The 56,986-nt window shown below is 64.1% G+C and carries 48 protein-coding genes and 1 pseudogene (1 of these 49 running past the window's edge); 33 read left to right on the top strand and 16 right to left on the bottom strand.

The window, feature by feature from the left end:
* From ACVIIV_RS33210 to ACVIIV_RS33190, 5 genes are all read right to left on the bottom strand, one after another.
* Positions 1–114 carry the 5' end (the start) of an ABC transporter ATP-binding protein gene (locus ACVIIV_RS33210; RefSeq protein WP_456747947.1) on the bottom strand. It extends 645 nt beyond the left edge of the window, so the window shows 114 of its 759 coding nt (coding positions 1–114); the start codon lies at positions 112–114; the stop codon falls past the left edge of the window.
* Positions 111–917, bottom strand: a complete 807-nt coding sequence (locus ACVIIV_RS33205; RefSeq protein WP_456747946.1) for an ABC transporter permease — start codon at positions 915–917, stop codon at positions 111–113. The genes ACVIIV_RS33210 and ACVIIV_RS33205 overlap by 4 nt, the downstream gene beginning before the upstream one ends.
* Positions 914–1,735 (bottom strand): ABC transporter permease, encoded by an 822-nt coding sequence (locus tag ACVIIV_RS33200; RefSeq protein ID WP_456747945.1) that lies wholly within the window; start codon positions 1,733–1,735, stop codon positions 914–916. Before ACVIIV_RS33200 ends, ACVIIV_RS33205 begins: the two co-directional genes overlap by 4 nt.
* 151 nt (positions 1,736–1,886) lie before the next feature.
* Positions 1,887–2,708, bottom strand: coding sequence for a FadR/GntR family transcriptional regulator (locus ACVIIV_RS33195; RefSeq protein ID WP_456747944.1), 822 nt, complete (start codon positions 2,706–2,708; stop codon positions 1,887–1,889).
* A 169-nt stretch (positions 2,709–2,877) separates the two neighbouring features.
* Positions 2,878–4,335, bottom strand: a complete 1,458-nt coding sequence (locus ACVIIV_RS33190; protein ID WP_456748890.1) for a sensor histidine kinase — start codon at positions 4,333–4,335, stop codon at positions 2,878–2,880.
* 378 nt (positions 4,336–4,713) lie between these two features.
* Between ACVIIV_RS33190 and ACVIIV_RS33185 the strand changes: the two genes are divergently transcribed.
* The 4 genes from ACVIIV_RS33185 to ACVIIV_RS33170 all read left to right on the top strand — a co-directional run bounded on the left by ACVIIV_RS33185 (position 4,714) and on the right by ACVIIV_RS33170 (position 8,212).
* A complete protein-coding gene (locus ACVIIV_RS33185; protein ID WP_456747943.1) occupies positions 4,714–4,947 on the top strand; it encodes a hypothetical protein in 234 nt (77 codons plus the stop codon).
* A gap of 353 nt (positions 4,948–5,300) precedes the next feature.
* Positions 5,301–6,299: a TRAP transporter substrate-binding protein gene (locus tag ACVIIV_RS33180; RefSeq protein ID WP_456747942.1), complete on the top strand. Its 999-nt coding sequence runs from the start codon at positions 5,301–5,303 to the stop codon at positions 6,297–6,299.
* Positions 6,300–6,380: 81 nt separating this feature from the next.
* On the top strand, positions 6,381–6,896 hold the full coding sequence (locus ACVIIV_RS33175) for a TRAP transporter small permease (RefSeq protein WP_456747941.1): 516 nt from the start codon (positions 6,381–6,383) through the stop codon (positions 6,894–6,896).
* On the top strand, positions 6,893–8,212 hold the full coding sequence (locus tag ACVIIV_RS33170) for a TRAP transporter large permease (RefSeq protein WP_456747940.1): 1,320 nt from the start codon (positions 6,893–6,895) through the stop codon (positions 8,210–8,212). Before ACVIIV_RS33175 ends, ACVIIV_RS33170 begins: the two co-directional genes overlap by 4 nt.
* 52 nt (positions 8,213–8,264) lie before the next feature.
* Here the strand turns inward: ACVIIV_RS33170 and ACVIIV_RS33165 are convergent, their stop codons facing one another.
* Positions 8,265–9,539, bottom strand: a complete 1,275-nt coding sequence (locus ACVIIV_RS33165; protein WP_456747939.1) for a serine hydrolase domain-containing protein — start codon at positions 9,537–9,539, stop codon at positions 8,265–8,267.
* 164 nt (positions 9,540–9,703) lie between these two features.
* Here ACVIIV_RS33165 and ACVIIV_RS33160 point away from each other — a divergent pair.
* Positions 9,704–10,622, top strand: a pseudogene (locus ACVIIV_RS33160) (intradiol ring-cleavage dioxygenase).
* Between the two features lie 28 nt (positions 10,623–10,650).
* Here ACVIIV_RS33160 and ACVIIV_RS33155 read toward each other — a convergent pair.
* Entirely contained in the window at positions 10,651–11,535 is an 885-nt protein-coding gene (locus ACVIIV_RS33155) for a LysR family transcriptional regulator (RefSeq protein WP_456748889.1), read from the bottom strand.
* 103 nt (positions 11,536–11,638) lie between these two features.
* On the opposite strand from ACVIIV_RS33155, the gene ACVIIV_RS33150 reads away from it, so the two are divergent.
* Positions 11,639–12,508 carry an SDR family oxidoreductase gene (locus tag ACVIIV_RS33150; RefSeq protein ID WP_456747938.1) on the top strand — a complete coding sequence of 290 codons (870 nt, stop codon included), beginning with the start codon at positions 11,639–11,641 and terminating at the stop codon, positions 12,506–12,508.
* Between the two features lie 39 nt (positions 12,509–12,547).
* Positions 12,548–13,021, top strand: coding sequence for an SRPBCC family protein (locus tag ACVIIV_RS33145; RefSeq protein WP_456747937.1), 474 nt, complete (start codon positions 12,548–12,550; stop codon positions 13,019–13,021).
* A 188-nt stretch (positions 13,022–13,209) separates the two neighbouring features.
* On the opposite strand, the gene ACVIIV_RS33140 is transcribed toward ACVIIV_RS33145, so the two are convergent.
* A complete protein-coding gene (locus ACVIIV_RS33140; protein WP_456748888.1) occupies positions 13,210–14,940 on the bottom strand; it encodes a protein kinase domain-containing protein in 1,731 nt (576 codons plus the stop codon).
* Between the two features lie 60 nt (positions 14,941–15,000).
* Positions 15,001–15,840, bottom strand: a complete 840-nt coding sequence (locus tag ACVIIV_RS33135; protein ID WP_456747936.1) for a formate/nitrite transporter family protein — start codon at positions 15,838–15,840, stop codon at positions 15,001–15,003.
* Positions 15,841–16,520: 680 nt separating this feature from the next.
* Here ACVIIV_RS33135 and ACVIIV_RS33130 point away from each other — a divergent pair.
* The 11 genes from ACVIIV_RS33130 (at position 16,521) to ACVIIV_RS33080 (ending at position 30,294) form a co-directional block, all read left to right on the top strand.
* Entirely contained in the window at positions 16,521–17,843 is a 1,323-nt protein-coding gene (locus ACVIIV_RS33130) for a CmpA/NrtA family ABC transporter substrate-binding protein (protein ID WP_456747935.1), read from the top strand.
* Positions 17,844–17,907: 64 nt separating this feature from the next.
* Entirely contained in the window at positions 17,908–18,804 is an 897-nt protein-coding gene (gene ntrB, locus ACVIIV_RS33125) for a nitrate ABC transporter permease (RefSeq protein WP_456747934.1), read from the top strand.
* 13 nt (positions 18,805–18,817) lie between these two features.
* Positions 18,818–19,612 carry an ABC transporter ATP-binding protein gene (locus tag ACVIIV_RS33120; protein WP_456747933.1) on the top strand — a complete coding sequence of 265 codons (795 nt, stop codon included), beginning with the start codon at positions 18,818–18,820 and terminating at the stop codon, positions 19,610–19,612.
* 340 nt (positions 19,613–19,952) lie between these two features.
* Complete coding sequence (locus tag ACVIIV_RS33115; RefSeq protein ID WP_456747932.1) at positions 19,953–21,332, top strand: MFS transporter; 1,380 nt, start codon at positions 19,953–19,955, stop codon at positions 21,330–21,332.
* 180 nt (positions 21,333–21,512) lie between these two features.
* A complete protein-coding gene (locus ACVIIV_RS33110; protein WP_456747931.1) occupies positions 21,513–21,941 on the top strand; it encodes a globin family protein in 429 nt (142 codons plus the stop codon).
* 10 nt (positions 21,942–21,951) lie between these two features.
* Positions 21,952–23,169: an NAD(P)/FAD-dependent oxidoreductase gene (locus ACVIIV_RS33105; RefSeq protein ID WP_456747930.1), complete on the top strand. Its 1,218-nt coding sequence runs from the start codon at positions 21,952–21,954 to the stop codon at positions 23,167–23,169.
* Between the two features lies 1 nt (position 23,170).
* Positions 23,171–25,876, top strand: a complete 2,706-nt coding sequence (locus ACVIIV_RS33100) for a nitrate reductase (RefSeq protein ID WP_456747929.1) — start codon at positions 23,171–23,173, stop codon at positions 25,874–25,876.
* 393 nt (positions 25,877–26,269) lie between these two features.
* Positions 26,270–27,166 (top strand): SMP-30/gluconolactonase/LRE family protein, encoded by an 897-nt coding sequence (locus ACVIIV_RS33095; RefSeq protein WP_456747928.1) that lies wholly within the window; start codon positions 26,270–26,272, stop codon positions 27,164–27,166.
* 19 nt (positions 27,167–27,185) lie between these two features.
* Positions 27,186–28,025 (top strand): aldo/keto reductase, encoded by an 840-nt coding sequence (locus ACVIIV_RS33090; protein WP_456747927.1) that lies wholly within the window; start codon positions 27,186–27,188, stop codon positions 28,023–28,025.
* Positions 28,026–28,212: 187 nt separating this feature from the next.
* The gene (locus ACVIIV_RS33085) at positions 28,213–29,154 is read left to right on the top strand and encodes a DMT family transporter (RefSeq protein ID WP_456748887.1); all 942 of its coding nucleotides are present in this window, start codon (positions 28,213–28,215) and stop codon (positions 29,152–29,154) included.
* Positions 29,155–29,214: 60 nt separating this feature from the next.
* Entirely contained in the window at positions 29,215–30,294 is a 1,080-nt protein-coding gene (locus tag ACVIIV_RS33080; RefSeq protein WP_456747926.1) for a zinc-binding dehydrogenase, read from the top strand.
* Between the two features lie 148 nt (positions 30,295–30,442).
* Here ACVIIV_RS33080 and ppk2 read toward each other — a convergent pair whose 3' ends face one another.
* Positions 30,443–31,363, bottom strand: a complete 921-nt coding sequence (gene ppk2, locus ACVIIV_RS33075; RefSeq protein ID WP_456747925.1) for a polyphosphate kinase 2 — start codon at positions 31,361–31,363, stop codon at positions 30,443–30,445.
* A 96-nt stretch (positions 31,364–31,459) separates the two neighbouring features.
* Entirely contained in the window at positions 31,460–31,921 is a 462-nt protein-coding gene (locus tag ACVIIV_RS33070) for an Lrp/AsnC family transcriptional regulator (RefSeq protein WP_028144303.1), read from the bottom strand.
* A 133-nt stretch (positions 31,922–32,054) separates the two neighbouring features.
* Here ACVIIV_RS33070 and ACVIIV_RS33065 point away from each other — a divergent pair, with 133 nt between their 5' ends.
* The gene (locus ACVIIV_RS33065) at positions 32,055–34,418 is read left to right on the top strand and encodes a transketolase (protein WP_456747924.1); all 2,364 of its coding nucleotides are present in this window, start codon (positions 32,055–32,057) and stop codon (positions 34,416–34,418) included.
* A 328-nt stretch (positions 34,419–34,746) separates the two neighbouring features.
* A complete protein-coding gene (locus ACVIIV_RS33060) occupies positions 34,747–36,177 on the top strand; it encodes an aldehyde dehydrogenase family protein (protein ID WP_456747923.1) in 1,431 nt (476 codons plus the stop codon).
* Between the two features lie 267 nt (positions 36,178–36,444).
* On the opposite strand, the gene ACVIIV_RS33055 is transcribed toward ACVIIV_RS33060, so the two are convergent.
* Positions 36,445–37,422 carry an SMP-30/gluconolactonase/LRE family protein gene (locus ACVIIV_RS33055; RefSeq protein WP_456747922.1) on the bottom strand — a complete coding sequence of 326 codons (978 nt, stop codon included), beginning with the start codon at positions 37,420–37,422 and terminating at the stop codon, positions 36,445–36,447.
* 89 nt (positions 37,423–37,511) lie between these two features.
* Here ACVIIV_RS33055 and ACVIIV_RS33050 point away from each other — a divergent pair, with 89 nt between their 5' ends.
* From ACVIIV_RS33050 to ACVIIV_RS33040, 3 genes are all read left to right on the top strand, one after another.
* Complete coding sequence (locus tag ACVIIV_RS33050) at positions 37,512–38,336, top strand: NAD-dependent epimerase/dehydratase family protein (RefSeq protein WP_456747921.1); 825 nt, start codon at positions 37,512–37,514, stop codon at positions 38,334–38,336.
* Between the two features lie 599 nt (positions 38,337–38,935).
* The gene (locus tag ACVIIV_RS33045) at positions 38,936–39,349 is read left to right on the top strand and encodes a hypothetical protein (protein WP_456747920.1); all 414 of its coding nucleotides are present in this window, start codon (positions 38,936–38,938) and stop codon (positions 39,347–39,349) included.
* 121 nt (positions 39,350–39,470) lie between these two features.
* Entirely contained in the window at positions 39,471–41,183 is a 1,713-nt protein-coding gene (locus ACVIIV_RS33040; protein ID WP_456747919.1) for an IlvD/Edd family dehydratase, read from the top strand.
* An 11-nt stretch (positions 41,184–41,194) separates the two neighbouring features.
* Here the strand turns inward: ACVIIV_RS33040 and ACVIIV_RS33035 are convergent, their stop codons facing one another.
* Positions 41,195–41,989: an enoyl-CoA hydratase/isomerase family protein gene (locus ACVIIV_RS33035; protein WP_456747918.1), complete on the bottom strand. Its 795-nt coding sequence runs from the start codon at positions 41,987–41,989 to the stop codon at positions 41,195–41,197.
* 227 nt (positions 41,990–42,216) lie between these two features.
* On the opposite strand from ACVIIV_RS33035, the gene ACVIIV_RS33030 reads away from it, so the two are divergent.
* Positions 42,217–43,434, top strand: coding sequence for an NAD(P)/FAD-dependent oxidoreductase (locus ACVIIV_RS33030; RefSeq protein WP_456747917.1), 1,218 nt, complete (start codon positions 42,217–42,219; stop codon positions 43,432–43,434).
* A gap of 10 nt (positions 43,435–43,444) precedes the next feature.
* Here ACVIIV_RS33030 and ACVIIV_RS33025 read toward each other — a convergent pair whose 3' ends face one another.
* A complete protein-coding gene (locus ACVIIV_RS33025; RefSeq protein WP_456747916.1) occupies positions 43,445–44,353 on the bottom strand; it encodes a ribokinase in 909 nt (302 codons plus the stop codon).
* A 17-nt stretch (positions 44,354–44,370) separates the two neighbouring features.
* Entirely contained in the window at positions 44,371–45,264 is an 894-nt protein-coding gene (locus tag ACVIIV_RS33020; RefSeq protein ID WP_456747915.1) for a sugar kinase, read from the bottom strand.
* Positions 45,265–45,485: 221 nt separating this feature from the next.
* On the opposite strand from ACVIIV_RS33020, the gene ACVIIV_RS33015 reads away from it, so the two are divergent.
* From ACVIIV_RS33015 to ACVIIV_RS32975, 9 genes are all read left to right on the top strand, one after another.
* Positions 45,486–46,334, top strand: a complete 849-nt coding sequence (locus ACVIIV_RS33015) for a VOC family protein (RefSeq protein WP_456747914.1) — start codon at positions 45,486–45,488, stop codon at positions 46,332–46,334.
* Positions 46,335–46,485: 151 nt separating this feature from the next.
* Complete coding sequence (locus tag ACVIIV_RS33010; RefSeq protein WP_456747913.1) at positions 46,486–47,193, top strand: TetR/AcrR family transcriptional regulator; 708 nt, start codon at positions 46,486–46,488, stop codon at positions 47,191–47,193.
* A 412-nt stretch (positions 47,194–47,605) separates the two neighbouring features.
* Complete coding sequence (locus ACVIIV_RS33005; RefSeq protein WP_456747912.1) at positions 47,606–48,415, top strand: ABC transporter permease; 810 nt, start codon at positions 47,606–47,608, stop codon at positions 48,413–48,415.
* A 53-nt stretch (positions 48,416–48,468) separates the two neighbouring features.
* Positions 48,469–49,461: an ABC transporter substrate-binding protein gene (locus ACVIIV_RS33000; protein WP_456747911.1), complete on the top strand. Its 993-nt coding sequence runs from the start codon at positions 48,469–48,471 to the stop codon at positions 49,459–49,461.
* A 14-nt stretch (positions 49,462–49,475) separates the two neighbouring features.
* Entirely contained in the window at positions 49,476–50,306 is an 831-nt protein-coding gene (locus ACVIIV_RS32995; protein WP_456748886.1) for an ABC transporter ATP-binding protein, read from the top strand.
* 5 nt (positions 50,307–50,311) lie between these two features.
* Positions 50,312–51,709, top strand: coding sequence for a hypothetical protein (locus tag ACVIIV_RS32990; protein ID WP_456747910.1), 1,398 nt, complete (start codon positions 50,312–50,314; stop codon positions 51,707–51,709).
* A complete protein-coding gene (locus tag ACVIIV_RS32985) occupies positions 51,706–52,857 on the top strand; it encodes a Gfo/Idh/MocA family protein (protein WP_456747909.1) in 1,152 nt (383 codons plus the stop codon). Before ACVIIV_RS32990 ends, ACVIIV_RS32985 begins: the two co-directional genes overlap by 4 nt.
* Positions 52,858–52,981: 124 nt before the next feature.
* Positions 52,982–54,172: a dihydrodipicolinate synthase family protein gene (locus ACVIIV_RS32980; protein WP_456747908.1), complete on the top strand. Its 1,191-nt coding sequence runs from the start codon at positions 52,982–52,984 to the stop codon at positions 54,170–54,172.
* The gene (locus ACVIIV_RS32975; RefSeq protein ID WP_456747907.1) at positions 54,172–55,035 is read left to right on the top strand and encodes a sugar phosphate isomerase/epimerase family protein; all 864 of its coding nucleotides are present in this window, start codon (positions 54,172–54,174) and stop codon (positions 55,033–55,035) included. Before ACVIIV_RS32980 ends, ACVIIV_RS32975 begins: the two co-directional genes overlap by 1 nt.
* Before the next feature lie 357 nt (positions 55,036–55,392).
* Here the strand turns inward: ACVIIV_RS32975 and ACVIIV_RS32970 are convergent, their stop codons facing one another.
* Positions 55,393–56,982, bottom strand: coding sequence for an MAC/perforin domain-containing protein (locus ACVIIV_RS32970; protein ID WP_456747906.1), 1,590 nt, complete (start codon positions 56,980–56,982; stop codon positions 55,393–55,395).
* Between the last annotated feature and the right edge of the window lie 4 nt (positions 56,983–56,986).

Raw genomic sequence — 56,986 nt, 5'->3', positions numbered from 1 at the left:
GACGAATTCGCCGGGCTCGACGTCCAGCGAGACGTCGTGAACGGCGGTGACATGCGCGCCCGCATAGGGGTCAAAATAGGTCTTGCCGAGATTGCGCAGCGAAAGCGTCTTCATGATGTCACCAATCCCCAACGCTGGCCGGTCGCGCGCTCGAGCGGCGCGAGGATCCAGGCGTCCACGATGTACCAGAGCAATCCCAGAATGATCATGCCGAGCAGGATCTCGACCGTCGAGCCGGCGCGGCGGGCGTCGAACATCATGAAGCCGATGCCGGAGGTGCCGACGATCATCTCGACCGCGATCAGTGCGCGCCAGCCATAACCGAGCCCGTTGCGCAGGCCCGTGATGATGTTGGGCAGCGCGCCCGGCAGTGTCACCTCCCACAGCACGCGCGCGCGTGAAGCCCCGAGGCTCAGGGCGGCGCGCGAGAGATCACGTGGCACGGATTCGACGCCGAGCACGGTGTTGAGCACGACCGGGAACAGCACGGTGTAGACGATGACGAAGGTCATCGTCGTCAACCCGAAGCCGAACCAAATCAACAGGATCGGCAGCCAGGCGATGTCGCCGATGGCCTGGAAGAACAGCAGCACCGGCCAGCAGATGCGGTGTGCCCACCGGCTGGTGCCGATCAGGACCCCCAAGGGAATGCCGAGCGCCATGCCGACCGCGGCGCCGGTCGCGAGCCGGATCAGGCTGTCCTGGAGATAGTCGGGCAGGATGCCCTTGTAGGTGAGCGTGAAGAACGCACGCACGACGTCGGCCGGTCCCGGGAAGAAAGCGCGCGGAAACAGTCCGGCTTCGCTGACCGCCGTCCACAGCGCCAGCACCGGGATGAAGGGAATGATGGCGGCGAGCCCCGGCCAGCGCCGGGTCAGGCGGGTATAGCCGGCCCAGATTTGCAGCGTCAGATTCATGCGCGCCTCACCATGCCCCAGCGCTCGATGGTCGCGCGTTCCAGCGGGACCAGCAGCAGGCGGTCGATCAGAAGCCACAGCACGCCGATCACGATCATGCCGAACACGATGACCTCGGTGCGGTAGAAGTCGCGTGCGACGAACAGCATGTAGCCGAGCCCGACATTGGTCGCGATCATCTCGGCGGCGATCAGCCCGCGCCAGGCGAAGCCAAGGCCCATCCGAATGCCGGTGACGATATTGGGAAGCGCGCCCGGCAGCAGCACTTCGGTCAGCAGCGCCCAACGGCCGGCGCCGAGCGAGGCGGCAGCGTTGCGCAGCGTGTGTGGAATGGTCCTGACGCCGAGCAGGGTGTTGTAGGCGACGACGAAGAACACGGCGTTGAAGATCACGAAGACGATCGCGCCAAAACCGTAGCCGAACCACAGCGTCGCGATCGGGATCCAGGCAATGCCGGCGAGCACCGAGAAGAAGCGGAACAGCGGCGTGAGGAAGGCCGCGACCGTCGGGCTGACGCCCATCGCGATGCCGAGCGGCACGGCGGTTGCGATACCGATCAGCGTGCCCAGGCCGACGCGCAAGAGGCTTGCGCCGACATGGGCGAACAACGTGCCGTCGCGGATCGAGTCCAGCGCGGCCGCGCCGACCGCACCGACCGAGGGAAACACGCGCGGATTGACGTTGAACAGCGGGACGACGATGGCCCAGATCGCGACCAGCGCAAGCAGCGGCGCGACGAACATCACAGCTCCCGCCAGCGAGTTGACGCTGCGGATCAGCCGCGACGATCGGCCTTTCAGACTGCCCGTCACCTGCATTTGACCTCCCTGACGCTCAGCTATGCCTGTGCCGGCATTTCACGCTGATCATTCCCGACATCGTAACCACGTCTGGCGCAATCGTATATCTCCGTCGGTTGCGACCCTCGCGATCCCGGGCGGAACGAGGATATGGGCCGAGCCCTTCGCGTCACGGTCCATGGCGTTTTCTCTTGCGCTTGAGGCTCGACTTCCTGGTCACGCGCACATCCGATCCGCCCCCTTTGCGGGTCGCCGCGGCGCTGGCCGTCTTCCGGTTCGAAAGCTTCAATCGGGTGTAGCCCAGCAGCCGTTCCATCGCGGCGCGCGCCTTTTCCGGGTTGCCGCTCTCGATGGCTCGCGCCGCCGCCGCGTGGTTCGGTAGATTATCCCTGAACCAGCCGCCGGGGCCCCCGACGGCGACGGTGAAGACGGTGCTCAGGATGGTATCGATCGCGCCGCGAAAGCCCTGGAGCACCGGGTTGTGGGTCGCGTCCAGGATGGCAAGATGGAAAGCCTTGTCGGCTGCGAGGGCGCTGGCCTGGTCCTTTGCGGTCTGCATCGCAGCCAGGGCCGTGTCGATCCGCCAGCGGTCGTTCCTGGTCGCGCGTTCGGCGGCAAGAGCTGCGGCGGCAGGTTCGATGATCGAGCGCACCTCCTGGATCGCCAGCAGAAGGTCGCGATCCGGCTCGTCCTGGCCGACCAGCCAGCTCAGCACGTCGCGGTCGAGCAGGCTCCATTCGTGGCGCGGCAGCACGTGCGTGCCGTGGCGCGGCCGCACGCTGACGAGGCCCTTTGCGGCAAGCGTCTTGATGGCCTCGCGCACCACGCCGCGCCCGACGCCGAAGCGGGTTTCGAGTTCAGGCTCCGGCGGCAGGGTCGTCCCGACGGGAATGAGATCCTGGGCGATCTCGCGGCCGAGCGTCGTCAGCACGGCGCGAATGCGGCCGGGCTTGATCGGCTTGTCGACGGGGCTCGGGCGCGCTCGTGCCACTCGTACGTCTCTCCCGTCCGGCCTGTCGCGGCCGGTTCATTTGTCTTTGGCTGCCACGCCCCGGCAGCTGCACATTCATCCGATGTTTAACATCGGATGATTGGGTGAGGGCAAGCGCAATTGTCGCAGCACACCTGTGTTGCATTGCGATATGCGCTTAGGCCGTGGATCAGGGCGCCTCCTCCAGCGCGCAGATCACCGTGCAGATCACGCCACGCGGCAGGAAGTCGACGGTTGCCTCGCCGCCGAGCTGGTCGCGCGCACTGCGCTCGATCAGGCGCGAGCCGAAGCCGCGTTGCACCGGCGCCGTGACCGGCGGCCCGCCGATCTCGGTCCAGATCAGCCGCAGCCGCGGCTTCGGCTGATCAGCGATGACCTCCCAGTCCAGCGTCACCCGGCCGGTCTCGTTTGACAGCGCGCCGTATTTCGCGGCGTTAGTGGCGATCTCGTGCACGATCATCGACAGTACCACGGCGAGCCGCGGCGACAGCGGCACGGCCGGGCCGGCCATGCGGATGCGGTCGGGATTGCTCAGCAGGAACGGCCGGAGCGCGCGGGCAATCACGTCCCGGAGCTCGGAGCCTGCCCATTTCTCCTGGCTCAACAGGTTATGCGCTTCGGCCAGCGCGCCGAGACGGCCCTCGAACTTGGTCCGCTCGTCACGGCTGGCGCTGCGGAAGGTCTGCACCGCGATCGCCTGCATCAGCGCCAGCGTGTTCTTGACGCGATGGTTGAGTTCCTCGATCAGCAGATCGTGCAGCATCTCGCCGCGCGCGATCGTGGTCGCCATCCTGACTGCGAAGGTGAGGCCAACCAGCAGCAGGATGCCGCCGATCAGGCTCGTGATCGCGATGTTGCGCCAGAGCGGCGCAATCAGCGAGCTCTCGCTGACGCCCGCCACGACAGTCCAGCCGGTCAGCTGCGATCTGGTAAAGGCGGAGGACAGCGCGACGCCGTCGAGCGAAACGGTCGAAAGCGCGGCCTCCGGCGTGCGCGACATCGCATCGTAGAGTGCGCCGGAAGCCTGCTTGCCGAACGTCTCGGCAGGATTGGGTGTGCGCGCGAACACGCGAGCCTTGGTGTCCAGCAGCGACACCGTCCATTGATCATTTGGCCGCTGCTGCTCGACCAATTTCTGGAATATCGCGATCGGCGGACTGAAGGAGAGCGCATAGACGACGTCGCCATTGCGCAGCACGGGAACTTCCACGGTGACGATCAGACGTTTCTTGGTCGAACCCACGAACAGGTCGGAATATTGCGGCGCCTTGCTCGCAAACACCCGCTCGACGATCTCTCGATTGTTGCGCGGAGGTAGATTCGCCGTCTCCGTCGTGACGGTCGAAAACAGCTGCTGGCCGGATCTGTCGGCCAGCAGAAGAACGCTGTCGCCGCCATATTGGCTGATGAACCCGACTGCCAGCCGGCGGAAGCCGTCGAAATCACCGCTTTGCAGGGATTCGCTGAGCGCGAGCACCTGCAAGCCACCCGTTATCCGCTGCACCTCGGAATCGAGCACGATGCGCATGCTTCGCACCGTCTCCAGCACCCGGCGCGTCGCCTCGCTGCGATCCTGGCGATAGTTGGAATAGGCAAGGCCGACGGCAAAGACGATCAGCGGCAACATCGTTCCCGCGACGAGGAGAGCGAGCCGGACCGGCAGGGTGAGCTTTGACAAACGCAGGCGTCCCGGTTCCAGCGCGGCGGCGCCGGATTATGATTTTCGGAGACCATACGGTCGCGGGTTGCGCTGCGCCACGATTTTCGCCACGCGCGAACTATTCCGGAGACGGGATGTTGCGGCGCAGTCGGATTACGCCTCAGCTCATGCCGGCCGCGGTCAACAGCAGACACGGCGTAGACGGCCGCCAGGCTCTCCTCACAGGAATAAGCGCGGCAACAACATCGCACCATGCGCGGCGTTCCCCCGCGTAGGAACAAGTTGCTATTTTTTCCCGTTGTTGAATCGACCGGGCCGAAAACCCGGGAATTTGAGGAGGAGAAAATGACGCTGAGAATAGCGAGTGCAGCGCTGATGGTTGCTGCATTGTCCTTGCCGGCGTTCGCGGCCGACGAGTTCTACGTGGTCCAGGACGTCAAGACCAAGAAGTGCACTGTCGTCGACAAGAAGCCGACAGACGTCTCCATGACCGTGGTCAGCCCTTCGGGCACTGTCTACAAGACACGCACCGAGGCTGAAAGCAGCATGAAGACCGTCAAGGTCTGCACATCCAATTAGGAAGAATGTGATGCCCGTATTTATTCTCTGGGCGGTGCCCGCGATCATCGTGATCGGCGGCGGCATCTATCTGATTGGTTACATGCACTAGCTGCGTTCTGGAAGGCGAGCGGGCCTCTGCGTGCAGCGCACAGGTCCGCAAGTCTTCCGCCTGCCACGAGGGTCTGCCGCGGGCCAGCCGGAGCGCAAGTTGCAGTGCAACAGGCGCCGTGCGCGAAGAAGACTACCGCGAGCGCACGCGAAATGACTTCCGTCCCGCTGAGGTTTTTCATACGCTTGCCCCTCGCATGCCGCGTGGCGGCTGCGCTCACGGCCCGGCGACAGGGCTGGAGCATCAAAAGGGAGGGGAGACGATGAAGCGAAGGTCATTTCTCGCTGGTATCGGTGCGACCACTGCGGCAGCCACGATCGGCATGCCGTCGATCCTCAGGGCGCAAGCGCCGATCACGCTGAACGGCGCGGTCCAGTTCAACGACGACCATGCCTTCAACCGGGCACTGCTCCGGTTCGAGGAGTTGGTGAAGAAGTATTACGGCAAGCCCGTCAACTTCACGCTGCACAGGAACTCGTCACTCGGTCTCGAGAAGCAGTATTTCGAGTACATGTCGCAGGGCAAGGCGGTCGATTACGGCATCGTCTCGCCGGCTCACATGTCGACCTTCGCCAAGGCGGCCCCGTTCATCGATGCGCCGTTTGTGTTCAAGGGCATCGAGCACATGAACAAGGTCGTCGAAGCCAACATCCTGGCGCCGATCGCCGACGAGGTCGCGGCCAAGGCCGAGGTCGTTCTGATCGGTTATGCCGGCGGTGGCATCCGCAACATCTTCGCCAACAAGCCGCTCAAGAATCTCGCCGATCTCAAGGGGCTCAAGGTTCGCGTGCAGGGCGCGCCGATCTGGTCGAAGACCTTTGCGGCCGTCGGCATGAGCCCGACCGTGATCGCCTATAACGAAATCTACAACGCGATCCAAAACGGGGTGATATCGGCCGGCGAGAACGAGGCGGCCGGCGTCGAGGCGATGAAGTTCTACGAAGTGGCCCCGCATCTCAACCTGACCCAGCACGCCGTGTCGATCCGGCCGATCTGCTTCTCGGTAAAGACGCTGAAGACCTTGCCGAAGGATTTGCAGGACGCGATCATGAAGGCCGGCAAGGAGGCCGGCGATTATGGCCGTCAGCTGGAGTCGAGCGAAGAGGTCGTCAAGCTCGACACGCTCGAGAAGGCCGGCAAGCTCAAGCGCGTTCCCTTCGAGGAGCGGGACGCCATGAAGAAGCTCGCCGACCCCGTGATGGCCACCTACGCCAAGGAGATTGGCGCGGAAGGCATTTTCGAGAAGATCAACGTCGTCTGAGGTCGCTCTGTCCGCCGACGATAGTCCGGGCAGGCCCCGCTTCCTGCCCGGACTGGCGGATGAGCGCCGTACGGAGCTCCAATGTCCGAAATGCACGTCCCGTCCACACCGTCGCTGTGGCGTCGCGTCACCGCGGCCTATGCGAAATTGCTGGAATTCCTGCTCGCCGCCTGCGTCGGCATCCTGGTCATCCCTGTCACGTTGCAAATCGTCTCACGCTACACGCCGTTCATTCCCTCCTACATCTGGACGGAGGAGATGGCGCGATTCCTGTTCATCTGGACGATCATGATCGGCGCCATGGTGGGCATCCGGGAGGCGCAGCATTTCGAGGTCGACGTGTGGCCTGACCTGTCGCGGCGGTCGGAGGCCGCGGTGCGGATCCTCGCCCGGCTCGGCGTGCTGGCGCTGGCTCTCGTGTTCGTCTGGGCCGGGCTCGAATTCACACGCTTCGCCTGGAACAGGACGTCGGAGCTGGCCGATCTGCCGCTCTGGCTGATCCACGTCGCCTGGCCGGTGGCCGGCGTGACGTGGCTCGTGTTTGCGGGCGAACAGATACTCAATGAAATGCGCGTTCTGATCGGGGCACAGAGATGAGCGGCACTGTACTTTCTGCCGGACAGGCCGCAATGGTGCTGTTCGGAGTCTTCATCGCCCTGCTCATCGTGCGGGTGCCGGTTGCTTTTGCACTCGGCCTTGCCTGCGTGCCGATCCTGATGATCGAGCCGCGCCTGTCGCCGATGATGCTCGCGCAGGAAACTTTCAACGCCTACAATTCCTTCATCCTGCTCGCGGTCCCGTTCTTCCTGCTGACGGCCAACCTGATGAGCATCGGCGGCATCACCGACCGATTGGTGGCGCTGTCGCGCTCGATGGTCGGGCATTGGCCGGGGTCTCTGGCGCAGATCAACGTGGTGCTGTCGGTGTTCTTTGCCGGGATCTCGGGCTCGTCCACCGCCGATGCCGCAAGCCAGTCCAAGATCTTCATCGATGCGCAGAACAAGGAGGGCTACGATCTCTCGTTCTCCATCGCCATCACGGCGGTATCTGCGGTTCTGGCTGTCATCATCCCGCCGTCGATCCTGATGATCGTCTGGGGCGGGCTGATCTCGACCTCGATCGCGGCGATGTATCTGGCCGGCATCGTACCGGGCCTGCTGATCGCGGGCGCGCAGATGGCGACGGTGCACGTCTATGCCGTGCGCCGCGGCTATCCGACCTATCCGAAGGCGACCTGGGTCGAGATGCGATGCGCCATCTGGCGATCGATACCCGCGCTGATGACGCCGTTCATCATCGTCGGAGGCATTTTGCTCGGGTGGTTCACCGCGACCGAGTCCGCCTGCGCCGCCGTGCTCTATTCCGTCGCGCTCTCGGCGTTCTTCTATCGCGAGACCGGTCCACGCGAATTGTACAAGGCCTTGCTCGACACCGGGCGTCTTGCCGGAGTCGCGCTGTTCTGCGTCGGCACCGCAAGTGCGTTCGGCTGGCTGCTCGCCTATTACAGGATACCGCAGGAGCTGCTGGCCAACGTTTCGACATGGGGCATGGGCGTCGTCGCGGCCGGCTTCTTCATCTCCTTCTGCTTTCTGGTGGTGGGCTGTTTCCTCGACGCCATTCCGGCGATCATTATCGTCGGCACGGTGCTGGAGCCGCTCGCCAAGTCGGTCGATCTCCATCCGGTCCAGTTCGCGATCATTTCCATCGTCTCGCTGGCCTTCGGGCTGGTGACGCCGCCCTATGGCCTATGTCTGATGATCGCCTGTTCTATCGCCGGCGTGCGGCTGCGCTATGCCCTCAAGGACACGGTGATCATGCTGATACCGATGCTGCTCGTGCTGGCGGCGGTCATCGTCTGGCCCAGCGTGTCGCTGTTCCTGCCGCGCCTGATCGTGCCGGAGATGCTGAAATGAGCGTCTGATCGGGAGATCCCGCCGCCGACGGCCGCGGGATCGCCGCGATCGGTTACAGGTTGCTCTCGGTGATCGCGGCGTAGACCATGCTGCGCAGCTCGCGCCGGATCGGGTAGGCGCTCGACGGCAGCACCTGCGTCATGAAGATGGTGATCAGCTCCTCGGCCGGATCGATCCAGAACGAGGTCGTGGCCGCGCCGCCCCAATTGTATTCGCCCGGGCTGCCGGCGATCAGCGTCTCGGCCGGGCGCATGGTCACGGCGAAGCCGAGGCCGAAGCCGATGCCGTTATAAGTCGCTTCGGAGAACAGCGAGCGCGACACCTCCGGCAACGCGCGGTCGCCGGGGATGTGGTTCGTCGTCATCAACGCCAGTGTCTTCGGCCCGATCAGCCTGACGCCGCCGAGTTCGCCGCCATTGAGCAGCGCGCGGCAGAAGGTGAGATAGTCGGCGACCGTCGAGCACAGGCCGCCGCCGCCGGAGATGAAGGAAGGCGGTGACAGGAACGAGCTCGTCGTCGGATCGTCCTGCAGCGTGATGCCCTCGCGGCGCTGGCCGGCATGGAAGGTCATGCCGCCGCCGGGATCGGCGGAATAGCAGGCGGCGAAACGATGCGCCTTGGAGGCCGGCACGTGGAAATCGGTGTCGGTCATGCCGAGCGGATCGAGGATGCGTTGCTTCAGGAACTGCTCGAAGGGCATCCCTGAGATCTTGGCGATGAGGTAGCCGATCACGTCGGTTGCGACGGAATAATTCCAGGACTCGCCCGGCGAGAATTCCAGTGGGATCTTTGCCAGGCCCTCGATCATGGTCTGCAGCGTGCCTGACTTCTCGACCTCGCCGATCTTCTCACTGCGATAGGCGGCATCGACGTTGGAGCGCTGCTGGAAGCCGTACGTTAACCCGGACGTGTGGCGCAGCAGGTCGACGATCAGCATTGGCCGGGCCGGCGGCCGCGTCAGGAAGGCCGGGTAGGTGCCGGCGACGAATACGCCGAGATCCTTCCATTCCGGAATGTATTTGGCCACGGGCTCATCGATTGCGACGAGGCCTTCCTCCACCAGCATCATGAAGGCGACGCTGGTGAGCGGCTTGGTCATGGAATAGATGCGGTAGATGGTGTCGTCCTTCACCGGCACCTTGCGCTCGACATCGGCCAAGCCCTGCACCGAGCTGTGGGCGATCTTGCCGCGGCGATAGACCAGGAGCTGCGTGCCCGGGAAACGGCCGGCATCAATGTACCGGCGCTTGAGATGCGCATCGACGCGGTCGAGCGCGGCCTTGGACATGCCGACGGATTCGGGCGAGGCGGGGGTGGGGGCGAGCATCAGTTCCTCCGGGGCGTTTTGTCGGAAAGTTGATACCGAAATGGCGGCGCCATTCCAAGTCGGTTGCGCTTAACGAGGCCGGGCCGGTTGGTGTAGCCTCGACCTTGGAACGCCTCCAAGGAGCCCGCCTGGGCCAACGAGAAGAACGTGAGGGCAAACGCACCATGACCCAGTTCAACGAGACTGAACTTACCGGAGCCGTCATCAAGAGCTTCGACCAGACGCCTGATACGCGTGCGAAATTCCTGCTCCAGGAACTGGTGAAGTCGCTGCACGATTACGTGAGCAAGACCGATCTCACCTTCGAAGAATGGGAATACGCCATCGATTTCCTGACCCGGACCGGGCAGAAATGCACCGACACCCCGCCAGGAGTTCATCCTCTTGTCCGACGTGCTCGGCGTCTCCATGCTGGTGGATGCGGTCAACCATCGCGACCGCGAAGGCGCGACCCAAACGACGGTGCTCGGGCCGTTCTATGTCGGCGAGCACAAGGTGACCGCGCATGGCACCGACATCTCGCCGAACAATCAGACGGGCGAGCGGATGTTCGTGCAGAGCCGCGTCACCGATCTCAAGGGCAAGCCGCTCGCCGGCGTTCCCGTCGATGTCTGGCATGCCGATGACGACGGCTTCTATGATTCCCAGAAGCCGAACTATGATGAGGTCGGCGCCTCGGCGCGCGCGCGCTTCATCACCGATAGCGACGGCCGCTTCTTCTTCCGCACCATCCTGCCGTGCAGTTACCCGATCCCGACCGACGGTCCCGTTGGGGAGATGATTGTGCAAACCAATCGCCATCCGATGCGCCCGGCGCATGTGCACTTCCTGGTCAATGCCAAAGGCTATGAGCCGCTGATCACCCACGTCTTCATGGACGGTGACAAATATCTCGATTCCGACGTCGTGTTCGGCGTGAAGGACGACCTCGTCGCCAAGGTGGAGCCGCGCAACGATCCCGCAATGCCCGACGGCACCAAGGCGAACGGGCGGTGGCACCTGATGAGCTACGAATTCCGCCTCAAGCCCGGCGGCGGGATGGCACCGAAACCGCTGGGGACGAAGGCGGCGGAGCCGGCGTGAGGGTCAGGAAAATCGGCGCGCGCAGCGACTATCTATCGAGATAGGCGGCAAGCTCCTCGGGTGTGCCCTTTGGAAAGGCTTCCTTCAGGAAGTCGAGGAAGGCGGAAACACGTGCGCTCAGCAATCGCCGCGACGGGTAGAGCGCCCATAGCTGGATCTCAGGGGCGTCGATGTCACCCCAATGGCTCAACGTGCCAACGGACAGATCGGGACTGACGAGGGACAAGGGAAGGCGTCCAGCACCGACGCCGGCCCTGACCGCGTCACGGACCATGATGAGGGATGCCAGGCTGAGCACTGGGTCGACTGGAAAACGCAATCGACCAGTCGGCCCCGTCACGTTCCAGGCGACACTCCGGTCACCCGTCCCGCGGACGACGGCGGGGACAGCGAGCTTGTCCTTTGGTCGTTTCAGGTGGGGGCTCGCCACGACCACCAGCCGATCGCGCAGGAAGATGCGACCTACGAGGCTCTCATCCGGATCGGGACCGACTCGAATGACGAGGTCATAACCTTCCTCGACCATGTCGACGGCCCGGTCTTCCGTCGTTATTTCCAGGCGGACCTCCGGATATTTCAGGGCGAAGGCGGCGGCCAGCTTCCCCATGGCGATCTGAGAGAACAGCAATGGTGCGCTGATGCGCAACTTGCCGCGCGGCCTGTCGCCTCCGGAAGCGATCGCTGCGGCGGTCTCGTCGAGTTCGGTCCCGGTCCGCTCGTAAAGCGCGCGTCCTTCCTGGGTGAGTTTCAAGGTACGCACGCCGCGCTCGAACAGGCGCAGGTTGAGCGCCGCCTCCAGCTCCGCGACCCGGCGGGACAAGGTAGCCTTCGGACGACCCGCGGCCCGCGCGGCCCGTCCGAACCCGCCATGCCGGGCGACCAGATTGAAATCGGCGAGGGCTAGGAGATCCATGTGTTCCACCAGTGAGACGGTCCGTCCATATATATCGTCTATCGGTCAGATTGTGGATCAGTAGTTTCGGGGTGTCTTCAGACCCAACCCCGGAGTAACCCCCATGACCATCCTCGTTACCGGCGCCACCGGCACCGTTGGCCGCCACGTCGTCGAACAACTCGTCAAGCGCGGCGCCGACCTGCGCGCGCTCGTCCGCGATCCCGCGAAGGCGAACCTCCCTGCAGAGGTCACCGTCGTGCAGGGCGACCTCCTCGACGTCGACGCGCTGCGCGGCGCCTTCACGGGAGTCTCGACCCTGTTTCTGCTTAACGGAGTCGTCGCGGATGAATTCACCCAGGCGCTGGTCGCGCTCAACGTCGCCCGGGAGGCCGGCGTCGAGCGGGTCGTATACCTGTCGGTGATCCACAGCGATCGCTACGTCAACGTGCCGCACTTTGCCGGCAAGTTCGGTGTCGAGCACATGATCGAGCAGATGGGGTTCAACGCCACCATCCTGCGCCCGGCCTACTTCATGAACAATGATCTCACGATCAAGGACGTCGTGCTCGGTTATGGCATCTATCCGATGCCGATCGGCAGCAAGAGCCTCGCGATGATCGACGCACGCGACATCGGCGAGATCGCCGCGATCGAGCTCATTCGGCGCGAGCAGGCTGCAACGCCGCTTCCGCTCGCACGCCTCAATCTCGTCGGTCCCGATGAGCTGACCGGTGCGAAGGCTGCCGCAATCTGGTCCGAGGCGCTGGGCCGCACGATTGCCTATGGCGGCGACGACACCGCTGGCTTCGAAAAGAATCTGAGGCAATTCATGCCAAGCTGGATGGCCTTCGACATGCGCCTGATGAGCGAGCGCTTTCTCACGGAGGGAATGATGCCCGATGCCGGCGACGTCGAGCGTCTGACCGAGATGCTGGGCCGCCCTCTGCGCTCCTATCGGGACTTCGTCTCCGAGATCACGGCCTCCGTCTGAGGGCAGCGGCGTTCCCCGATCACGTCAAGGAATTCCATCATGATCTATTCGACCGCTACCGTTCCAGTAAATCCGCAAGGCGAGACGCCACTGAGCCGCACGCAGGTCTGGCGCGGCCTGGTTCTCAAGGCACGCGATGCCCAGCTGTTTCTCCCGCCCAATCTCTGCACCCACTGCGAGGTCGTGGGGGAGAGTGCGACACACCTCGTGCGCGAAGCCACCATCGCAGGCGACGATCTGCGCGAAATCGTCAGCTTCGATCCGGAGCGCAAGGTGACCTTCTTCCAGGCCGCCGGTCCGCGCGAAGGCGCGATTATCAACGAGCTGTTCGAAGATGAAGCGGGAGCGCTGCAATTGCGGTTCTATTGCTATACCGGCCTGCGCGGGAAGACACCGTTCGGACCAGAGGAGCAGGCCGAGCAGGCGCAGTTCGACAGCGACAAGGGTTACAAGACCGCTCTGCTTTCGACGCTGAAGCGGACCCGCGAACTGCTCGCGGAAGGCAAGCTCTGATCATCACAACGACCATCAATCTGCGGGATCGCCTCTTCGGAGGCGTCCCGTAGTCCAAGTGACTTCCACTCGAAATTTAGGACCGATCGCAGGAGACGGCGGCTTCGATCGGGGGCCTCGTTGCCTTCCGTACTGAACGACAGGCTTGGCCGCGACGCAGCTCGCACGCAAGCGGATCTCTCCACGCCTCAGCGCGCGTGCAGCAGCGCCAGCAGCACGACGACCGCGCAGGCAAGCGCGGCCGAGGTCAGCTTCCAGAACATCAGCGGATTGCGCTCGAGGAGGGGCGTGATGCGCGTGTTCAGATAGGCCGGATTGGGATTTCTGAGCTCGAACACGAACTCGGAGAGATCTTCATGGCGCTTGTAGGGATCGGGATGCAGCGCTTTCCTGAGCGCGCCGTCGATCCAGCCTGGGATGCCCCGCTCCGCATCGATTGCGGGACGATATCTCAGTCTCCACGCGTCCGATCGTCCCCGGATCTTGGCAAGCTGGGCGCCGTAGGGCAGATGCCCGGTGAGCATCTGGTAACAGATGGCGGCCAGCGAGAACATGTCGGACCGCGGCGATCCGCCTTCACCGAGGAAGTACTCCGGTGCCGTGTACTGGACCGTGCCGAGAATTTCCGCGTCCGCCGATCTCGGCGCCGCTTCGGCGACGCCCGCGACCCTGACCGATCCGAAGTCGATGATCTTGGCGGTGCCTGTCTTGTCGATCAGGACGTTGTCGGGCCGGAGATCCTGATGCAGCATCTCCATCCGGTGGAAGGCGCGAAGCCCGGTCGCGATCTGCTCGACGATCCTGCGCACCGTCTCCAGATCGGGACGGGGATTGTCGAGCATCCACTGCCGCAGCGTCCGCCCTTCGACGAACTCGGTCGCGACGTAAAGATAATTCCGCCGGGTCGATCGTGAGCGCGGCTTGAGTACGTACGGACTGTCGATCCGCCGCGCGATCCATTCCTCCATCAGGAAACGTTTCAGGTAGACCTGGTTGTCGCGCAGGTCGATCGACGGAATCTTGAGGGCGACCGCTTCCTCGGTCTCCATATCGACGGCGAGATAGATGTGGCTGCGGCTGCTGCCGTGGATCTCCCGGACGATCCGGTAGCCATCGAACATGGCCCGCGGCTCCAGCAGGGGCGGCAGAGGCAGCGCCGAACTCTGATCGAAGATGCCGGATTCCTCCGGCACCGCATCGATGCGCAGGATCTGGACGGTGATGTTGTCGTCGCTGCCACACCGATAGGCTTCCTCCACGATGGCCTTCGCCGCTGCGTCGAGCTCGGCATGTTCGTTGATCGCGCTCGTGACGAAACGGGCATCGACGAATTCATACGCGCCGTCCGTCGCCAGCAGGAAGGTGTCGCCGGCCTGGATCTCGACCGTCTGGTAATCGATCTCGAGCTGCGGATTGATACCGAGCGCGCGGCCGAGATAGGTCTGCTCCGACGACACGATGATGCGGTGATCGTCGGTCAGTTGCTCGAGCGCCTTGCCGGCGACGCGGTAGACGCGGCAATCGCCGACATGGAAGATGTGCGCGGTGGTCGCCTTGATGACCATGGCGCTGAGGGTGCAGACATAGCCCTTGTCGCGGTCATAGGCATATTGGCTTTTGCGCGTTTGCGCGTGCAGCCAGGAATTGGTCGCCTCCAGCACGCGGCGGGCGGAGGTCTTCACCGTCCAGGATTCCGACGTGCAGTAATAGTCCATCAGAAAGCTCTTGACCGCCGACTCGCTGGCGATCTGGCTCACCGTGCTCGAGGAGATGCCGTCGGCGAGAACCGCCGCGATGCCCTTCAGGCTGAGCAGCGGCTCCTCTGGAATCAGCACGCCGTGAAAGTCCTGGTTGATGGGCTTGCGACCTTTGTCGGAGTGCTGGCCGACCGAGATCAGGAGACCGGGGGTCATCGTCATCACCAGGAGGGGGGAGCCTCACCCTGACCGGGCGAGGCTCCTATGTCGAGACGTATTCGATCAGGCCGCAACGCGGGGCTTCGCAGCCCTGTCGGCCTGGCGCTTCGGCAGGGTCATGACGTGCGTGGCATAGAGCGTCATGCCGGTGAAGGCGAGGCCGCCGACGAGGTTGCCGAGCACGGTCGGGATCTCGTTCCAGATCAGATAGTCCATGATCGAGAACTTCGCGCCGAGCATCAGGCCCGACGGGAACAGGAACATGTTCACGACGGAATGCTCGAACACCATGTAGAAGAACACCAGGATCGGCATCCACATCGCGATGACCTTGCCGGGGACCGAGGTCGAGATCATGGCGCCGACGACGCCGGTCGAGACCATCCAGTTGCAGAGCATGCCGCGCATGAACAGCGTCGCCATGCCGGCCGCGCCGTGCGCGGCATAGCCGAGGGTTCGACCCTCGCCGATATTGCCGATGGCCGCGCCGACCTTCTCGGGCGCCTGGGTGAAGCCGAAGGTCGTGACGAAGGCCATCATGAAGGCCACGGTGAACGCGCCGGCGAAGTTGCCGACGAAGACGAGGCCCCAGTTGCGCAGCACGCCGGCGAGGGTGACGCCCGGGCGCTTGTCGATCAAGGCAAGCGGGGAGAGCACGAACACGCCGGTGAGGAGATCGAAGCCCAGCAGATAGAGCATGACGAAGCCGACCGGAAACAGCAGCGCGCCGACCAGCGGCTGGCCGGTGTTCACGTTGATCGTGACGGCGAACCAAGCGGCGAGCGCCAGGATGGCGCCGGCCATATAGGCGCGGATGATGGTATCCCGGGTGGACATGAAGATCTTGGACTCGCCCGCATCCACCATCTTGGTGACGAATTCCGAAGGCGCGAGATACGACATCAATGGTTCCTTTTGCTTCGTAAGTGAGATCGACACGCTCCGGAGAGCGCGGCTGAACGTCATCGGCCGTGCGGGCGGGCCTGCCGCGCACGAGGGCTATGGAAAAGTCTGGAAGCCTTGGGAATCGCGTCACGAGGACTTTAAAGCCGGGAAGGCCGCGAAGCAGTTGAGCTTCCGGGATGCAGCCGCCAGAGGCTGCAACAATGCGGCAAGCCGCAGTCTTCGTTGACGCCGTAGGAAATGCAAGTTGCGTGCCGTCCGAGTACGTCGGGAAGGTGTAGAGATATCAATATGATGCGGCGCTGCCTGATCCGTTCATGATGCGGCGGGGGCCTTTTGCATGAGCGGTTGCACAAGCTTTGTGCGCCGCACAAGGATTGGGCAGATCGCAAATTTCGGATGCGGAAACCTGCTGCGACAGTCTGGCGCAGCCTCTTTAAGGCACTGATTATTTGTCACTTTTCAAGGTGTCCGGCTTGGCACGAAGCTTGAATGGTTCCAGCTCGACGCCATTGAAGCCGTCCCGCGAGACTTCTCATCCGATTTGCTGACGCCACCAGACGGGTGGGTCCCTCCCCGTCGTGCGTTCGCATGCGCCAATGATGGCGCCACCGGACGGACGGGCTGCTCGCGCGCACAGCCGCAATCATTTCGCAACGACGCAAAGGACGACACCGCCTATGACTAAGCGCATCCGCCGGCCCTCGGAAACGACTGGCCTCAGCCGCCGTCAATTGTTGAAGGCCACCGGCTCGACCGCCGCACTTCTCGCCGCCGCCAAACTGAATTTCCCCGCCGGTGCCTTCGCGCAGGATGGAGGCCCCGAGGTCAAGGGCGCCAAGCTCGGCTTCATCGCGCTCAGCGATGCCGGTCCGCTGTTCGTCGCCAAGGACAAGGGCCTGTTTGCCAAGCACGGCGTGCCCGACACCGACGTGCAGAAGCAGGCGTCCTGGGGCACCACGCGCGACAACCTCGTGCTCGGCTCCGAAGGCAACGGCATCGACGGCGCGCATATCCTCACCCCGATGCCGTATCTGATCTCGGCCGGCAAGGTGACGCAGAACAACCAGCCGACCCCGATGTACATCCTGGCGCGGCTCAATCTCGATGCCCAGTGCATCTCGGTCGCCAAGGAATATGCCGGCCTCAAGGTCGGCGCGGACGCCTCGGTGCTCAAGGCCGCGTTCGAGAAGAAGAAGGCGGAAGGCAAGTCGGCCAAGGTCGCGATGACCTTCCCGGGCGGCACGCATGACCTCTGGATCCGCTACTGGCTCGCCGCCGGCGGCATCGACCCCGACAAGGACGTCGAGACCATCACCGTGCCGCCGCCGCAGATGGTGGCGAACATGAAGGTCGGCACCATGGACGCGTTCTGCGTCGGCGAGCCCTGGCCGGGGCAGCTGGTCCATCAGGGCATCGGCTACACCGCCGTCAACACCGGCGAGATCTGGAGCAAGCATCCCGAAAAGTCGTTCGGCATGCGCGCGGCCTGGGTCGACAAGAACCCGAAGGCGGCAAAGGCGATCCTGATGGCGGTGATGGAGGCCCAGCAATGGGCCGACAAGATGGAGAACAAGGAGGAGCTCGCCACCATCATGGCCAAGCGCCAGTGGATCAACTGTCCTGTCGAGGACATCGCCGACCGCGCCAAGGGCAAGTTCGACTACGGCCTCCCCGGCAAGGTGATCGAGAACTCGCCGCACATCATGAAGTATTGGCGCGATCATGCCTCCTATCCGTTCCAGAGCCACGATCTCTGGTTCATGACCGAGGACATCCGCTGGGGCAAGTACGAGGCCGGTTTCGACAGCAAGGCGCTGATCGCCAAGGTCAACCGCGAGGATCTCTGGAAGGACGCGGCCAAGACGCTCGGCGTCGCCGCTGCCGACATTCCGACCTCCACCTCGCGCGGCAAGGAGACCTTCTTCGACGGCAAGGTGTTCGATCCGGAAAATCCGGCTGCCTATCTGAAGTCGCTCGCGATCAAGCGTGTCGAAGTCTGATGGAGCCCCTGCGGCCGCCTTTGGGGCGGCCGCATCGTCCTTGCCACGCCGGAGAGAGATAGCGATGAACATGACTGCCACGAAGTTCGAGGTTGAGACCGCGACGCCTGCCGCAACCGTCGCGCCAGTCGTCGCGCTGACGCCAAAGCGTCCCCCGCGCGCCGAAGCTTACGCACGCATGGCAAAGGAGACCGCTGTTCGCGTGATCCCGCCGCTGGTCGTGATCGCGCTGCTGACGCTGGTGTGGGAGCTGGTCTGCCGGAGAGCCGGCTCGGCGCTGCCGCCGCCGTCAAGAGTGTTCAAGGATACCAAGGAACTGATCTTCGATCCGTTCTTCGACCATGGCGGCATCGATAAGGGCCTGTTCTGGCATCTGTCCGCCAGTCTCCAGCGCGTCGCCTTCGGCTATTCGCTCTCCGCAGTCGCAGGCATCGCGCTCGGCGTGCTGGTCGGGCAGTCGGTCTGGGCGATGCGCGGGCTCGATCCGTTGTTCCAGGTGCTGCGCACCATTCCGCCGCTGGCCTGGCTGCCGCTGTCGCTCGCGGCGTTCCGCGACGGTCAGCCCTCGGCGATCTTCGTCATCTTCATCACCTCGATCTGGCCGATCATCATCAACACCGCCGTCGGCATCCGCAACATTCCGCAGGACTATCGCAACGTCGCCGCGGTGGTGCAGCTCAACCCGCTCGAGTTCTTCACCAAGATCATGATCCCGGCGGCCGCGCCCTACATCTTCACGGGCCTTCGCATCGGCATCGGCCTGTCGTGGCTTGCGATCGTCGCCGCTGAAATGCTGATCGGCGGCGTCGGCATCGGCTTCTTCATCTGGGACGCCTGGAACTCTTCGCATATCAGCGAGATCATCCTGGCGCTGTTCTATGTCGGCATCGTCGGCTTCGTGCTGGACCGGCTGATCGCGGGCCTCGGCAAGTTCGTCACCCGCGGTACCGCGCAGAACTGAGAGGAGAGGGTACATGACCGCCTATCTGAAGCTCGACCACATCGACAAGGTCTTTACCCGCGGCGCCGCCACCACGGAGGTGCTGCAGGACATCAACCTCACGATCGAGAAGGGCGAATACGTCTCGATCATCGGCCATTCCGGCTGCGGCAAGTCGACCCTGCTCAACATCATCGCAGGGCTGACCAACGCCACCACCGGGGGCGTGCTGCTGGAGAATCGCGAGGTGAACTCGCCGGGGCCCGATCGCGCCGTGGTGTTCCAGAACCACAGCCTGCTGCCGTGGCTGACCGTCTACGAGAACGTCAGGCTCGGCGTCGACAAGGTCTTCGCCAAGACCAAGTCCCGCGCCGAGCGCGACGCCTGGGTGATGCACAATCTCAACCTCGTGCAGATGGCCCATGCCAGGGACAAGCGTCCTTCCGAAATCTCCGGCGGCATGAAGCAGCGCGTCGGCATCGCGCGGGCGCTGGCGATGGAGCCGAAGGTGCTGCTGCTGGATGAGCCGTTCGGCGCGCTGGACGCGCTGACCCGCGCCCATTTGCAGGACTCGGTCATGGCGCTGCATCAGAAGCTCGGCAACACCATCCTGATGATCACCCATGACGTCGACGAGGCCGTGCTGCTGTCCGATCGCATCGTGATGATGACGAACGGGCCGAGCGCGCGCATTGGCGAGGTGCTGGAGGTGCCGCTGGCGCGGCCGCGCAAGCGGCTCGAGCTCGCGACCAACGCCACTTACTTGAAGTGCCGCCAGCGCGTGCTCGAATTCCTCTACGAGCGTCATCGCTTCGTCGAGGCAGCGTAGATCACGCGTTAACGCGAAATATGCCCGCGCCCAATTAATCGACACCAAGCTCAATCCTTGTGCGTCGCACAAGGATTGAGCGAATCGCAAATTTAGCGTGCGGAAAAGCCCTGCAAACAATTCGGGCAATACGAATAACGCCCTGAAATCCCTGTATTTCCCGCGTGCGCGTAACTGGCACGGAAATTGAAACGTCTTTGCGCGACGCCAACGACGACGTCCCTCAACATCATCAATCAGCATCGTGAACTCGCCACCGGGGGTGAAGCCTCGGAGCGCGCCTCCGTGACCGGAGGCTGAGCCTGCAACGACGCAGCGGTGAGCCTGGAAGGGATACTCAATGACGAAGAATCCTACGTGGATTTCAGACTGGCGCCCCGAGGATGAGGCGTTCTGGAATGCGACCGGCAAGACTATCGCGCGCCGCAATCTGATCTGGTCGATCGTGGCCGAGCATATCGGCTTCTCGGTCTGGCTGATCTGGAGCATCGTCACCACCAAGCTGCCGCAGGCGGGCTTTCACTACACCACCGACCAGCTGTTCCAGCTGATCGCCGTGCCGGGCCTGATCGGCGCCTTGATCCGTTTTCCCTACACTTTCGCGGTCACGACCTTCGGCGGCCGCAACTGGACCATCTTCAGCGCGGCGATCCTGTTCATTCCGACCTTGTCGCTTGCCTATTTCGTGAGCCAGCCCGACACGCCGTTCTGGCTGATGCTGCTGGTCGCCTCGACCGCGGGTCTCGGCGGCGGCAACTTCGCCTCGAGCATGACCAACATCTCCTTCTTCTTCCCCGACCGGATGAAGGGATGGGCCCTCGGCCTCAACGCTGCCGGCGGCAATATCGGCGTCTCCAGCGTGCAGCTCCTGACCCCGATCCTGATGACGCTCGCCGTCTTCAACCTGTTCCAGGCGACGCCGGTGGACGGCATCTTCCTGCAGAACGCCGGCCTGATGTGGGTGCTGCCGATCGCGATCGCCGTGTTCGGCGCCGTGTTCTACATGAACAACCTCACCACGGCGAAATCCTCAGTGAAGAACCAGGTCGCGATCGTCAAGCGCAAGCACACCTGGATCATGGCGTATCTCTATATCGGCACGTTCGGATCCTTCATCGGCTACTCCGCGGCGTTTCCGCTGCTGATCAAGACGCAGTTCCCCACCGTGACAATCTCGATCGCTTTCCTCGGTCCGCTGGTCGGCTCGCTGTCGCGTCCGCTCGGCGGCTGGCTCGCAGACCGGATCGGCGGCTCCATCATCACGTTCTGGAATTTCATCCTGATGGCGGGCGCTACGATCGGCGTGCTCTACTTCGTCGGGCAGAAGGATTTCATCGGCTTCCTGTCGATGTTCCTGATCCTGTTCGTGACGACGGGCATCGGCAACGGCTCGACCTACCGCATGATCCCCTCGATCTTCCGTGAGGAGAATTTGTTCAAGGTGCGCGGCAAGGGCGATGTCGCGCGTTCGGCTGCCCTGAAGACCGCGAGCATCGAGAGCGGCGCGGCGGTCGGCTTCATCGGCGCGATCGGTGCTGTCGGCGGCTATCTGATCCCGAGCGGTTTCGGCAAGTCGATCGCCATGACCGGCGGGCCGCAGCTCGCGCTCGCGATCTATCTCGGCTTCTACGCGTCCTGCCTCGCTCTGACCTGGTGGTTCTACCTGCGTCGCAGCCCGCAGGGTGAAGGCGCGCCAAGCCTCGCCGAAGCGCGTGTGTAGAGCATGATCCGGAAAAGTGCGAAGCGGTTTTCCGACAAGATCATGCTCAGAAGATGGACGCTTGGCACGAATGTCGCTTCTCCCCGTACGCGGGGAGGAGTCTCTCTGATGACGTTTGACCAATGAACTTCTTCCGCAACGGCGCGGACGAAGGCAGACCGAAACAGACAGGAGAACATCATGACGCCAGAACAGATCACCCTCATTCAGCAGAGCTTTTCCAAGGTCGCGCCGATATCGGAGCAGGCTGCGGTGCTGTTCTACGATCGTCTGTTCGAGGTGGCTCCGTCCGTGCGCGCGATGTTTCCCCAGGACATGACCGAGCAGCGCAAGAAGCTGATGGGCATGCTCGCCGCCGTGGTCGGCGGCCTGTCGAACCTGGACTCGATTCTTCCCGCGGCCTCGGCGCTCGCCAAGCGCCACGTCGCCTACGGCGCCAAGGCCGAGCACTACCCCGTGGTCGGCGCGACCTTGCTGTGGACCCTCGAGAAGGGCCTTGGCGAGGCCTGGACGCCCGAGCTCGCCACAGCCTGGACCGACGCCTACGACGTGCTGTCCGGCTACATGATATCCGAGGCCTACGGCGCGCAAGCGCAGGCCGCCGAATAGGAGATGCGCTGTGAGTGAACCGCTGGTCATCGTCGGTAACGGTATGGCGGCCGCGCGTCTGGTCGACGAGCTCGCCAAGACCGCGCTCGGCCGCTACGCGGTCGCCGTGATCGGCGAAGAGCCGCGGCTCGCTTACAACCGCGTGCTGCTCTCCTCGGTGCTGGCCGGCGAGACCGGCTCGCACGAGATCGAGCTGCGGCCGGCCGATTGGTGGCGAAACCGCGGCGTCACGGTGCGCTACGGCTATCGCGTCACCGAGATCGATGTCGGCCGCCGCGAGCTCAAGATCGCAGGCGAAGAGAGCATGGAATATTCCAAGCTCGTGCTCGCCACGGGATCGACGCCGCTGCGGCTCAACGTGCCGGGCGCCGATCTTGGCGGCGTGCACACGTTTCGCGACACCCGCGATGTCGATCTGCTGCTGACGCTGGCTGCGGCGAAGAAGCGCGTCGTCGTGGTCGGCGGCGGTCTGCTCGGTCTCGAGGCTGCCTACGGCCTCGCCAAGGCCGGTGCCCCCGTGACGCTGCTGCATCTGATGGACCGGCTGATGGAGCGCCAGCTCGATCCGCCGGCCGCCGATCTGCTCAAGACGCTGGTCGAGCGCAAGGGCATCCGCATCCTGCTCAACGCCAGCACGAAATGCATCCATGGCGACGGTCATGTCCAGGCTGTCGAGCTCGCCGACGGCAGCCGCATCGAGGCCGACGCCGTGATCTTCGCCGCCGGCATCAAGCCGAACGTGGCGCTGGCGAAAGAGGCGGGGATTGCGGTCAATCGCGGCGTCGTCGTCAACGACGTGATGCAGACCTCCTCGTCCGACATTTTCGCGCTCGGCGAATGCGCCGAGCATCGCGGCACCTGCTATGGCCTGGTCGAGCCGGCCTATGAGCAGGCGCGGGTGCTGGCGCGGCATCTGGCCGGCCGGCCCGCCGCCTATCAGGGCAGCGTGGTCTCGACCAACCTCAAGGTCTCCGGCGTCAGCGTGTTTTCCGCCGGCGACTTCATGGGCGGGGAGGGCAGCGAGAGCCTCGTGCTGTCGGACCGCAGACGTGGCACCTACAAGAAGCTCGTGATCGCCGACGGCCGGCTCACTGGGGCGGTGCTGATCGGCGATACCGTCGATGCGCTCTGGTACCTCGAGCTGATCCGCAACCGCGACAAGGTCGCAGCGATCCGCACCGACATGATGTTCGGCCGCGCGCTTGCGCAGCCTTCGAAAGCGGCTTGATATGACGGCGATCGATCCAAATCTCCGCACCACCAAGACGACCTGTCCTTATTGCGGCGTCGGCTGCGGCGTGCTGGCGACGCCCGACGGGAGGGGTGGCGCGGCGATCGCGGGCGATCCTGACCATCCCGCCAATTTCGGCCGGCTGTGCTCCAAGGGCTCCGCACTCGGCGAGACCGTCGGGCTCGAAAGCCGGCTGCTCTATCCGATGATCCGCTGCAAGGGTGTGCTGGAACGGGTCGCCTGGAGCGATGCACTCGACCACGTCGCCCACCGCATGCAGCACATCGTGGCGCGCGACGGCGCCGATGCGGTTGCCTTCTATCTCTCCGGCCAACTCCTCACCGAGGACTATTACGTCGCCAACAAGCTGATGAAAGGGTTTGTCGGCACCGCCAACGTCGACACCAATTCGCGGCTCTGCATGTCGTCCTCGGTCGCGGGCCATCGCCGCGCCTTCGGCGCCGACACCGTGCCCGGCTGCTACGAGGATCTCGACCAGGCCGATCTGCTGGTCTTCGTCGGCTCGAATGCAGCCTGGTGCCATCCCGTGCTGTTCCAGCGGATGCTGAAGAACAGGCAGGAACGCGGCGCGCGCATGATCGTGATCGATCCGCGCCGCACCGACACCGCCAGCGATGTCGAGCTGTTCCTCGGCCTCAAGCCCGGCACGGATACCGCATTGTTCTCCGGCCTGTTCGTGCATCTCGCCGACAGCGGCGCACTGGACCAGGACTACATCGCGCAGAACACCAGCGGTTTCGACGACGCGCTGGTTCGCGCGCGCAACATCGCCGGCAGCGTCGGCGCGACGGCGCTTGCCACGGGCCTCTCCGAGCAGGACGTCTCCGCCTTCTTCAAGATGTTCCGCGACACCGAGAAGGTCGTCACGCTCTATTCGCAAGGGGTCAACCAGTCGGCGCAGGGCACCGACAAGGTCAACGCCATCCTGAACTGCCATCTTGCGACGGGGCGCATCGGCAAGCCAGGCGCCTCGCCGTTCTCGCTCACCGGCCAGCCCAACGCGATGGGCGGCCGCGAGGTCGGCGGGCTCGCCAATATGCTCGCCGCGCATATGGGTTTCACGCCGCCCGACATCGACCGGGTCAGGCGGTTCTGGAAGGCGCCGCGCATCGCCACCCATGAGGGACTGAAGGCGGTGCAATTGTTCGAAGCGATCAACCGCGGCGAGGTCAAGGCGCTCTGGGTGATGGGCACCAACCCGGCGGTATCGCTGCCAGATGCCGACATGGTTCGCGATGCGCTGAAGAAGCTCGAGCTGTTCGTGGTCTCCGAGAACGTGCTCTCCAACGACACGGTCGAGGCCGGCCCGCATGTGCTGCTGCCGGCGCTCGCCTGGGGTGAGAAGTTGGGCACGGTGACCAATTCCGAGCGGCGCATCTCGCGCCAGCGCTCGTTCCTGCCGGCGCCGGGCGAGGCGCGCCCCGATTGGTGGATCCTGAGCGAGACCGCAAAGCGCCTCGGCTTCGGCGACAGTTTCAACTACAAGTCGGCCGCCGATATCTTCCGCGAGCACGCCGCGCTCTCGGCCTTCGAGAACGACGGCGGCCGCGATTTCGACATCGGCGCGCTGGCCTCTTTGTCGGACGAAGCCTTCGACGCCTTGAGGCCGGTGCAGTGGCCGGCGCGTGAAGGCGGAATGCCCGGCGAACGCTTCTTCGCGCAGGGCGGCTTCTTCACCAATGACGGCAAGGGCCGCTTCGTCGTGCCGGAGGTGCCGACGCTGCGCGGCGAGACCGGTCCGTCGCGCCCCCTGCGGCTCAACACCGGGCGCATCCGCGACCAATGGCACACCATGACGCGCACGGGTCTCAGCCAGCGGCTGGGCGCGCATCTGCCCGAGCCGTTCGTCGAGATTCATCCCGACGACGCCAGCAAATATGGCATCGCCCATGACGGCTACGCCCGCATCACCACCGATTACGGCCAGTGCATCCTGAAGGTTGTCGTGAGCGAGCGGCAGCAGCGCGGCACCCTGTTCGTGCCGATCCATTGGAGCGCGATGAACACCTCGCATGGCCGCGTCGGTGCGCTGGTGCAGTCCTTCACCGATCCGTTCTCGGGGCAGCCGGAATCGAAGGCGACGCCGGCCGCGGTCGCGCCTTACGAATTCGTCTTCCGCGGCTTCGCGCTGTCGCGCAAGCAACTCGACCTGCCGCAGAACCTGTTGTGGACCCGCGTCACGGTGGCGGGCGGCTTCGGCTATCTTTTCGCCGACAATGCGGACCTCGCTCGCTGGCCGGCCTGGCTCGAGGGCGTCGCCGGTGAGGACGTTGCCGAGTACCGCGATTTCGGCGGCGGCGTTTTTCGCGCGGCTTCGTTTGTTGGCGACCGCATCGAGACCTGCATGTTCGTCGGCCCGGCGCACGACGCCGGCGATTGGGAGGTGGTGAAGAGCCTGTTCGTCGCCGACCACGTCACCGACGATCAGCGCCGCATGCTGCTATCAGGCAAGTCCAGCGAAGGCGCGGCCTCGACCGGCCCGATCGTCTGCGCCTGCTTCGGCGTCGGCCGCGGCACCATCTGCGACAGCATTGCTGGCGGCGCGCGCACCGCCGCCGACATCGGCGCCAAGCTCAAGGCCGGCACCAATTGCGGCTCCTGCATCCCCGAACTGAAACGCCTGATCGCCACGACGGAGGTAGCGCCGGCAAAGCAGGCGAAGGTCGCAAGCGCGGCGGGGTAGGGCTGGCTTTCTCCATCGTCATTGCGAGCGAAGCGAAGCAATCCAGAGTCTTTCCGCTGAGGGATTCTGGATTGCTTCGCTTCGCTCGCAATGACGGTGTTGATGCAGGTGCGCACAAAAACGACGATCTCGTGCCCCGGACGCAGCGCAGCGTCTCCCGGCGATGCGAAGCATCGTCCGGTGCGACGGTGCGGTGCAGAGCCGGGGCCCATCCAACAGCGGAGTGTTTGACTTTTCTGGGTCCCGGCTCTGCGCAGCAGCGTTTCACGCTGCAGCGCGTCCGGGACACGAGAGCGGCGTGGACGCAGCCATCCCCTCCGCCCAATCGACGCGCCTTCGATTGTGACCTATGTTGCCGGGATCTTCCCCTCAACACGCGCAAAAGCAACAATCATGTACCTGGAAACGCCGCCGCGCCTGATCGAGACCAGGCTGTTCTCCGCAATGCCCGACAAATTCCGCCGCAAGGGCGTACGAACCGATTGGGCCGATGCCAACCGGCCGAACATGCCGACCGACAGTTTCATCGAGGGGCCATCCTTCGACAAGGATGGCAATCTCTACATCGTCGACATTCCGTTCGGCCGCATCTTTCGCATCGCGCCTGACGGCGAATGGTCGCTCGTGACCGAATATGAGGGATGGCCGAACGGCCTGAAGATCGCATCCGACGGACGCATCCTGGTCGCGGACTACAGGCACGGCATCATGGAGCTCGATGCCGAAGCCGGCCGCGTCAAGCCCATTCTGACTGCGCGCAACTCGGAATCGTTTCGCGGCTGCAACGATCTGCATCTCGCCTCCAACGGCGATATCTATTTCACCGACCAGGGCCAGACCGGCCTGCATGATCCGAGTGGCCGGGTTTATCGGCTGGCATCGAACGGCCGCCTCGACTGCCTGCTCGACACCGGTATCAGTCCGAACGGCCTGGTGCTCGACCCGACCGAAACCGTGCTGTTCGTCGCGATGACGCGGGACAACGCGGTGTGGCGGCTGCCGTTCATGAGGGACGGCAGCGTGTCCAAGGTCGGCCGCTTCTGCTCGCTGTTCGGCGCCAGCGGCCCTGATGGTTTGACCATGGATGCCAAGGGCCGCCTGTTCGTCGGCCACGCCTCGCTCGGCCACGTCTTCGTGTTCGCGCCGAACGGGGAACTAATCGCGCGGATCAAGTCGTGCGCGGGACCGAATTGCACCAATGTCGCGATCGGTGGCGAAAACTGGGATCGGCTCTATATCACGGAGTCGGCGACCGGCAGTGTGCTGGTGGCCGATATCGGCGGGCTCTAGGGCATCTGAAGGAATAAGCATGAACACAAACCCCTTCGGCAAGACCGGCGTCAATGTTTCCGTCATCGGGCAGGGCACCTGGTATCTCGACCATGGCGACCGCAAGCGCGCGATCGCGGCGCTTCAGCGCGGGCTCGATCTCGGCATGACCCATATCGACACTGCCGAGATGTACGGCGATGCCGAGCTCGTCATTGCGGATGCGATTGCGGGCCGGCGCGATGAGGTGTTCCTCGTTTCAAAAGTGCTGCCGAGCAACGCCTCGCGCCGCGGCACCATCACGGCCTGCGAGCGCTCGCTGAAGCGGCTCAAGACTGACCGGCTCGACTGTTATCTCTTGCATTGGCGCGGTTCCTATCCACTCGAGGACACCGTCGCTGCGTTCGAAGAGCTGGTGCAATCAGGCAAGATCAAATCCTGGGGCGTTTCCAATTTCGACGCCGACGATCTCGACGAGATTCTCGAAGTCTCAGGCAAGGGGCGGATCGCCTGTAACCAGGTGCTCTATCATTTGAAAGAACGCGCGATCGAGCATGCGGTGATCCCGTGGTGCGAACGGCATAATGTCGCCGTCGTCGCCTACTCGCCGTTCGGTCATGATGATTTCCCCGCAAGCAGCAGCAAGGGCGGCGCCGTGCTGGCGCGCATCGCGGAGGCGCATCGCGCGACGCCGCGTCAGGTCGCGCTGAGCTTCCTGGCCCGTGCGGCTACGGTATTCGCGATCCCGAAGGCCTCGTCCGCGGAACACGCCGGCGAAAATGCGGCGGCAGGCGATCTCGTGCTGACGAAAGACGAAATTGCTGCGCTTGATGCGGCGTTCCCGCGCGGACCGAAGCCGCGCAGCCTGCCCATGCTGTAGTGCACAACGGGCATTATTAACGGAGCATTGACGCGCGCGGCGGCTCGCGCATATCGGCATCCTGTTTTCGGAAGTTGTGAATGCGGGGCATTTGTCGTTTTTTACGGCTGTTCTCGATTCGCATTTTGCCCGGGTTCCAGCCGTGACACCGCCGCCCGCCGCAGCCGCAAGGCTCGACAGTATTCCCATGCCTGTGCCCGAGAAGAAGCAGCAGGCTCGCCGCGCGCCTGCGCGCGTCGATCATCCCTTCAAGGGCATCGCACTGATCCTGCTGTCGACGGTGTTCCTCGGCTGCTCCGACACCGCCGCGAAATATCTCTCGACCAGCCTGCCCTCGATCGAGATCACCTGGATCCGCTTCCTCACCTTCACGCTGCTGTTCACGCCGGTGATGCTGCCCGCGTCGCCGCTCTATGCGATGCGCACCAAGCGTCCGGGCCTTCACGTGATGCGCGGGGCGGCACTGCTCGGCTCCTCGCTGTTCTTCATCACGGGCCTCGGCTTCCTCCCGATCGCGGAGGCTTCCGCCACCGGCTTCGTCGCGCCGCTGTTCGTCACGGCGCTCTCGATCGTCTTCCTGGGCGAGAAGGTCGGCATGCGCCGCTGGCTCGCGACCGCGCTCGGCCTCATCGGGGTGCTGATCATCCTGCGCCCGGGCACCAGCGCGTTTCACCCCGCCGCATTCTTTCCGTTGGTCTCGGCCGCCTGCTGGGCCGGCACGCTGATCCTGACGCGCATGATGAGCGGCCGCGAGGCCGTCGTCACCACCATGGCCTATTCGTCCCTGACCGGCCTTGCGATCCTCACCGCAATTGTGCCGTTCGTATGGGTGACGCCGTCCTGGACCGCGATCGCACTCGGCATCTTCATCGGCGTCGCCTCGTCCGCGGGGCAGTGGATCGTCGTGCTTGCTTACCGCTACGGCGATGCCTCGGTGCTGGCGCCGTTTTCCTACTCCCAATTGTTGTGGGTCAGCATTCTCGGCTTCTTCATCTTCGGCGAGGTCCCGAGCATCTGGACCGTCGTCGGTGCAGCCTTCATCGTTGCCAGCGGCCTCTACATCGCTCATCGCGAGCGCGTCCGCCGTGCCCAGCTCCTGGTGCTGGAAGAGCGTTCGCCGAACGCCTGACGCAAGTTCGCGCACTCGGCGTCGTGGTATCAACGCTCCAAACGATACGGGAGGAGCCGGATGCGCGCCGCGATTTTCAGGAACGGTGAGATTGTCGTTGGCCGGATGGCCGAGCCGACGCCGGGCCCCGGCCAGGTGCTGGTCAAGACGCTCGCCTGCGGCATCTGCGGCTCCGACCTGCACGCGCGCCAGCACGCCCATCGCATGGTGGAGATGGCGAAGAAGGTTGGGCGCAAGCCGATGGATCTCAGCCGCGACGTCGTGTTCGGCCATGAGTTCTGCTGCGAGATTGTCGACTACGGTCCCGGCACCGCGCGCAAGCTCAAGCCGGGCACCCACGTCTGCTCGCTGCCGGCGCTGGTGACGCCTGCGGGCATCGAAGGCATCGGCTATTCCAACGACAATATCGGCGGCTATGCCGAGGCGATGCTGCTGAGCGAAGCGCTGCTGCTCGAAGTGCCTAACGGTCTTGCGCCGGAGCATGCGGCGCTGACCGAGCCGCTCGCGGTCGGGGTCCACGCCGTCGCCAAAGCCAATATAGGCGGCGGCGAGGTACCGCTCGTGATCGGCTGCGGCCCGGTCGGGCTGGCGGTCATCGCCGCGCTGAAGCTTCGGGGACTGCATCCGATCGTCGCCGCCGACTATTCGCCGGCACGGCGCGCGCTCGCGGCCAAGCTCGGCGCCGATATCGTCGTCGATCCCAGGCTGTCGCAGCCTTATGCGACCTGGGCCGAGCACGCGCAGATGTCGGAGGCGGAGAAGGCGGCGCGGCCGCCGTTCCAGGCCATGTTGCCGGCGCTGAAGCCTGCGATCATCTTCGAATGTGTCGGCGTGCCCGGCCTGCTCCAGCAGGTGTTCGAGGGCGCGCCGCGCGATGCGCGCATTGTCGTGGTGGGCGTCTGCATGGAGGCAGACAGAAACGAGCCCATGCTCGGCATCATGAAGGAGCTCAACGTGCAATACGTGCTCGGCTACACGCCCGACGAATTCGCAGGCTCGCTGCGTCTGATCGCGGAAGGGCAGGTGGATGCGGCTGCGATGGTGACGGGGCAAGTTGACATCGACGGCGTCGCCAAGGCGTTCACCGATCTCGCCAATCCCGAGGCCCACACCAAGATCATCGTGCAGCCGTGGCGGTGACGGTCTCGTAGGGTGGGCAAAGGCGCAAAGCGCCGTGCCCTCCATCTTTCCCGATTCAAACGCAGGTGGTGGGCACGCTTCGCTTTGCCCACCCTACGAGACCTGAGTTTGCGGCCATATCCATGCAGGCCGAATTCGTTCGCCCCCGTCAGTACTTCTCCGGCACGTACATCTCCGGCGGAACCGGCCCGCGCTGATAGTCGGGGTGACGGACGCGCGGCGGCAGCATCACCGGCGCGCGAGCGACCTCCCGATACGGGATCTGGCTGAGGAGATGCGCGATGCAGTTGAGCCGCGCGCGCTTCTTGTCGACGGCATCGACGATCCACCACGGTGAGTCCGGCAGGTGCGTGTGCTCGAGCATCGTTTCCTTGGCCTTGGTGTATGCCTCCCAGCGGCTGCGCGCCTCGACGTCCATCGGGCTCAGCTTCCACTGCTTGAGCGGATCCTTGATGCGCATGGTGAAGCGGAACTGCTGCTCGTCGTCGGTGATCGAGAACCAGTATTTGACCAGGATGATGCCGGAGCGGATCAGCATGCGCTCGAACTCGGGCACCGTCTTGAAGAATTCCTGGTACTCCTCCTCCGAGCAGAAGCCCATCACGCGCTCGACGCCGGCGCGGTTGTACCAGCTGCGGTCGAACAGCACGATCTCGCCGCCGGCCGGCAGGTGCGACACGTAGCGCTGGAAGTACCATTGCGTGCGCTCGCGCTCGCTCGGGGCGGGAAGCGCCGCGACGCGGCAGATGCGCGGATTGAGGCGCTGGGTAATGCGCTTGATGACGCCGCCCTTGCCGGCGGAGTCGCGGCCCTCGAACAGCACCACGACTTTCTTCTTCTCGCTCTGCACCCAGTCCTGAAGCTTGACCAATTCGCCCTGAAGGCGGAGCAGCTCGCGGAAATAGATCCTGCGATCGACCGTCGGCCTCAGTGTGCCCGTCTCGTCGAGGATCTCGTCGAGCCTGGTGTCATCGAGCTCCATCTCCAGCTCCTCGTCGAGGTCGTCGGCCATCTCCTGAATGATGCGCTCGCGCTTGGCGGTTTGGAAGGTGCGGTCGGATGCGGTCATGGGCTTCTTCTCTCGGCTAGGGTGCCAGTGTTACCAACGACCATCGGCGGGCTTTGTTGCGCCCATGTGACAACCGCTCTGTCACGCTGAGGCAGGTCACACCGGCAGTGCGATCGAATATTTCACCTGGCTCAGCGCAAAGCTGGACTCGATCGAGGCGATGCCGTCGAGCCGGGTCAGCTTGGTCTTCAGGAAGGTCTCGTAGGAGGCGAGGTCGGCGGCGACGACGCGGAGCAGATAGTCGCGGTTGCCAGTCATCAGATAGCACTCCAGCACCTCGTCCCATTTCGAGATCGCGCGCGCGAAGCGGTTGAGATCCTCCTCCTTCTGCCGCGCCAGCTTGATCGAGATGAAGACGCTGACATGCAGGCCGAGCGCCTTCTGATCCACGGTCGCAACATAGCGGCTGATGACGCCGCGCTCCTCCAGCAGCTTGACCCGGCGATGGCAGGGCGAGACCGAGAGCCCGACCTTGTCGGCGAGTTCCTGCATGGTCAGCCGGCTGTCGGCCTGAAGCAGCGCGAGGATTTTACGGTCGATGGCGTCGAGCTCTGGCATTGGGATAGACCTTCAAATTTCGGGCGATTATTAGTATGGTATCCCAATATCGGGGTGTATTGCGCGAAGAATTGAGAAGTTTGGCGCCTCCCACGGGCGTATCATCGCGCCACCTGTTCCCGGGAGCCTTGCCATGCCCGTCGATACCGCCCGCCTCGACACCTTGACCGCGCTGAGCCGCAAGACGCTGTGGCTGTCGTCCTGGACCATCCACCACGCCAACCATATCCGCTCCAACGCTGACGGACTCAAGGTCGGTGGCCACCAGGCCTCCTCCGCCTCGCTGGCGACCATCATGTCGGCGCTGTACTTCCACGTGCTGCGGCCCGAGGATCGCGTCGCGGTGAAGCCGCATGCGAGCCCGGTGTTCCACGCCATCCAGTATTTGTTCGGCCGGCAGAGCCGCGAGAAGCTGGAGAATTTTCGCGGCTTCAAGGGCGCGCAATCCTATCCCTCGCGGACGAAGGACGTCGACGACGTCGATTTCTCCACCGGCTCGGTGGGCCTCGGCGTCGCGCAGACGCTGTTCTCGTCACTGGTGCAGGATTACGTCAAGGCACACGGCTGGATGAAGGATCGCCGCGAGGGGCGCATGATCGCGCTGGTCGGCGATGCCGAGATGGACGAGGGCAACATTTTCGAGGCTCTGGCGGAGGGCTGGAAGCATGGCCTGCGCAACACCTGGTGGGTGGTCGACTACAACCGCCAGTCGCTCGACGCCGTCGTCCGCGAAGGGCTCTGGGAAAAGTTCGAGACCATGTTCCGCAATTTCGGCTGGGACGTGGTGATCGTGAAATACGGACGTCTGATGCGCGAGGCTTTTGCCGAGCCGGGCGGCGAGGCGCTCAAGCGCTGGATCGACAACTGCCCGAACGCGCTCTATGCGGCTCTGTGCTTCCAGGGCGGCGCGGCCTTCAGAAAGCATCTGCATGACGAGATCGGCGACCAGGGTCCGATCACGAAACTGATCGACAAGCGCAGCGACGAGGAATTGCTGGCGCTGATGTCGAACCTCGGCGGTCACGACATGGCGAGCATGCTCGAGGCCTTCGACTCCATCGACCACGATCGCCCGGTCTGCTTCATCGCCTACACCATCAAGGGCGTCGGCCTGCCGTTCCAGGGCCACAAGGACAACCACGCCGGCCTGATGACGGTCGCACAGATGGAGAAGTATCGCGACAGCCAGAACATCCGCCCCGGGCACGAATGGGACAAGTTCGAAGGCCTGACGCAGGATGCGGCCGAGCTTGAGGCTTTCCTCGTGCGGGTGCCGTTCAACCAGGACGGCCGCCGCTTGAGCGCGCCCGTCGTCGAGGTGCCCGCGCAGCTCGCCTTCAAGCCGTCGCCGCAGATGTCGACCCAGCAGGGCTTTGGCCTCGTGCTGAACGAGATCGCGCGCAGCGACAGCGAATTGGCAAAGCGCATCGTCACGACCTCGCCCGACGTCACCGTCTCGACCAATCTCGGGCCCTGGGTGAACCGGCGGGGCCTGTTCGCCCGCGCCGAGAAAGCGGACTTATTCCGCAGCGAGAAAATTCCATCGACCTACAATTGGGATGCGTCGCCGAAGGGCCAGCATCTCGAGCTCGGCATTGCCGAGATGAACCTGTTCATCATGCTCTCCGCGCTCGGCCTGTCGCACCAGATCAACGGCGAGCGGCTGCTGCCGGTCGGCACGCTCTACGATCCCTTCATCGAGCGCGGCCTCGATGCGCTCAACTATGCCTGCTATCAGGATGCGCGCTTCATGGTGGCGGCGACGCCGTCCGGCATCACGCTCGCGCCCGAGGGCGGCGCGCACCAATCGATCGCAACGCCCTTGATCGGCATGGCGCAGGATGGCCTCGCCTCGTTCGAGCCGGCCTTCGTCGACGAGCTCGCCGTGATCATGGCTTTCGGTTTTGACCACATGCAGCGCGATCCGGGCGAGGGCGGTTCCGTTTACTTGCGCCTCTCCACCCGCTCGATCGAGCAGGCGCAGCGGATCATGACGGGCGAGCTGAGGCAGGGCATCACCGACGGCGCCTATTGGCTGCGCAAGCCGGGTCCGAACGCCGAGGTCGTGATCGCCTATACCGGCGCGGTTGCGCCCGAGGCGATCGAGGCCACCGGCTTCATCGGCGAGAGCCGCCGCGACGTCGGCCTGCTCGCGATCACCTCGGCCGACCGTCTCCACGCGGGCTGGACCGCCGCACGGAAATTGCGGCGCGATCGCCGCGGCGTGCAGCATCTCAGCCACATCGAAAAGCTGCTGGCGCCGCTGCCGCGCGACTGCGGCATCGTGACTGTGATCGACGGCCATCCTGCCGCGCTCGGCTGGCTCGGCAGCGTCCGCGGCCATCGCGTCGAGGCGCTCGGCGTCGAGCAGTTCGGCCAGACCGGCAGCATCGCGGACCTTTATCGCCACTACGGTATCGACGCCAACGCCATCATCGATGCGGCGGAAAGCCTCACCACCGGCGCGCCGGTGCTGCATCGGAAGATGGCGGTGTAGTCGAGGTAACCGGCTGCATGGGCCCCGGCTCAGCAGCGCATCACTGAACTGGACGATGCTTCGCATCGCCAGGGAAGTGCTGCGCTGCGTCCGGGGCACGAGAGTGGATCGCCTCGGCAAAATCTGGTGTCCCGGACAAGGCGCGACATGAAATGTCGCGACGCCGAGCCGGGACCCAGAGCCGCGCTTGCCTCTGTTCGCGACGAGGCTCATATATCGTCCGCTCGCCGCAACGCTGGCCCCGCATATGGCGGGTTCAATTGCCGGCGCTTTCGTGCAAGGATGCCTGCCGAAACGCCCCCTCCAAGCCCCCAAGAAGAGGTTAACGATGGTCAATCGCATGCAATTCTACATCGACGGCGCCTGGGTCGATCCCGCCGTCAAGAAGTCCACCGCCGTGGTCAATCCGGCGACGGAAGAGGCGATGTACGAGGTTGCGCTGGGCTCCAAGGCCGATGTCGACAAGGCGGTTGCCGCCGCCAAGCGCGCCTTTGCGACGTTCTCCCAGACCAGCCGCGAGGAGCGCGTCGCGCTGCTCGCCAAAGTGATCGAGATCTACAAGGGCCGCCTCAAGGAGATCGGCGCGGCCGTCTCCGACGAGATGGGCGCGCCGCTGCCGATGGCCGAGAAGCTCCAGGCCGGCGCCGGCCTCGGCCATCTCATGACCACGCTCGACGTGCTCAAGAACTACCACTTCGAGGAGCCGGTCGGCACCGCCATGGTGCTGCGCGAGCCGATCGGCGTGGTCGGCATGATCACGCCCTGGAACTGGCCGCTCAACCAGATCGCCTGCAAGGTCGCGCCTGCGCTCGCCGCCGGTTGCACCATGATCCTGAAGCCGTCGGAGTTCACGCCCACTTCGGCGCTGATCTTCGCGGAAATCCTGCATGAAGCCGGCGTGCCGAAGGGCGTGTTCAACCTCGTCAACGGCCTCGGACCCGAGGTCGGTGCTGCCATGAGCGAGCATCCCGATATCGACATGATCTCCTTCACCGGCTCGACCCGCGCCGGCATTGACGTGGCGAAGCGCGCTGCTCCCACCGTGAAGCGCGTCAGCCAGGAACTCGGCGGCAAGTCGCCGAACGTCATCCTCGAAGGCGCCGACCTCCAGAAGGCGGTGACCGGCGGCGTGATGCACATGTTCAACAACTCCGGCCAGTCCTGCAACGCGCCCTCGCGCATGATCGTGCCGGCCTCGAAGATGAAGGAAGTCGCCGCGATCGCGAAGGCCGTCGCCGACAAGACCAAGGCCGGCGATCCGCGCGGCGAAGGCACCACCATCGGCCCGGTCGTCAATCGCGGCCAGTGGGACAAGATCCAGGCGCTGATCAAGAAGGGCATCGACGAGGGCGCTACGCTCGTCGCCGGCGGCCCGGGCCTGCCCGAAGGCGTCAACAAGGGCTTCTATGTCCGTCCGACCATCTTCGCCGACGTCACCCCTGAGATGACGATTGCGCGCGAGGAAATCTTCGGACCGGTGCTGACCATCCTCGGCGCCAAGGATGAAGCCGACGCGGTGCAGATCGCCAACGACACGCCCTATGGCCTTGCCGGCTACGTCTCGGGCGCGACGGTCGATGACGCCAAGCGCGTCGCGCGCCAGATCCGCGCCGGCAACGTCAACCTCCAGGGCGTGCCCAATGACCGCACCGCGCCGTTCGGCGGCTACAAGCAATCGGGCAACGGCCGCGAGTGGGGCAAGTATGGCCTCGAGGACTTCCTCGAAGTGAAGGCCGTCGCCGGCTTCAACGCGGCGTAAGCGTTAGCGCGAGCAAACCAAACGCCGGAGCGGGCAACCGCTCCGGCGTTTTTTTCGTCTCGTCATTGCGAGCGAAGCGAAGCAATCCAGAATCCTTCCGCAGAGACAGTCTGGATTGCTTCGCTTCGCTCGCAATGACGGAAGAGAGATCTCGTAGGGTGGGCAAAGACGCGCTCTTCGCGCGACGTGCCCACCATCCACGACGAACAAGAATTGGTGGGCACGCTTTCGCTTTGCCCACCCTACGAGACCATTCCATGCCGCGCGCTATCCCCCCAACGCACCCTGCGTGTTCACATACAGCGCGTAGATCGACTGGCTCGCGGCCATGAACAGGCGATTGCGCTTGACGCCGCCGAAGCAGACGTTCGCGCAGCGCTCGGGCAGGGCGATGCGGCCGATCATGACGCCGTCGGGCGCGAACACGACGACGCCGTCGAGCTCGGGATCGCCCATGCCCCAGCCGCACCAAAGATTGCCGTCGATGTCGCAGCGCATGCCATCAGGCGTGCCCGGACCGGCATCGATGTGGACGCGCTTGTTCGAGATCGTGGTGCCCTCAGGCGAGACGTCATAGGCGAGGATCTTGCGGTTCGGCACGCCGCGCGATTCCACGACATAGAGGATCTTCTCGTCCGGCGAGAAGCACAGCCCGTTCGGCCCGAGCACGCCTTCGGCGACGATGGTCGCCTTGCCAGTCTGGGGATCGAGCCGGTAGACGTTCGGGTCGATCTCGCTCTCGGCCTTGTAGCCCTCGTAATTGCCGAGCAGGCCGAAGGTCGGATCGGTGAACCAGATCGAGCCGTCCGATTTAACAACGACATCGTTCGGCGAGTTCAACCGCTTGCCGTTGAATTGATCCATCAGCACGGTGATGCTGCCGTCATATTCGGTGCGCACCACGCGCCGTCCGCCATGCTCGCAGGTGATCAGCCGGCCCTGGCGATCCCTGGTGTTGCCGTTGGCGAAATTGGAAGGCTTGCGGAACACGCTGACGGCCCCCGTCTCTTCCTCCCATTTGAGGATGCGCTGGTTCGGGATGTCGCTGCACAAGAGATAGCGTCCATCGCCGAACCACACCGGCCCCTCGGCCCAGCGCAGGCCGGTCGCCAGCCGTTCCACCGCCGAAAGCTTCAGCCAGTATTTTTCGAAACGAGGATCGAGCGCACGGATCGCCGGATCGGGATAATAGCTTGCCGGCCGCCAGCCCGGCCGCTCCTGGGTGTGGGACGATGCCTCATTCATGCCGGTTCTCTCGTTTCGTTCCCTCTGGACAAACCTGCTATCATTAGAGACACGTGACCGCAAATCGGTCACCACAGGCGAGGAAAGACATGCCGCGTATTTTGATGACGGGAGCTTCGGGCGGAATCGGCACGAGCCTGCGAAAACTGCTGCCAGCGATCTACCCGGATCTCCTGCTTTCCGACATCAAGCCGCCGGCCGATCTCGGCCCCAATGAAAAATTCAAGGCCGCGGACCTCGCCGACCTCGCGCAATGCGAGGCGATCTGCGAGGGCGTCGACGGCATCATCCATTTCGGCGGCTATTCGGTCGAAGGCAGCTGGGATCAGATCCTCCAGGCCAACATCATCGGTGGCTACAATCTGTTCGAGGCGGCATACCGCAAGGGCGTCAAGCGCGTGGTGTTCGCCTCGTCGAACCACGCCGTCGGCTTCTATCCGCGCCATCACAAGATCGGCACCGACGTCACCCCGCGCCCCGACGGCCGCTACGGCGTCAGCAAGGTGTTCGGCGAGGCCGTCGGCGCGCTCTACGCCGACAAGCATGGCCTGAAGGTCACGTGCCTGCGCATCGGCAATTTCGGCGACATGCCGCTCGACCAGCGCCGGCTCGCGATCTGGCTCAAGCCCGACGACCTCGTGCAGCTCTGCCGCATCGGGCTAGAGCATCCCGACATCCATTTCGAAATCTTCTACGGCGCCTCCCTCAACGAGCGTGCCTGGTGGGACAACCATCGCGCCTACGAGTTCGGCTATCGCCCGACCGGCCGCGCCGAAGATTTCCGCGAGCACGCGATGGCAGAACAGGCCAAGCTGAAGCCGGATCCGGTCGGCGATTATTTCCAGGGCGGCACGTTCTGCACCATGGAGTTCGATGCCGACCCGAGCCGCATCATCGATTGGAATAAGCGGTAGAGAAACGGTGGCAGTTCAGCGCAAGTCGTTCGGAACGTGCTGTAAGGACATGAATGATGCGCTTACTCTGCCGCAGAAGCGCTTCTTCTTTGTCCAAGAGGATACCGGTGTCCTGTATCTGACTGTTGGAGGCGTCAACACAGATCGAGGAATGGGTTGGTTCGACCAAGCGGTCCTTTTCTGTCCGTTTTGCGGAACGCAGCTTCAAACGCACGACGATATCAGGCCAGCAACGATCTAGCGCTTGGTGCTGCAGCCCATGCTGTTGCCACGGCGCAGGCACGCTCCCTTGCCCCATGTTTGGAGGCCGCGACGAGCTTCGCTCGCGCTCAGAGGGTTTGGCGGAGGGGTTCTCACCGCGCGAACGCAGAGAGTGGACATGTAATCTCTCACCACGCGTCATTGCGAGCGCAGCGAAGCAATCCAGAATCTTTCCGCGGAGGGATGCTGGATTGCTTCGCTGCGCTCGCAATGACGTGCTGAGGGAGCATTGCTCCCCCGCCAGCCGCGACTCGCCGCGCTTCCTTTGATCTGGGTCAACACCGCTTCGGATATCGTCTGGCTCTCGATAGCTGCGATGCCGTTTGAGAGCCACGACAATGAAATTCAAATTGTCAGTCCTAGCAATGCTCGCGACGATCGTACCAGGACCGTCGCAAGCCGCACCCCTCAGCGAGGCCGAGGCGACATTCCTCGACCAGCTCGTCACCGCAACCGCGGTGCTGGAACAACGATGCGACGGTTATGAGGTCGATGGCAGCGGCGGCGTTCAACTCGGCGCCCGGCTGCTCGGCAGCCCTGAGGCGGCCATGGCGATGATCGATGCCTATGGCGCGGCCATCAAGGCCTATGATGGCGAGGCTTATGATGCCGGCAAATTCCGTCCCGAAGTGTTCGAGGCCGCCGCAAGGACATTCAAGCGGGTCCGGGCGGACCTGATCAGGAACCCGAAACGAGCCTGTGCCGATTATGGAGAGGCCAGCGCGGACCGCGGGCTGCTGAGACGATACTGAGTGGCCGCTTGGAAAGCTCTCGAATGCGGTCGTCCTGCCGCAAGCGGGGAGAGGCGAAGACCGACCTTATTGACAATCGAGGGGCGCGCTGTACCACAATGCCAACTGAAGGAGTGGCATGATGACGAGTGGCTTGCGCAAGGGTCTGACGAGCTATGGCGACGCCGGCTTCTCGCTGTTCCTGCGCAAGGCGTTCGTCAAGGCGATGGGCTATTCCGACGACGCGCTGCAGCGCCCGATCGTCGGCATCACCAACACCTATAGCGACTACAATCCCTGCCACGGCAACGTTCCGCAGATCATCGACGCCGCCAAGCGCGGCGTGATGCTGTCCGGTGCGATGCCGTTCGTGTTCCCGACCATCTCGATCGCCGAGAGCTTTGCGCATCCGACCTCGATGTACCTACGCAACCTGATGGCGATGGACACCGAGGAGATGATCCGCGCCCAGCCGATGGATGCGGTGATCGTGATCGGCGGCTGCGACAAGACGTTGCCCGCGCAGGTAATGGCCGCGATCAGCGCCGATCTCCCGACGGTGGTTATTCCGGTCGGTCCCATGGTGGTCGGTCATCACAAGGGCGAGGTGCTGGGGGCCTGCACCGATTGCCGCCGTCTCTGGGGCAAGTACCGCGCCGGCGAGATGGACGATGCCGAGATCGAGGCGGTGAACGGCCGTCTCGCGCCATCGGTCGGCACCTGCATGGTGATGGGAACGGCCTCGACCATGGCCTGCATGATCGAGGCCATGGGCCTGTCGCTGCCGATGAGTGCGACGATTCCTGCGCCGCATGCCGAGCGCTTCCGGCTCGCGGAGGCCAGCGGCAAGGTCGCAGCAAAGATGGCCAAGGCCAAGGGGCCGAAGCCGAGCGAAGTGTTGACGCCGGCCTCGTTCAAGAACGCGCAGGTCGTGCTCCAGGCGATCGGCGGCTCCACCAACGGATTGATCCATCTGACCGCGATGGCGCATCGCTCGCCACACCGGCTCGATCTCGAAGCGTTCGACCAGATCGGCCGCGAGGTGCCGGTGCTGGTCGATCTCAAGCCGTCGGGCGAACACTACATGGAGCACTTCCACCACGCCGGCGGCGTGCCGAAGCTGCTGGCGCAGCTCGGCGATCTCGTCGATCTCGACGCCAAGACCATCTCGGGCAAGACGCTGCGCGATGTCGTCGCCAATGCGGAAGACGTGCCCGGCCAGGACGCAATCCGCTCGCGCGACAATCCGATCAAGAAGGAAGGCGGCCTCGCCATCCTGCACGGCAATCTCGCGCCGCGCGGTGCGGTCATCAAGCAATCGGCCGCGAGCCCGAAACTGTTGCAGCACACCGGGCGCGCGGTCGTGTTCGAATCCGTCGAGGACATGACCTTGCGGGTCGATGATCCCGATCTCGACGTCACCGCTGACGACGTGCTGGTGCTGCGCAATGCCGGCCCGAAGGGCGCCCCCGGCATGCCGGAAGCAGGCTATCTGCCGATCCCGAAGAAGCTCGCGCGCGGCGGCACCAAGGACATGGTGCGTATCTCGGACGCGCGCATGAGCGGCACCGCGTTCGGCACCATCGTGCTGCACATCACCCCGGAATCCGCCGTCGGCGGGCCGCTCGCGCTGGTGCGGAACGGCGACATGATCCGTCTCGACGTTGCCAAGCGCAGCATCGAGCTGCTGGTCGATGCGGCCGAGCTGGAGCGGCGTCGTGCTGCGTTGAAGCCGGTTACCGCGCCCGAGGAAGCACGGCGCGGCTACGCCTGGCTGTTCAACGAGACCATCCTCCAGGCCGACGAGGGCTGCGACTTCGACTTCATGCAGGGGACTGGACCTGCGAAGGGCTGAGCCGCGGGCCGCTACTTCCCCTTGCTGGTGAACTTCTTCACGGCGCTGCGGAATTCCTCCGTGTTCATCGCCATGATGATCTTGTGCTCCTCGGCATCCAGCTGCTGCTTCACCGGCGTGGTCGCGGCCTGGTAGACCAGCTGCTTGGTGCCGGCGATCGCCGCCAGCGGGTTCTGCGCGAGCCGCTCTGCGAGTTTTCGCGTCGCTGCCTTCAGATCAGCGGCAGGCACGGTCTTGGCGACAAGGCCCCACTCGTAAGCCTGCTGCGCGGTGAAATTGTCCTCGGACAGGAAGACCTGCAGCGCGCGGCGGGAGCCGACTGTGCCGACGACGCCGACGGTCGAGCCGCCATCCGGCGACACTCCGATCTTGGCATAGGCCGGCGTGAACTTGGCATCGTCAGCGGCAATGCAGAGGTCGGTGACAAAGGCGAGGCCCATGCCGGCGCCGGCGGCCGAGCCGTGCACGCTCGACAGCGAGATCTTCGGCATGCGCCTGACGATCTCGATGAAGGCATGATAGTGCTTCAAGAGCTCGCCGACGACGGGCGTCACCGTGCCCGCTTCGGCGGCAGCTCCGATCGTCTGCAGATCGCCGCCGGCGCAGAACGCACGGCCTTCGCCTTCGAGGACGATGACGCGGATCTCGTCCGCGCCTTCGATATAGGCCGCGAGCTGCTCGAGCTTTTGCGCAATCGCAAGGTCGATCGCGTTGAACGCGGCAGGGCGGTTCAGCGTGATTGTCGCGATCGGGCCGTCGATCCGCAGCAAGGCGGGATCATCGGGCTTTGAGACGGGAGCGGTCATTTGGAAAACTCCGGCAGGAGGTTGAGGCTAGAACTAAATCGCAGAAGGGCAGGGGTGACAATCCCCGGCCGCTCCTCTTGCGCCGGGCGGAACGATAGGCTCAAATGGGGCCGCTTTCACCAAGGGACGGACACGAGCGCCGGCTCCTCGAAAGGCCCGCAAACCAAAATCAGCGAGAGAGGAGACGACATGGGTCACGCTCGTGTCTCCGGAAGTGGGCTGCTGCAATGACCGGCCCGGTGATCATCGTCGGGGCCGGCCATGGCGGCTACCAGATCGCGGCATCGCTGCGCCAGGCGGGCTTTTCCGAGCGCGTCTGCCTGATCAATGACGAAGCGCACCTGCCGTATCAGCGACCGCCGCTGTCCAAGGCCTACATCAAGGGCGCGGCGGGTCCGGAAAGCCTGATGTTCCGGCCCGAGAAGTTTTACCAGGACCAGAAGATCGAGCTGATCGCCGGCCGCGCCGTCTCGATCGACCGCGCCGGCCGCAAGGTCCTCCTCGCCTCAGGCGAGACGCTGCCTTACGGCCATCTCGTGCTGGCGACGGGCGCGCGCAACCGTCTGCTCGACCTGCCCAACGCCAATCTGCCCGACGTGAAATATCTGCGCATCCTCGACGATAGTGAGGCGCTGCGGCAGATCATGCCGTCGAAGAAGCGCGCCGTGATCATCGGCGCCGGCTTCATCGGCCTCGAATTCGCCTCCACCGCGCGGATCAAGGGCCTCGAGGTCGACGTGCTCGAGCTCGCCCCGCGTGTAATGGCGCGCGCGGTGACATCAGAGGTCTCCGAGTATTTTCAGGAGCGCCATCGCGAGGCCGGGATCCGCATCCATCTCGGCGTGCAGGCCACCTCGATCGAGGCCGAGGGCGGCAAGGTCACCGGCGTGTCCTTGAGCGACGGAAGGCATCTGCCCGCCGACCTCGTCGTGGTCGGCGTCGGCGTGCTGCCGAACATCGAGCTTGCCGCGGATGCCGGGCTTCCGGTCGCCGCCGGCATCATCGTCGACGAATATCTCTCCACCGCCGATCCCGACATCTCCGCGATCGGCGATTGCGCGCTGTTCGCAAGCCCGCGTTTCGGCGGATCGCTGCGGCTGGAATCTGTGCAGAACGCCACCGATCACGCCCGCTGCCTCGCGGCGCGGCTGACCGGCGAGAAAAAGCCTTACGACAACCATCCCTGGTTCTGGAGCGATCAGGGCGACGACAAGCTCCAGATCGCGGGGCTGACGACCGGCTACGATCGCGTCGTCCTGCGCGGTGACCCTGCCAAGAAGGCGTTCTCGGCGTTCTGCTACAAGGGCGAGAAGCTGCTCGGCATCGAATCGATCAACCGCGCCGGCGACCACATGTTCGGCCGCCGCTTGCAAGCCATGGACCGCACGATCACACCGGAGCAGGCCGCGGACGAGAGTTTTGACCTGAAGAGTGCGCTGGCGTAAGCGCCTCGCTCTACAAAGTCGCCGCCACTTCCTTCGCCGTCGGCATCGACGGCCCGGCGCCCATGCGCTGCACGCTGATGGAGGCGGCGGCGTTGGCGAAGGTGAGGGCGGTGCGCAAGGCCGCGCCCTCAGCCAATTGCGCGGCCAGCGCGCCGACAAAGCAGTCGCCGGCGCCTGTGGTGTCGAGCGCCTTCACCACACGGCCGGACACGGCAATCTCCTCGCGCCCCGCCAGCGCGAGCACGCCGCGCTTGCCGAGCGTGACGCAGATGGTCTGGTCCTCGCGCGCTTGAAGCTGCCGCGCCACAGCAATGATCCTTGGGGCCTCGTCGCTTTCGGAGAGCTCGCTGTCTGCGAGGAAGCCGAGCTCGGTCTCGTTCAGCACGAGGATGTCGACAAGGGCGAGCAGCTCGCGGGACATCGCCTGTGCCGGTGCCGGGTTGAGCAGCGTCGTCGCCCCGGCGGCACGGGCGCGCCGAAAGAACGCGGCGATGGCCGGCAGCGGAATCTCGAACTGGCTGACGGCGACGTCGCCCGCCAGCAGCGGCACGACCTCGACGTCGTCAGCGCCGACCAGCCCGTTCGCCCCGGGAATGACGACGATGGTGTTGTCAGCCTCCGCCACCGTGATGATGGCCGTGCCGGTGTGGGCCTCCGCCGTCTCCTGGGCATAGCCGAGGTCGATGCCCTGAGCGCCGAGGAAAACTTTCAGCTCGGCCCCGAAGGAGTCCTTGCCCAGCCGCCCGATCAGCGTCGTCCGGGCGCCTAGCCGCGACGCCGCCACCGCCTGGTTGGCGCCCTTGCCGCCCGGAAAATACAGCACCCGGCGACCGGCGACCGTCTCGCCGACCCTGGGATGGCGATCGGCGGTCGCCACCACATCCATGTTGATGCTTCCGGCGACGAAGACGCGTCCCATCGTGATTCCTGCGACCGCTAGACCCTGACCTCGAACTCGTGCCTGACCTTGGCGATGTCGACGAGCGTCGGCAAGCCGGCCTCGTTGCCGAGGCGCTGGATCTTGAAGGTCGAGGCGGCGCGCGCGAAGTCAAAGTGCTCGCGCCAGCTTTTGCCGGGATGGGCGAGGTAGGAATAGACATAGGCGCCGTGGAAGACGTCGCCGGCGCCGTTGGTGTCGATGACGCGCTCGCGCGGGATCGGCATTGCCGGCATCACCTGCACCGTCCCTGTTTCGTCGTACCACAGCAGGCCCTTTTCGCCCATGGTCACGCCGCCGATCTTGCAGCCGCGGCTCTTGAGATAGTCGAGCATCTTCTCCGGCGTCAGGTCCATCTGCTCGCACAGCCGCTCGGCAACGATCGCGACGTCGATGAATTCGAGCAGTTCATGCGTGTTGGTGCGCAGGCCGCCGCCGTCGAGCGAAGTCAAGATGCCGGCCTCGCGGCACACCTTGGCGTAATGGATTGCGGCGTCCGGCTGATGGCCGTCGACATGGAGCGCGCGGCAGCCGCCGAGATTGAGCATCGGGAACGGATGGATGTGGTGGTCGTCGCGACAGCGGACGATGGCGCGCTTGCCGTCGTTGGGCATGATGAAGGAGAGCGAGGACTGGTTGACCTTGCGCCCATGCAGCGAGATGCCGTACTTCGCGCACATGTCCTGGAACATGCGCCCCAGCCAGTCATTGGCTGCCGTGGCGATGAGATCCGGCACGATGCCAAGCTTGGCGCAGCAGAACGCCGCCGTCACCGCATTGCCGCCGAAGGAGACCGCGTAGTCCGAGGCCACGTGCTTCTCGTCGCCGGTCGGCATGTGGTCGGTGATGAAGACAACGTCGATATAGGTCTGTCCGATGAAGAGAGCCTGCATTGCTTGTCCGTGATGCGCTTGTGGTCCCGGCGGGCGGAATTACTCTAACACCGGTTCCGCTCCGGAGGGACGCTGAAATTATTCGCAAAACCGCCCCGAAGCGCTTGAGGTCAGCATATTGCCGGAATACGACCATGACAGGCCAATGCCAAGCCCGGGAAAACGCCGTCTTTCGGCCCAAGGGTTCCCAAGTCAATCAAGGGTCGATCAAAGGGGGGAAGATGATCACCGGCCTCGATCACATCGTCGTTCTGGTGAGCGATATCGGTGCGGCCAGGACGGCGTATCAGACGCTGCTCGCCCGCGCGCCGGCCTGGCAGAATTGCGGCGAGGGCGCCGACCGGGTGCTGTTCACCCTCGACAACATGACGATCGAGCTGATGGCGCCGAGCGGCTTCAGCGTCACCGCCGACCGCATGCGTGCGCTGCTCGACGACCAGGAGGGCTCGCTCGCCAGCCTGTGCTTTCGTGTCGCAGACATCGGCAAGATGCACCGGCGGCTGGAGCGGGTGGCCTTGAGGCCGGACCCGGTCGCGGAGGTCGAAAGCAGCGATGCCGTCACCGACGCCGTGCTGCACTGGAAACGCACGCGCGCCGCCACCGAGCTGACGCGCGGCGTGCGCATGTTCTTCCTGGAGCTGGCCGACGAGCGTCCGAAGTCGGTCGCGACCGATATCGCGCCGATCGACGCGCTCGACCACGTCGTCATCACCACCGAGGATTCCGAGCGCGCTGCCGCGCTCTACGGCGCGCGGCTCGGGCTGGACCTCGCGCTCGACCGTTCGCACCAGGACTGGGGCCAGCTGATGTTCTTCCGCTGCGGCGACCTCATCGTCGAGGTGGTGCGCCGGCCGGTGGCGGGCGGCGATGCCGCGCATGACCGCCTCTGGGGCCTGAGCTGGCGCGTCGCCGACATCGACGCCACACGCGCTCGCCTGATCGCCGCCGGCCTCGACGTCTCCGAGGTGCGCAACGGGCGCAAGCCGGGCACGAAGGTGATGACGGTGCGGAATGGGACTTGCGGCATCCAGACCGTGCTCTTGGAGCGCTCGCCGAAGCCGGTGGAGTAGGGCGGTCCCTCCGCCCGTCATTGCGAGCGAAGCGAAGCAATCCAGAGTCCTTCCGCGGTGGCAGTCTGGATTGCTTCGTCGCAAGGGCTCCTCGCAATGACGGCTTCCTCGTGCTACACGCTGACCTGAGAGCACCCAGCGAGCACCCGGTTTGGCGAAGGCAAAGCGAACTCTGAAATGGCAGCGCGACCCCGAGGGGATGCGGCTGCGCATTCTCGAAGCCGCCAAGCAGGAGTTTTCCGCCCACGGTCTTGCCGGCGCGCGCGTCGACCGCATTGCGGCCAAGGCCGGCGCCAACAAGCGCATGCTGTATTATCACGTCGGCAACAAGGACGAGCTTTATCTCGCCGTGCTGGAAGGCGCCTATGACAAGATCCGCAGCGAGGAGCGGGGGCTCGATCTCGAGCATCTCGATCCGCCCGAGGCGATCCGGCGGCTGATCGAATTCACCTGGAACTACTTCCTGCGCAACCCCGAATTCCTGTCGCTGCTCCAGACCGAGAACCTCGCGCGCGCCAAGCACCTGAAGCGCTCGACCAAGGTCAAATCGATGCATTCGCCGTTCGTCGAGATGATCCGCACCGTGGTGCGCCGCGGCGTCGAGTCTGGCGACTTCCAGGTCGCGGTCGATCCGGTGCAGCTCTACATCTCGATCGCGGCGCTCAGCTTCTTCTATCTCTCCAACTCGGCAACACTGAGCGTGATCTTCGGTCGCGATCTCTTGGACAAGAAGGCCAAGGACGAGCGGCTGGCCCACATGGTCGGCCTCGTGCTCGCCGCGCTGACGGGGCAGTCCGCCGCGCTGTTCGAGATCGCCAAGGCGCCGAAGTCGCGGGCTGCGGTGGTGCAGACGGTGTAGTCCGTAGCCCAGATGGGGCGACTTGCTCCGTCATTGCGAGCGCAGCGAAGCAATCCAGAATCTTTCCGCGGAGACAGTCTGGATTGCTTCGCTGCGCTCGCAATGACGACGTGGAGGCGGGCGTGCACCTCACTCCGCCCTCGTGCCCCGGACGCAGCGCAGCACCATAAGCGCGTTCACGCGCGTCTTCGACGCGCTATGGTGCTGCGCTGCTGAGCCGGGGCCCATGTCGCCGCAATGCACCGTGCCGCTTACTGGGTCCCGGCTCTGCGCAGCAGCGTTGTACGCTGCAGCGCGTCCGGGACACGAGAGGGACTGGAACCGCCGCAAAACGTCACAGGGAAAGCTCTGGACAGTATTTATCCAACGGGTTAATTTCTCCCCGCAACGAAGAAAATGCCGGGAGTGAAAATTGGCCGAGCCGAAGCCGCAAGGAGCGGTGTCCAAGGTGCTGAATGCGGCCTGGGTTCGGCCGTTCTTGTTCCTGGTCTTCATCGTCGTGGCCTGGGATCTCGCGATCCGCTTGTTCAAGATCCCCGCCTACCAGATCCCGTCGCCTCTCGATGTCGTCGCGGTGCTGCGCACCGAATGGCCGGAGCTGCTGCGGCAGTCCTGGCCGACCACTTATGCGACCGTCTGCGGCTTCCTGCTCTCGGCGCTGTTCGGCATTCCCGTCGCGATGCTGATCGCGGGCTCGAAGACGGTGGAGAGCTACGTCTATCCGCTGCTGGTGTTCTCGCAATCCGTGCCGAAGATCGCGATCGCGCCGCTGTTCGTGGTCTGGTTCGGCTTCGGCATCATTCCCAAGGTGATCTCGGCTTTCCTGCTCGGCTTCTTCCCCGTGGTGGTCTCCGCGGTGCAGGGCTTCAAATCGGTCGACCCCGACATGGTCGATCTCGCCCGTGCCATGCAGGGCAGCCGCTTGCAGGTGTTCCGCGCGGTGAACCTGCCGCATGCGCTGCCGGCGATCTTCTCCGGCCTCAAAGTGTCGGTGACGTTGGCCGTGGTCGGCGCCGTCGTCGGCGAGTTCGTCGGCTCCAATTCCGGCATCGGCTACGTGATGCAGCGCTCGATCGGCACCTTCGACCTGCCGACGATGTTCGCGGCGCTCGTGATCCTGGCGCTGCTCGGCGTGGTCCTGTTCTGGATCGTCGACCGGATCGAGAAGCTGATCATTCCCTGGCATGTCAGCCAGCGTGAGGACGTGATTTTCGCGTCTTGATTCAAGCAACGGCCATCAACGGCCGACGCAACAAACGGCAATGGAGAAAAACGATGAAGCGGTTGATTGGGGCTGTCTCAGCGGCACTGATGGTGTTCGCGGCCATGCCGGCGCAGGCAGCCGACAAGGTCGTGCTGATGCTGAACTGGTACGTCTATGGCGAGCACGCGCCGTTCTACTACGGCAAGTTCAAGGGCATTTATGCCGCTGAAGGCATCGAGCTCGAGATCCAGGAAGGCCGCGGCTCGGCTGCGACCACACAGGCGGTCGCAGCCAAGACCGCTGACTTCGGCTATGTCGACGTGCCCACCATGATGCGCGCAGCGATCAAGGGTGCGCCGGTGGTTGCGACCGGCGTGCTGCTGCAGACCTCGCCGATGTCCGCGATGGGCTTCGCCGAAAAGAACATCAAAAAGCCCGAGGACATCAAGGGCAAGACGGTGGCGATCACGCCTGCGGATTCCATGACCCAGATCTGGCCGCTGTTCCTGAAGAAGACCGGCCTGAAGGAGAGCGATTTCAAGACCGTCGCTGGCGACGGCCAGACCAAGCTCAACGCCGTCATCAACGGCCAGGCCGATCTCCTGCTCGGCTACGTCATGGACCAGTCGATGAAGATCAAGGACGCCACCGGCAAGGACGTCTATCCAATCAAGTTCGCCGACTACGGCATCAACATGGTCTCCTCGGGCGTCATCGCCAACACCGACTATGTGAAGGCCAATGCCGATCTCGTCCGCCGCTTCATGTCGGCGACGACCAAGGCGGTCGAGGCCGCCGAGAAGGAGCCGAAGGCGGCGGCGCAGGCGATCCTCGATGCCAACCCCAAGGGCGGCAAGATCGACACGCTGACGCAAGGATTCGAGCTGACCATTCCGCTCTACCGGACCGCGGAGACCAAGACCAAGCGGCCGTTCCAGGTCTCCGACCAGAACATGACGGACTCGGTCAACCTGATGGTCGAATATGGCGGTCTCGACGCCAAGGCCAAGGACAACCCGAAGGCCTTCTACACCAACGACTACCTTCCGAAGAGTGGCTCGTGAAACCTGCGACAGTCATGAACGAAGCCGCGCAGCCCGCCGCGCATCTGAGACTGGTGAGCGGCCGGGCTGCCGGCGATGCGTCGGGCATCAAGCTGTCCGGCGTCTCCAAGACTTACCGGACCCGCGACGGCGACGTGCCTTCGCTGCGGCCGCTCGACTTCCACATCAATGACGGCGAGTTCTTCGTCGTGGTCGGTCCTTCCGGCTGCGGCAAGTCCACGCTGCTCAAGCTGATCTCGGGCCTGCTGCCGCCGACCACGGGCGAGATCCTGGTCGAGGGCGAGAAGGTGACGACGCCACACGGCAATGTCGGCATCGTGTTCCAGAACGCGCTGCTTCTGCCCTGGCGCAACATCCTGGGCAACGTGATGCTGCCGATCGACATGAAGCGGTTGCCGCGGGACAAATATCTCGCCCGCGCCAAGGAACTGTTGAAGCTGGTCGGCCTCGAAGGTTTCGAGAAGAAGCTGCCATGGCAGCTCTCCGGCGGCATGCAGCAGCGCGCCTCGATCTGCCGGGCGCTGGTGCACGATCCCAGGATCATGCTGATGGACGAGCCGTTCGGCGCGCTCGATGCGCTGACGCGCGAGCGCATGAATGTCGAGCTGATGCGGATCCAGCGCGAGACCAGGAAGACGGTGCTGCTGATCACGCATTCGATTCCGGAGGCGGTGTTCCTCGCCGACCGCGTGCTTGTCATGACCGAGCGCCCTGGCGCGGTCGCCGCGATCTACGATGTGCCGCTGTCGCGCCCGCGCTCGCTCGACGTGATGGCCGACCCGGTGTTTACGGAACTCGTGCAACGCATCCGCAAGCATTTCTTCTCGCAAGGTGCGTTGGACTAACGACCATGTCACCCCGCCTGAAGCTGCGAGACATCGCCTTCTTCGAACGCCCCGTGCAATTCGCGCGGCCGTTCCGCTTTGGTGCAATCACCATCAACGCGACGCCGCAGCTGTTCGTGCGGGCCGAGATCGAGGTCGAGGGCAGGGGAACCGCGGTCGGTGCCAGTGCCGAGCTGCTGGTGCCGAAATGGTTCGACAAGCGGCCCGAGCTGTCGCCCGCGCAGACGGTCGATGGGCTGCGACGGTCGCTCGAGATTGCGCGCGGGCTCTATCTGGCGCGGACGGGGTTCCAGACCGCGTTCGATCTGCATGCCTCCTGCATCGGTGCCCAGGTCGCGACGTGTGCGAAAAAGAACATTCCGGCGCTTGCTGCGGCTTATGGCCCCGCGGAGATCGACAAGGCCATTCTCGATGCGCTGCTCCGCGCCGTCGAAACCAATTTCTTTGACGGGATGGCCGGCAACATCGCCGGCATCGATGCGCGGCTTTCTCCTGACCTGAGTGAGAGGGACATCAGGACGTTTCTCTCCGGCCGGGTGCCGCTGGAGCGTGTTGCCATCAGGCATACGGTCGGCCTTGATGATGCCGTAGAAGGCCAGGGCGGCGTTGCCGATCCGCGCGAGCATGCCGGCGCGCGCTACTTCAAGCTCAAGCTGTCGGGCGATCCCGCTGCCGATGCGGTGCGGCTCGCGCGTATCGGGGCGGAGCTCGATACGCTGGGACACGACTACAGGGTGAGCCTGGACGCCAACGAGCAGTACGCGGATCTTGCCGCGTTGCACGCGCTGATGGACCGGCTCGATCATGACGCCACGCTGCGCCCGATCGCCACGCGCTTGCTCTATATCGAACAGCCGATGCCGCGCGACATCACGCGGCAAGCGCCGCTCGGCTCGCTCGCTACGCGCGGCTTTATCATCGACGAGGCCGATGAGTCCTACGATGCTTTTCCGGCAGCGCGGGCACTCGGCTATCGCGGCATCTCCTCGAAATCCTGCAAGGGCCTCTACAAGTCGATCGTCAATGCCACGCGCGCGGCGAAATGGAGCGCGGAAGGCGAAATCTTCTTCGTGACAGGTGAGGACCTCACCTGCCAGGCTGGTCTCGCCGTGCAGCAGGACCTCGCGCTCGGCGCCTTCATCGGCGTCACTCACGCCGAACGCAACGGCCATCACTATGTCGACGGATTCGGCGAGACGCCGGCCGAGGAAGCTGCGGTCTTCGCGGCGGCGCATCCCGATCTCTATGCCGATGCCGGGCAGGGCATCCGTCTCAAGATTCACGATGGCGATCTCCTGACGGGATCGCTTCACGCAACGGGCTTTGCGACATCGGTCCATCCGGACTGGTCGGCGCTCCGCCCGCTCGAACAGCCAAGATCACTCTGGGAGCAATTAGCATGACCACCCAACGCCTCGGCCTCATCATGAACGGCGTCACCGGCCGCATGGGACTCAACCAGCATCTGATCCGCTCGATCGTCGCGATCCGCGACCAGGGCGGCGTCCGCCTGAAGAACGGCGATCGTGTGATGCCCGATCCGATCCTGGTCGGCCGCAACGCCGAGAAGGTCGAGGCGCTCGCCAAGCGCTACAACATCACGCGCTGGACTACAGATCTCGACGCGGCGCTCGCCGACAAGAACGATACCATGTTCTTCGACGCCGCGACCACGCAGGCGCGCCCGGGGCTGCTGACCCAGGCCATCAACGCCGGCAAGCATGTCTATTGCGAGAAGCCGATCGCGACCAATTTCGAGGAGGCCGTCAAGGTCGTGAAGCTCGCCAACGCCAAGGGCGTCAAGCACGGCACGGTGCAGGACAAGCTGTTCCTCCCGGGCCTGAAGAAGATCGCGTTCCTGCGCGACTCCGGTTTCTTCGGCCGCATCCTCTCGGTGCGCGGCGAGTTCGGCTATTGGGTGTTCGAAGGCGGCTGGCAGGAGGCACAACGGCCGTCCTGGAACTATCGCGACGAAGACGGCGGCGGCATCATTTTGGATATGGTCTGCCATTGGCGCTACGTGCTCGACAACCTGTTCGGCAACGTCCAGAGCGTGAGCTGCATCGGCAACACCGACATCCCCGAGCGCTACGACGAGCAGGGCAAGAAGTACAAGGCGACCGCGGACGATTCCGCCTACGCGACGTTCCAGCTCGAGGGCGGCATCATCGCTCACATCAACATGTCCTGGGTGACGCGCGTCTACCGCGACGACCTCGTCACTTTCCAGGTCGACGGCACGCTCGGCTCGGCCGTTGCAGGGCTCACCGACTGCATGATCCAGGCCCGGCAGGCTACCCCGAGGCCGGTGTGGAATCCCGACGAGAAGCGGCTGCACGATTTCTACGGCGACTGGCAGAAGCTGCCCGACAACGTCACCTACGACAACGGCTTCAAGGAGCAGTGGGAGATGTTCATCCGCCACGTCTACGAGGACGCACCCTACAAGTTCACGCTGCTCGAAGGTGCCAAGGGCGTGCAGCTCGCCGAATGCGCGCTGAAGAGCTGGAAGGAGCGACGCTGGATCGACGTCGCCCCGATCAAGGCCTGACAATTGCGATGAACATGATTTCGTCATTGCGAGCGAAGCGAAGCAATCCAGACTGCCTCTGCGGAAAGACTCTGGATTGCTTCGTCGCTTCGCTCCTCGCAATGACGGGGAGAGGTCTGAAACCATGAACAAGCCCGTCCTGCCGATGTCGTCATTGTCGTTGAAGCTGCCGAAGGCCGATCGCACGATCGAGACCTACCGGCTCGCGGCCTCGCGCACCTTTCCTGCAAAGCTCGAGGGACCGCTGAACCGCATCGCCTTCTCGGCCGTGCACACGGTCGCCGATCCCTTCGCCGACAACGATCCCTGGCTCTCCGTCGCCGTCGACTGGGACAAGACCATCGCCTTCCGCGAGCACGTCTGGGATCTCGGCCTCGGCGTTGCCGAGGCGATGGATACCGCGCAGCGCGGCATGGGGCTGGACTGGCCGACCTCGCTGGAGCTGATCACGCGCTCGGTGTCGGCCGCCAAGCGCCGCAACGCGCTGGTGTTCTCCGGTGCGGGGACTGATCATCTCGCGGTCGAGGATGCCAGGAGTCTCGACGACGTGATCCGCGCCTATGAGGAGCAGATATCGGCGGTCGAGAAGGTCGGCGGCCGCATCATCCTGATGGCCTCGCGCGCGCTGGCAAAGCTCGGCCGCAACGCCGACGACTACGCCAAGGTCTATGACCGCGTGCTGTCGCAGGTCCGCGAGCCCGTGATCATCCACTGGCTCGGCGACATGTTCGACCCGGCGCTGACCGGCTATTGGGGCACCAGGGATCTCGACAAGGCGATGGACACGGCCGTCGCCATCATCAACGGCAACGCCGCCAAGGTCGACGGCGTAAAAGTCTCGCTGCTCGACAAGCAGCGCGAGATCGACATGCGCCGTCGCCTCGACAAGCGCATCAAGATGTATACCGGCGACGACTTCAACTATGCGGAGCTGATCGCCGGCGACAGCGAAGGCTTTTCGCACGCGCTGCTCGGCATTTTCGACGCGATCGCGCCGGCGGCGTCCTACGCGCTGTCGCGGCTCGCGGCGGGGGACGAAGCGGGCTTCCACGACGTGCTCGGCCCGACGGTGCCGCTGTCGCGCCACATCTTCAAGGCGCCGACGCGGTTCTACAAGACAGGCGTGGTGTTCATGGCCTATCTCAACGGCCATCAGGATCATTTCACCATGGTCGGCGGTCAGGAGAGCACGCGCTCCACCTTGCATCTCGCCGAGCTGTTCCGCCTCGCCGACAAGGCCGGCCTGCTCGCCAATCCCGAACTCGCGACGCGGCGGATGAAGACCGTGCTCGCCACCCGCGGTATCGAATCCTGATGCGTGATTTTTCGTCCGATCATCGCTGGCTCTCGCTCAACACGGCGACCGTCCGCAAGCAGGGTGACCTCGTCGAGATCGTCGATGCCTGTGCGAAGCACGGCATCCGCGCCATCGATCCCTGGCGCGATCAGGTCGCGGCCGTCGGTCTCGACCGCGCCGTGCGCGCGGTGCGCGATGCCGACCTCGAATTGTCGGGCTATTGCCGCGGCGGCATGTTCACCTCGGATACCTCGCGCCGGGGTGAGGTGCGTGACGACAACCGCCGCTGCGTCGACGAAGCCAAGGCGCTGGGCGCGCCCTGCATCGTTCTCGTCGTCGGCGGCCTGCCGCAGTATTCGCGGCCGGGCAGCGAGGCATCGAAGGATATCGCAGCGGCGCGCGGGCAGGTCGAGGAAGCGCTTGCCGAGATGCTCGACTACGCCAAGCAGGCAAACCTGCCGCTGGCCATCGAGCCTCTGCATCCGGCTTACGCCGCCGACCGCGCTTGCGTGAATACGACAGAGCAGGCGCTCGACATCTGCGATCGGCTCGACCCCAATCGTACCGGCATGCTCGGCGTTGCACTCGACGTCTATCACATCTGGTGGGATCCGGAGTTGATGGGCCAGATCGCGCGCGCCGGCAAGGATCGCCTGCTTGCCTTCCACGTCTGCGACTGGCTGGTGCCGACCAAGGACATCCTCAACGACCGCGGCATGATGGGCGACGGCGTCATCGACATCAAATCGGTGCGTCAAGCCGTCGAAGCGCAAGGCTTTGCCGGCTATTCGGAGATCGAAATCTTCTCCAACGATTGGTGGGGCAAACCGATCGACGAGGTGCTGCGCACCTGCATCGCGCGGCACAAGGCAGTGGTGTAGCTCTCCGATGGTGGTAGTTGGATCGTTTGCCTGACGCCGACACCGAAATTACTGGAAGAGGATCACCATCACTTGCGTGGCCACATATGTTCTGTTCCAGATGGGTCCTGTCTTTTTCATAGCGCTGACATACGCCCTGGCGAGAACCATTGGCCAACGTTGATCTTGAATAGTGAGTGTAAAATACTTCGCTTCGGTATCGTACATTTCCGGGTTGTTCCGTATGAATGCAAGGTTCTGCGCCTCCTGGTCGATTACTCCATATAGCGCGGCGCGATATTGAGCCGGACAGCTATTATTCACCTGGAGCAAGGCTGGGTTAGAGTATATGACCTCCATGTTGGATCACCCCCTTGGTTAGACCGACTCGGAAAGACTGAAGGGATCGGACGGCCCCTTTGCGAAGGCCGTCCATTTCTCGCCCTCCGCAGCCTCTATTTCATTGGCTGGTACCGGCGGGGCGTCCGAATCGAGGCCGAAACAATGGCCGCCACCTCGGAGGGCCCAGCGGTAAACGGTGGCGAGCGCGTTTGATTGCAGGCCCTGCGGCTGCAATGGCAGCACTTTGCTGAAATAGCTTAGGTCCTCGGCGTAGCGTCCTTCTGCAATGACAGCTGCATCGCTTGCGGCATCCGTCGTGAAGAAGTGGACCGATTTGTTGTAATAGCGATGCAGGGTCACTGCCGTTTGGCAGCTTGTCGTCTGCGGCAGTATGTAGAATGGAGTGCCGACCAGCTTGTAGCTTGAAAATTTTATCTCAGTCGGCGCGCCCTCTGGGTTTTCCAACGTGGTGTATAGATAATCGGCGCTGTTGCTTCCGACATAGCTGTAGAATGGCAGGACGCTGTTGGGCAGCGAGAAATAGGCGTAGGCCTGTTTTAGTGCCGTCTTGACGGTCCCCGGGAACACGCACAGCTCCCACATGCCGACAAGCGTGATCGCAATTGTCGCGGGGTTTGCTCCGGTGCTGGCGATCCAGGCTTCATAGTTCGTCAGCTTCGCATCCGTGTTGGACTGTGCGGATGGCGCGTTTGACGCGAGGGATGCCAACGTCTCGTTGCCGCCGATCGCGAGGAACTTGCTCTTTCGGCTGCTCTCGTAGTTGCTGTTCTTATAGGAGCTCTTCATGCCAAGCGAGCCGGTGACAAGATCGTATTCAGCCGAGATGTCGAGAGACGCATCGGTCTGACTGATATTCGACGATCGTTCGATCGCAACGCTCAGGCTGCTGCGGGCGCCGACGAACACAGATGCCACGATATGGGTGCCGTACTTGGTGAAAAAGTTCTGATATCGATCGACACTCGACTTATCCGTCGGATCGAACGTTGCCGGAAGACCCTTGGCCACCTCGGAAAAAACTGCGTCCCATGATGATCCGTTAGTGTTCGACTGCGCATACAGCAGTGCGTTGTCGAGAGTGAGACTCCACCTCTCCGAGAGCGTCTCCTGAATGCCGTAGAAGTACGAGCTGCTCTCGCAATTTTGTGAAGAGAAAGCGGAATTTGCGGACGCCCAGAAGAGCCCATCTCCACCTTCGAGACCAGCCTGAACGCTGTAATAGTCCGCAATCTGCTGATAGGTGGAAAACGTCTGCGCGGAGCTTGTCGCCCTGAATATTCCGCCGACATGCACATCGGCGGGGACCTGATATGCCGTTCCCGCCAACGGATCGCCGCTCCCAGGCGGGATAGGCCATATGCCGCCGACGTCATCCTGATACGGCACCGCGGACGTCATAAAGTCGGTACCCCCCGCCCCCATAAAGGTCACCAGCGAACCGCGTAACGACGACGGGGCAAATTCGGAAGCATTGACATCGAAGGGATTGAAGCCCGATCCCAGCAGGTCAAGTCCCGGAATGGCCGCGCAGCTCGGCTGCACCGCGTCGGGTCCGGTCGTTTCGGCCGCAGAAGAGGTCACGGGTTGCACTTTGGAATCTACCATGTCG

Source organism: Bradyrhizobium sp. USDA 4354, from assembly GCF_054060315.1.
The sequence above is the reverse complement of the archived record's forward strand: the minus strand, read 5'-3'. Positions and strand labels throughout refer to the sequence as shown.

What these genes read in the sequence shown, in the direction of transcription:
- ACVIIV_RS33205 (WP_456747946.1), bottom strand. Translation starts at nt 917, where the DNA reads ATGAATCTGACGCTGCAAATCTGGGCCGGCTATACCCGCCTGACCCGG.
- ACVIIV_RS33200 (WP_456747945.1), bottom strand. Translation starts at nt 1,735, where the DNA reads ATGCAGGTGACGGGCAGTCTGAAAGGCCGATCGTCGCGGCTGATCCGC.
- ACVIIV_RS33190 (WP_456748890.1), bottom strand. Translation starts at nt 4,335, where the DNA reads ATGTTGCCGCTGATCGTCTTTGCCGTCGGCCTTGCCTATTCCAACTAT.
- ACVIIV_RS33185 (WP_456747943.1), top strand. Translation starts at nt 4,714, where the DNA reads ATGACGCTGAGAATAGCGAGTGCAGCGCTGATGGTTGCTGCATTGTCC.
- ACVIIV_RS33180 (WP_456747942.1), top strand. Translation starts at nt 5,301, where the DNA reads ATGAAGCGAAGGTCATTTCTCGCTGGTATCGGTGCGACCACTGCGGCA.
- ACVIIV_RS33175 (WP_456747941.1), top strand. Translation starts at nt 6,381, where the DNA reads ATGTCCGAAATGCACGTCCCGTCCACACCGTCGCTGTGGCGTCGCGTC.
- ACVIIV_RS33170 (WP_456747940.1), top strand. Translation starts at nt 6,893, where the DNA reads ATGAGCGGCACTGTACTTTCTGCCGGACAGGCCGCAATGGTGCTGTTC.
- ACVIIV_RS33165 (WP_456747939.1), bottom strand. Translation starts at nt 9,539, where the DNA reads ATGCTCGCCCCCACCCCCGCCTCGCCCGAATCCGTCGGCATGTCCAAG.
- ACVIIV_RS33155 (WP_456748889.1), bottom strand. Translation starts at nt 11,535, where the DNA reads ATGGATCTCCTAGCCCTCGCCGATTTCAATCTGGTCGCCCGGCATGGC.
- ACVIIV_RS33150 (WP_456747938.1), top strand. Translation starts at nt 11,639, where the DNA reads ATGACCATCCTCGTTACCGGCGCCACCGGCACCGTTGGCCGCCACGTC.
- ACVIIV_RS33145 (WP_456747937.1), top strand. Translation starts at nt 12,548, where the DNA reads ATGATCTATTCGACCGCTACCGTTCCAGTAAATCCGCAAGGCGAGACG.
- ACVIIV_RS33140 (WP_456748888.1), bottom strand. Translation starts at nt 14,940, where the DNA reads ATGACGATGACCCCCGGTCTCCTGATCTCGGTCGGCCAGCACTCCGAC.
- ACVIIV_RS33135 (WP_456747936.1), bottom strand. Translation starts at nt 15,840, where the DNA reads ATGTCGTATCTCGCGCCTTCGGAATTCGTCACCAAGATGGTGGATGCG.
- ACVIIV_RS33130 (WP_456747935.1), top strand. Translation starts at nt 16,521, where the DNA reads ATGACTAAGCGCATCCGCCGGCCCTCGGAAACGACTGGCCTCAGCCGC.
- ntrB (WP_456747934.1), top strand. Translation starts at nt 17,908, where the DNA reads ATGAACATGACTGCCACGAAGTTCGAGGTTGAGACCGCGACGCCTGCC.
- ACVIIV_RS33120 (WP_456747933.1), top strand. Translation starts at nt 18,818, where the DNA reads ATGACCGCCTATCTGAAGCTCGACCACATCGACAAGGTCTTTACCCGC.
- ACVIIV_RS33115 (WP_456747932.1), top strand. Translation starts at nt 19,953, where the DNA reads ATGACGAAGAATCCTACGTGGATTTCAGACTGGCGCCCCGAGGATGAG.
- ACVIIV_RS33110 (WP_456747931.1), top strand. Translation starts at nt 21,513, where the DNA reads ATGACGCCAGAACAGATCACCCTCATTCAGCAGAGCTTTTCCAAGGTC.
- ACVIIV_RS33100 (WP_456747929.1), top strand. Translation starts at nt 23,171, where the DNA reads ATGACGGCGATCGATCCAAATCTCCGCACCACCAAGACGACCTGTCCT.
- ACVIIV_RS33095 (WP_456747928.1), top strand. Translation starts at nt 26,270, where the DNA reads ATGTACCTGGAAACGCCGCCGCGCCTGATCGAGACCAGGCTGTTCTCC.
- ACVIIV_RS33090 (WP_456747927.1), top strand. Translation starts at nt 27,186, where the DNA reads ATGAACACAAACCCCTTCGGCAAGACCGGCGTCAATGTTTCCGTCATC.
- ACVIIV_RS33085 (WP_456748887.1), top strand. Translation starts at nt 28,213, where the DNA reads ATGCCTGTGCCCGAGAAGAAGCAGCAGGCTCGCCGCGCGCCTGCGCGC.
- ACVIIV_RS33080 (WP_456747926.1), top strand. Translation starts at nt 29,215, where the DNA reads ATGCGCGCCGCGATTTTCAGGAACGGTGAGATTGTCGTTGGCCGGATG.
- ppk2 (WP_456747925.1), bottom strand. Translation starts at nt 31,363, where the DNA reads ATGACCGCATCCGACCGCACCTTCCAAACCGCCAAGCGCGAGCGCATC.
- ACVIIV_RS33070 (WP_028144303.1), bottom strand. Translation starts at nt 31,921, where the DNA reads ATGCCAGAGCTCGACGCCATCGACCGTAAAATCCTCGCGCTGCTTCAG.
- ACVIIV_RS33065 (WP_456747924.1), top strand. Translation starts at nt 32,055, where the DNA reads ATGCCCGTCGATACCGCCCGCCTCGACACCTTGACCGCGCTGAGCCGC.
- ACVIIV_RS33060 (WP_456747923.1), top strand. Translation starts at nt 34,747, where the DNA reads ATGGTCAATCGCATGCAATTCTACATCGACGGCGCCTGGGTCGATCCC.
- ACVIIV_RS33055 (WP_456747922.1), bottom strand. Translation starts at nt 37,422, where the DNA reads ATGAATGAGGCATCGTCCCACACCCAGGAGCGGCCGGGCTGGCGGCCG.
- ACVIIV_RS33050 (WP_456747921.1), top strand. Translation starts at nt 37,512, where the DNA reads ATGCCGCGTATTTTGATGACGGGAGCTTCGGGCGGAATCGGCACGAGC.
- ACVIIV_RS33045 (WP_456747920.1), top strand. Translation starts at nt 38,936, where the DNA reads ATGAAATTCAAATTGTCAGTCCTAGCAATGCTCGCGACGATCGTACCA.
- ACVIIV_RS33040 (WP_456747919.1), top strand. Translation starts at nt 39,471, where the DNA reads ATGACGAGTGGCTTGCGCAAGGGTCTGACGAGCTATGGCGACGCCGGC.
- ACVIIV_RS33035 (WP_456747918.1), bottom strand. Translation starts at nt 41,989, where the DNA reads ATGACCGCTCCCGTCTCAAAGCCCGATGATCCCGCCTTGCTGCGGATC.
- ACVIIV_RS33030 (WP_456747917.1), top strand. Translation starts at nt 42,217, where the DNA reads ATGACCGGCCCGGTGATCATCGTCGGGGCCGGCCATGGCGGCTACCAG.
- ACVIIV_RS33025 (WP_456747916.1), bottom strand. Translation starts at nt 44,353, where the DNA reads ATGGGACGCGTCTTCGTCGCCGGAAGCATCAACATGGATGTGGTGGCG.
- ACVIIV_RS33020 (WP_456747915.1), bottom strand. Translation starts at nt 45,264, where the DNA reads ATGCAGGCTCTCTTCATCGGACAGACCTATATCGACGTTGTCTTCATC.
- ACVIIV_RS33015 (WP_456747914.1), top strand. Translation starts at nt 45,486, where the DNA reads ATGATCACCGGCCTCGATCACATCGTCGTTCTGGTGAGCGATATCGGT.
- ACVIIV_RS33000 (WP_456747911.1), top strand. Translation starts at nt 48,469, where the DNA reads ATGAAGCGGTTGATTGGGGCTGTCTCAGCGGCACTGATGGTGTTCGCG.
- ACVIIV_RS32995 (WP_456748886.1), top strand. Translation starts at nt 49,476, where the DNA reads ATGAACGAAGCCGCGCAGCCCGCCGCGCATCTGAGACTGGTGAGCGGC.
- ACVIIV_RS32990 (WP_456747910.1), top strand. Translation starts at nt 50,312, where the DNA reads ATGTCACCCCGCCTGAAGCTGCGAGACATCGCCTTCTTCGAACGCCCC.
- ACVIIV_RS32985 (WP_456747909.1), top strand. Translation starts at nt 51,706, where the DNA reads ATGACCACCCAACGCCTCGGCCTCATCATGAACGGCGTCACCGGCCGC.
- ACVIIV_RS32980 (WP_456747908.1), top strand. Translation starts at nt 52,982, where the DNA reads ATGAACAAGCCCGTCCTGCCGATGTCGTCATTGTCGTTGAAGCTGCCG.
- ACVIIV_RS32975 (WP_456747907.1), top strand. Translation starts at nt 54,172, where the DNA reads ATGCGTGATTTTTCGTCCGATCATCGCTGGCTCTCGCTCAACACGGCG.
- ACVIIV_RS32970 (WP_456747906.1), bottom strand. Translation starts at nt 56,982, where the DNA reads ATGGTAGATTCCAAAGTGCAACCCGTGACCTCTTCTGCGGCCGAAACG.